Annotated in this window: 55 protein-coding genes, 1 tRNA gene and 2 pseudogenes (2 of these 58 cut by a window edge); 35 read left to right on the plus strand and 23 right to left on the minus strand. The window is 70.4% G+C overall.

The features are described from left to right. On the minus strand, positions 1-184 hold the 5' portion of the coding sequence (locus tag ACZ4MF_RS25775; RefSeq protein ID WP_467494292.1) for a hypothetical protein. Its footprint begins 203 nt before the window's first position; 184 of the gene's 387 nt are visible here — the first part of the coding sequence; it begins with the start codon at positions 182-184; the stop codon falls past the left edge of the window. A gap of 163 nt (positions 185-347) precedes the next feature. Here ACZ4MF_RS25775 and ACZ4MF_RS25780 point away from each other — a divergent pair, with 163 nt between their 5' ends. Beyond that, complete coding sequence (locus tag ACZ4MF_RS25780; protein WP_467494293.1) at positions 348-1,079, plus strand: dienelactone hydrolase family protein; 732 nt, start codon at positions 348-350, stop codon at positions 1,077-1,079. A gap of 121 nt (positions 1,080-1,200) precedes the next feature. Here ACZ4MF_RS25780 and ACZ4MF_RS25785 read toward each other — a convergent pair whose 3' ends face one another. Beyond that, a complete protein-coding gene (locus ACZ4MF_RS25785; protein WP_467494294.1) occupies positions 1,201-2,046 on the minus strand; it encodes an SDR family oxidoreductase in 846 nt (281 codons plus the stop codon). Between the two features lie 130 nt (positions 2,047-2,176). Here ACZ4MF_RS25785 and ACZ4MF_RS25790 point away from each other — a divergent pair, with 130 nt between their 5' ends. Together ACZ4MF_RS25790 and ACZ4MF_RS25795 are read left to right on the plus strand one after the other, a co-directional pair. Continuing rightward, complete coding sequence (locus ACZ4MF_RS25790; protein WP_467494295.1) at positions 2,177-2,749, plus strand: TetR/AcrR family transcriptional regulator; 573 nt, start codon at positions 2,177-2,179, stop codon at positions 2,747-2,749. 261 nt (positions 2,750-3,010) lie between these two features. Further along, complete coding sequence (locus ACZ4MF_RS25795; protein WP_467494297.1) at positions 3,011-4,255, plus strand: LmeA family phospholipid-binding protein; 1,245 nt, start codon at positions 3,011-3,013, stop codon at positions 4,253-4,255. 178 nt (positions 4,256-4,433) lie between these two features. Here the strand turns inward: ACZ4MF_RS25795 and ACZ4MF_RS25800 are convergent, their stop codons facing one another. Further along, positions 4,434-5,021, minus strand: a complete 588-nt coding sequence (locus ACZ4MF_RS25800; RefSeq protein WP_467494298.1) for an ArsR/SmtB family transcription factor — start codon at positions 5,019-5,021, stop codon at positions 4,434-4,436. Between the two features lie 126 nt (positions 5,022-5,147). Here ACZ4MF_RS25800 and ACZ4MF_RS25805 point away from each other — a divergent pair, with 126 nt between their 5' ends. The 6 genes from ACZ4MF_RS25805 to ACZ4MF_RS25830 all read left to right on the plus strand — a co-directional run bounded on the left by ACZ4MF_RS25805 (position 5,148) and on the right by ACZ4MF_RS25830 (position 9,916). Then, entirely contained in the window at positions 5,148-6,095 is a 948-nt protein-coding gene (locus ACZ4MF_RS25805; RefSeq protein WP_467494299.1) for a DUF2218 domain-containing protein, read from the plus strand. A gap of 218 nt (positions 6,096-6,313) precedes the next feature. After that, positions 6,314-8,038: an enoyl-CoA hydratase-related protein gene (locus ACZ4MF_RS25810; RefSeq protein WP_467494300.1), complete on the plus strand. Its 1,725-nt coding sequence runs from the start codon at positions 6,314-6,316 to the stop codon at positions 8,036-8,038. 141 nt (positions 8,039-8,179) lie between these two features. Then, complete coding sequence (locus ACZ4MF_RS25815; protein WP_467494301.1) at positions 8,180-8,713, plus strand: GNAT family N-acetyltransferase; 534 nt, start codon at positions 8,180-8,182, stop codon at positions 8,711-8,713. Between the two features lie 268 nt (positions 8,714-8,981). Then, a complete protein-coding gene (locus tag ACZ4MF_RS25820) occupies positions 8,982-9,221 on the plus strand; it encodes a hypothetical protein (RefSeq protein ID WP_467494302.1) in 240 nt (79 codons plus the stop codon). Continuing rightward, positions 9,221-9,598, plus strand: coding sequence for a toxin Doc (locus ACZ4MF_RS25825; RefSeq protein WP_467494303.1), 378 nt, complete (start codon positions 9,221-9,223; stop codon positions 9,596-9,598). The genes ACZ4MF_RS25820 and ACZ4MF_RS25825 overlap by 1 nt, the downstream gene beginning before the upstream one ends. Positions 9,599-9,820: 222 nt before the next feature. After that, a tRNA-OTHER gene (locus tag ACZ4MF_RS25830) sits at positions 9,821-9,916 on the plus strand. Positions 9,917-9,932: 16 nt separating this feature from the next. Here ACZ4MF_RS25830 and ACZ4MF_RS25835 read toward each other — a convergent pair. From ACZ4MF_RS25835 to ACZ4MF_RS25860, 6 genes are all read right to left on the minus strand, one after another. Beyond that, positions 9,933-10,307, minus strand: coding sequence for a PIN domain-containing protein (locus ACZ4MF_RS25835; RefSeq protein WP_467494304.1), 375 nt, complete (start codon positions 10,305-10,307; stop codon positions 9,933-9,935). Then, positions 10,304-10,558, minus strand: coding sequence for a hypothetical protein (locus tag ACZ4MF_RS25840; protein ID WP_467494305.1), 255 nt, complete (start codon positions 10,556-10,558; stop codon positions 10,304-10,306). The genes ACZ4MF_RS25835 and ACZ4MF_RS25840 overlap by 4 nt, the downstream gene beginning before the upstream one ends. 45 nt (positions 10,559-10,603) lie before the next feature. Beyond that, complete coding sequence (locus ACZ4MF_RS25845) at positions 10,604-11,440, minus strand: prephenate dehydratase (RefSeq protein ID WP_467494306.1); 837 nt, start codon at positions 11,438-11,440, stop codon at positions 10,604-10,606. A gap of 152 nt (positions 11,441-11,592) precedes the next feature. Then, on the minus strand, positions 11,593-11,982 hold the full coding sequence (locus tag ACZ4MF_RS25850) for a DUF6009 family protein (protein WP_356030423.1): 390 nt from the start codon (positions 11,980-11,982) through the stop codon (positions 11,593-11,595). Positions 11,983-12,126: 144 nt separating this feature from the next. Then, a complete protein-coding gene (locus tag ACZ4MF_RS25855; RefSeq protein WP_467494307.1) occupies positions 12,127-13,680 on the minus strand; it encodes a DNA primase family protein in 1,554 nt (517 codons plus the stop codon). Beyond that, the gene (locus ACZ4MF_RS25860) at positions 13,677-14,792 is read right to left on the minus strand and encodes a bifunctional DNA primase/polymerase (RefSeq protein WP_467494308.1); all 1,116 of its coding nucleotides are present in this window, start codon (positions 14,790-14,792) and stop codon (positions 13,677-13,679) included. Before ACZ4MF_RS25860 ends, ACZ4MF_RS25855 begins: the two co-directional genes overlap by 4 nt. Positions 14,793-15,521: 729 nt before the next feature. On the opposite strand from ACZ4MF_RS25860, the gene ACZ4MF_RS25865 reads away from it, so the two are divergent. The 3 genes and pseudogenes from ACZ4MF_RS25865 to ACZ4MF_RS25875 all read left to right on the plus strand — a co-directional run bounded on the left by ACZ4MF_RS25865 (position 15,522) and on the right by ACZ4MF_RS25875 (position 17,642). Continuing rightward, positions 15,522-15,812 (plus strand): hypothetical protein, encoded by a 291-nt coding sequence (locus ACZ4MF_RS25865; protein ID WP_467494309.1) that lies wholly within the window; start codon positions 15,522-15,524, stop codon positions 15,810-15,812. Positions 15,813-16,276: 464 nt separating this feature from the next. Beyond that, positions 16,277-16,546 (plus strand): WYL domain-containing protein, encoded by a 270-nt coding sequence (locus ACZ4MF_RS25870; RefSeq protein WP_467494392.1) that lies wholly within the window; start codon positions 16,277-16,279, stop codon positions 16,544-16,546. A 187-nt stretch (positions 16,547-16,733) separates the two neighbouring features. Beyond that, positions 16,734-17,642, plus strand: a pseudogene (locus tag ACZ4MF_RS25875) (transposase). Positions 17,643-17,668: 26 nt separating this feature from the next. Here the strand turns inward: ACZ4MF_RS25875 and ACZ4MF_RS25880 are convergent. Continuing rightward, positions 17,669-18,352 carry an alpha/beta fold hydrolase gene (locus tag ACZ4MF_RS25880; RefSeq protein ID WP_467494310.1) on the minus strand — a complete coding sequence of 228 codons (684 nt, stop codon included), beginning with the start codon at positions 18,350-18,352 and terminating at the stop codon, positions 17,669-17,671. Positions 18,353-19,364: 1,012 nt separating this feature from the next. Here ACZ4MF_RS25880 and ACZ4MF_RS25885 point away from each other — a divergent pair. Further along, a pseudogene (locus ACZ4MF_RS25885) lies at positions 19,365-19,888 on the plus strand (MepB family protein). 177 nt (positions 19,889-20,065) lie between these two features. Here ACZ4MF_RS25885 and ACZ4MF_RS25890 read toward each other — a convergent pair. Further along, positions 20,066-20,248: a hypothetical protein gene (locus ACZ4MF_RS25890; RefSeq protein WP_467494311.1), complete on the minus strand. Its 183-nt coding sequence runs from the start codon at positions 20,246-20,248 to the stop codon at positions 20,066-20,068. A 188-nt stretch (positions 20,249-20,436) separates the two neighbouring features. On the opposite strand from ACZ4MF_RS25890, the gene ACZ4MF_RS25895 reads away from it, so the two are divergent. Then, complete coding sequence (locus ACZ4MF_RS25895; RefSeq protein ID WP_467494312.1) at positions 20,437-20,883, plus strand: anthrone oxygenase family protein; 447 nt, start codon at positions 20,437-20,439, stop codon at positions 20,881-20,883. Positions 20,884-21,030: 147 nt separating this feature from the next. Next, the gene (locus ACZ4MF_RS25900) at positions 21,031-21,381 is read left to right on the plus strand and encodes an antibiotic biosynthesis monooxygenase family protein (protein ID WP_467494313.1); all 351 of its coding nucleotides are present in this window, start codon (positions 21,031-21,033) and stop codon (positions 21,379-21,381) included. Between the two features lie 147 nt (positions 21,382-21,528). Here the strand turns inward: ACZ4MF_RS25900 and ACZ4MF_RS25905 are convergent, their stop codons facing one another. The 3 genes from ACZ4MF_RS25905 to ACZ4MF_RS25915 all read right to left on the minus strand — a co-directional run bounded on the left by ACZ4MF_RS25905 (position 21,529) and on the right by ACZ4MF_RS25915 (position 23,315). After that, the gene (locus ACZ4MF_RS25905) at positions 21,529-22,236 is read right to left on the minus strand and encodes a DUF4097 family beta strand repeat-containing protein (RefSeq protein ID WP_467494314.1); all 708 of its coding nucleotides are present in this window, start codon (positions 22,234-22,236) and stop codon (positions 21,529-21,531) included. 312 nt (positions 22,237-22,548) lie between these two features. Beyond that, positions 22,549-22,863 (minus strand): cyclic nucleotide-binding domain-containing protein, encoded by a 315-nt coding sequence (locus ACZ4MF_RS25910; protein ID WP_356029720.1) that lies wholly within the window; start codon positions 22,861-22,863, stop codon positions 22,549-22,551. Then, a complete protein-coding gene (locus ACZ4MF_RS25915; protein ID WP_071377350.1) occupies positions 22,863-23,315 on the minus strand; it encodes a MarR family transcriptional regulator in 453 nt (150 codons plus the stop codon). The genes ACZ4MF_RS25910 and ACZ4MF_RS25915 overlap by 1 nt, the downstream gene beginning before the upstream one ends. Before the next feature lie 961 nt (positions 23,316-24,276). Between ACZ4MF_RS25915 and ACZ4MF_RS25920 the strand changes: the two genes are divergently transcribed. The 3 genes from ACZ4MF_RS25920 (at position 24,277) to ACZ4MF_RS25930 (ending at position 27,507) form a co-directional block, all read left to right on the plus strand. Continuing rightward, positions 24,277-25,542, plus strand: a complete 1,266-nt coding sequence (locus ACZ4MF_RS25920) for a ParA family protein (RefSeq protein WP_356029707.1) — start codon at positions 24,277-24,279, stop codon at positions 25,540-25,542. Continuing rightward, positions 25,539-26,777 (plus strand): ParB/RepB/Spo0J family partition protein, encoded by a 1,239-nt coding sequence (locus tag ACZ4MF_RS25925; protein ID WP_467494315.1) that lies wholly within the window; start codon positions 25,539-25,541, stop codon positions 26,775-26,777. Before ACZ4MF_RS25920 ends, ACZ4MF_RS25925 begins: the two co-directional genes overlap by 4 nt. 73 nt (positions 26,778-26,850) lie before the next feature. Continuing rightward, entirely contained in the window at positions 26,851-27,507 is a 657-nt protein-coding gene (locus ACZ4MF_RS25930) for a class I SAM-dependent methyltransferase (protein ID WP_467494316.1), read from the plus strand. Here ACZ4MF_RS25930 and ACZ4MF_RS25935 read toward each other — a convergent pair. Next, positions 27,482-28,378: a helix-turn-helix transcriptional regulator gene (locus ACZ4MF_RS25935; protein ID WP_467494317.1), complete on the minus strand. Its 897-nt coding sequence runs from the start codon at positions 28,376-28,378 to the stop codon at positions 27,482-27,484. The genes ACZ4MF_RS25930 and ACZ4MF_RS25935 overlap by 26 nt on opposite strands. Before the next feature lie 114 nt (positions 28,379-28,492). Here ACZ4MF_RS25935 and ACZ4MF_RS25940 point away from each other — a divergent pair, with 114 nt between their 5' ends. The 12 genes from ACZ4MF_RS25940 (at position 28,493) to ACZ4MF_RS25995 (ending at position 39,364) form a co-directional block, all read left to right on the plus strand. Next, positions 28,493-29,191, plus strand: a complete 699-nt coding sequence (locus tag ACZ4MF_RS25940) for an SDR family NAD(P)-dependent oxidoreductase (RefSeq protein WP_467494318.1) — start codon at positions 28,493-28,495, stop codon at positions 29,189-29,191. Between the two features lie 278 nt (positions 29,192-29,469). Further along, positions 29,470-30,426, plus strand: a complete 957-nt coding sequence (locus ACZ4MF_RS25945) for a hypothetical protein (RefSeq protein WP_467494319.1) — start codon at positions 29,470-29,472, stop codon at positions 30,424-30,426. Continuing rightward, on the plus strand, positions 30,413-31,291 hold the full coding sequence (locus tag ACZ4MF_RS25950) for a diiron oxygenase (RefSeq protein ID WP_356029697.1): 879 nt from the start codon (positions 30,413-30,415) through the stop codon (positions 31,289-31,291). The genes ACZ4MF_RS25945 and ACZ4MF_RS25950 overlap by 14 nt, the downstream gene beginning before the upstream one ends. After that, positions 31,288-31,533 (plus strand): acyl carrier protein, encoded by a 246-nt coding sequence (locus ACZ4MF_RS25955; RefSeq protein ID WP_467494320.1) that lies wholly within the window; start codon positions 31,288-31,290, stop codon positions 31,531-31,533. The genes ACZ4MF_RS25950 and ACZ4MF_RS25955 overlap by 4 nt, the downstream gene beginning before the upstream one ends. Then, the gene (locus ACZ4MF_RS25960; protein ID WP_467494321.1) at positions 31,530-32,357 is read left to right on the plus strand and encodes a class-II aminoacyl-tRNA synthetase family protein; all 828 of its coding nucleotides are present in this window, start codon (positions 31,530-31,532) and stop codon (positions 32,355-32,357) included. Before ACZ4MF_RS25955 ends, ACZ4MF_RS25960 begins: the two co-directional genes overlap by 4 nt. Continuing rightward, the gene (locus ACZ4MF_RS25965) at positions 32,357-33,361 is read left to right on the plus strand and encodes an NAD(P)H-dependent flavin oxidoreductase (protein WP_467494322.1); all 1,005 of its coding nucleotides are present in this window, start codon (positions 32,357-32,359) and stop codon (positions 33,359-33,361) included. The genes ACZ4MF_RS25960 and ACZ4MF_RS25965 overlap by 1 nt, the downstream gene beginning before the upstream one ends. Next, positions 33,348-34,217 (plus strand): alpha/beta fold hydrolase, encoded by an 870-nt coding sequence (locus ACZ4MF_RS25970; protein WP_356029692.1) that lies wholly within the window; start codon positions 33,348-33,350, stop codon positions 34,215-34,217. The genes ACZ4MF_RS25965 and ACZ4MF_RS25970 overlap by 14 nt, the downstream gene beginning before the upstream one ends. Further along, positions 34,210-34,464 carry an acyl carrier protein gene (locus ACZ4MF_RS25975; RefSeq protein WP_356029690.1) on the plus strand — a complete coding sequence of 85 codons (255 nt, stop codon included), beginning with the start codon at positions 34,210-34,212 and terminating at the stop codon, positions 34,462-34,464. Before ACZ4MF_RS25970 ends, ACZ4MF_RS25975 begins: the two co-directional genes overlap by 8 nt. 9 nt (positions 34,465-34,473) lie before the next feature. Next, a complete protein-coding gene (locus ACZ4MF_RS25980; RefSeq protein ID WP_467494323.1) occupies positions 34,474-35,040 on the plus strand; it encodes a 4'-phosphopantetheinyl transferase superfamily protein in 567 nt (188 codons plus the stop codon). A 28-nt stretch (positions 35,041-35,068) separates the two neighbouring features. After that, positions 35,069-36,565, plus strand: coding sequence for an APC family permease (locus tag ACZ4MF_RS25985; RefSeq protein WP_467494324.1), 1,497 nt, complete (start codon positions 35,069-35,071; stop codon positions 36,563-36,565). A 44-nt stretch (positions 36,566-36,609) separates the two neighbouring features. Beyond that, positions 36,610-38,277: a pyridoxal-dependent decarboxylase gene (locus tag ACZ4MF_RS25990; RefSeq protein ID WP_467494325.1), complete on the plus strand. Its 1,668-nt coding sequence runs from the start codon at positions 36,610-36,612 to the stop codon at positions 38,275-38,277. Between the two features lie 142 nt (positions 38,278-38,419). Next, positions 38,420-39,364, plus strand: a complete 945-nt coding sequence (locus tag ACZ4MF_RS25995; RefSeq protein WP_467494326.1) for a chlorinating enzyme — start codon at positions 38,420-38,422, stop codon at positions 39,362-39,364. Positions 39,365-39,430: 66 nt separating this feature from the next. Here ACZ4MF_RS25995 and ACZ4MF_RS26000 read toward each other — a convergent pair whose 3' ends face one another. The 8 genes from ACZ4MF_RS26000 to ACZ4MF_RS26035 all read right to left on the minus strand — a co-directional run bounded on the left by ACZ4MF_RS26000 (position 39,431) and on the right by ACZ4MF_RS26035 (position 48,955). Beyond that, positions 39,431-40,429, minus strand: coding sequence for a beta-ketoacyl-ACP synthase III (locus ACZ4MF_RS26000; protein WP_467494327.1), 999 nt, complete (start codon positions 40,427-40,429; stop codon positions 39,431-39,433). Beyond that, positions 40,429-42,201 carry a fatty acyl-AMP ligase gene (locus ACZ4MF_RS26005; protein WP_467494328.1) on the minus strand — a complete coding sequence of 591 codons (1,773 nt, stop codon included), beginning with the start codon at positions 42,199-42,201 and terminating at the stop codon, positions 40,429-40,431. The genes ACZ4MF_RS26000 and ACZ4MF_RS26005 overlap by 1 nt, the downstream gene beginning before the upstream one ends. Positions 42,202-42,267: 66 nt before the next feature. Next, positions 42,268-43,197: an alpha/beta hydrolase gene (locus tag ACZ4MF_RS26010; RefSeq protein WP_467494393.1), complete on the minus strand. Its 930-nt coding sequence runs from the start codon at positions 43,195-43,197 to the stop codon at positions 42,268-42,270. A gap of 22 nt (positions 43,198-43,219) precedes the next feature. Further along, a complete protein-coding gene (locus ACZ4MF_RS26015) occupies positions 43,220-44,254 on the minus strand; it encodes an aldo/keto reductase (protein WP_356029679.1) in 1,035 nt (344 codons plus the stop codon). 28 nt (positions 44,255-44,282) lie between these two features. Further along, positions 44,283-45,278, minus strand: coding sequence for a 3-oxoacyl-ACP synthase III family protein (locus ACZ4MF_RS26020; protein ID WP_467494329.1), 996 nt, complete (start codon positions 45,276-45,278; stop codon positions 44,283-44,285). 8 nt (positions 45,279-45,286) lie between these two features. Next, positions 45,287-46,357, minus strand: a complete 1,071-nt coding sequence (locus ACZ4MF_RS26025) for a ketoacyl-ACP synthase III family protein (RefSeq protein ID WP_356029676.1) — start codon at positions 46,355-46,357, stop codon at positions 45,287-45,289. 133 nt (positions 46,358-46,490) lie between these two features. Next, positions 46,491-48,071, minus strand: a complete 1,581-nt coding sequence (locus ACZ4MF_RS26030; protein WP_467494330.1) for an acyl-CoA carboxylase subunit beta — start codon at positions 48,069-48,071, stop codon at positions 46,491-46,493. Between the two features lie 167 nt (positions 48,072-48,238). Continuing rightward, on the minus strand, positions 48,239-48,955 hold the full coding sequence (locus tag ACZ4MF_RS26035) for a TetR/AcrR family transcriptional regulator (protein ID WP_467494331.1): 717 nt from the start codon (positions 48,953-48,955) through the stop codon (positions 48,239-48,241). A gap of 164 nt (positions 48,956-49,119) precedes the next feature. Between ACZ4MF_RS26035 and ACZ4MF_RS26040 the strand changes: the two genes are divergently transcribed. From ACZ4MF_RS26040 to ACZ4MF_RS26060, 5 genes are all read left to right on the plus strand, one after another. Then, the gene (locus ACZ4MF_RS26040) at positions 49,120-50,535 is read left to right on the plus strand and encodes an MFS transporter (protein ID WP_356029672.1); all 1,416 of its coding nucleotides are present in this window, start codon (positions 49,120-49,122) and stop codon (positions 50,533-50,535) included. 271 nt (positions 50,536-50,806) lie between these two features. Next, positions 50,807-51,409 carry a response regulator transcription factor gene (locus tag ACZ4MF_RS26045; RefSeq protein WP_356029670.1) on the plus strand — a complete coding sequence of 201 codons (603 nt, stop codon included), beginning with the start codon at positions 50,807-50,809 and terminating at the stop codon, positions 51,407-51,409. 404 nt (positions 51,410-51,813) lie between these two features. Further along, positions 51,814-53,442 carry an AfsR/SARP family transcriptional regulator gene (locus tag ACZ4MF_RS26050; RefSeq protein ID WP_467494333.1) on the plus strand — a complete coding sequence of 543 codons (1,629 nt, stop codon included), beginning with the start codon at positions 51,814-51,816 and terminating at the stop codon, positions 53,440-53,442. 255 nt (positions 53,443-53,697) lie between these two features. Further along, positions 53,698-54,783, plus strand: a complete 1,086-nt coding sequence (locus tag ACZ4MF_RS26055; RefSeq protein WP_467494334.1) for a ParB/RepB/Spo0J family partition protein — start codon at positions 53,698-53,700, stop codon at positions 54,781-54,783. A gap of 384 nt (positions 54,784-55,167) precedes the next feature. Then, positions 55,168-55,751: the 5' portion of a ScbR family autoregulator-binding transcription factor gene (locus ACZ4MF_RS26060; protein ID WP_356029665.1), read on the plus strand. The gene runs 118 nt beyond the window's last position; 584 of the gene's 702 nt are visible here — the first part of the coding sequence; its start codon is at positions 55,168-55,170; its stop codon lies beyond the right edge, outside the window.

The following is a 55,751-nucleotide window of genomic DNA, read 5'->3' on the forward strand; positions in this document are numbered from 1 at the left end:
AGAGCGCGGACTCGTTCAGGGCGACGGCGACCGGGCCGCCGCGGGCGAGGAGCAGATCGTTCTGACACGGGATCCTGCCCGGCGTCCCCGACCAGGACCTGAGCTGGCCCGGCTGCCTGGATCGCCTCGCCGCCTCCGGCAGCCGGGTGAGCCGGCGCCAGTTCGGACTCCTCGCCCAGGACAACCGGTTCGGCAGCGAACGCGTGTGGCACCTGGCCGGCCTGCCGTACGACCCGGACCCCCTGCACCACATCGAGGCCTGGGCCCCGTGGTACCGCGCCCATGTCCGCACGACCGCGCCCACCGGACACTAGAGTCGGGTCCACGCACGACACACGGGGGCAGTGATGACAGGTCAGTGGGAGACACTCGGCGAGGCCGGCGGCATCGAGGCGTACGTGCACCGCCCGGCGGGTGAGGTGCGAGGCGCCGTGGTGGTCTGCTCCGAGCTGTACGGAGTCAACGCCTACGTCCGCGAGACCTGCGCGCAGCTCGCCGCGGCCGGCTACGCCGCGCTGGCGCCCGACTACTACTGGCGCAACGCCCGCCGCACCGCGCTCGGTTACTCCGCCGAGGAGCGCGAGGACGGTCTGGTGCTGATGCGCGCGCTGGACCGGGACGAGCTGGTGGCCGACGCCGCTGCGGCGCTGGCGGCGGCGCGCGCCGAGGCCAGGGGGCGGGGCGTGGCGTTCCTCGGCCTGAGCATGGGCGGTCACATCGCGATGCGGGCGGCGACCGAGCTGAGCTTCGAGCTGGCCGCGGTCTTCTACCCCGGCTGGCTGCTGAACAGCGGCTTCCCGCTGGTGGGGCCGGTGCCCCCACTGGAGACCAGCGAACGCGTCGCCGCGGGCGGCGCCTTCGTGCTGGGCTTCCGCGGCGAACTGGACCACATCATCCCGGCCGAGGAATGGCAGCAGGCCGAGCAGCGGCTCACCAAGGCCGAGGTGCCGCACGAACTGGTCACCTACCCGGGCGCCCGCCACGGCTTCGCCTGCGCCGACCGCCCCGAGGACTACGACCCGCAGGCCGGCGCCGACGCCTGGCGGAAGGTGTACGCCGCCTTGGCCTCACACCTGTGAACGCGCGCCCTCCCCGCTCGTTCGATGCGCTCGGGGGCGCCCGGACGGTGCTGAACGCCGTACCTGGACGGACGTGTGCGCCGCGACCGGGTGTGACCGGTGGTCCCGCGCCCGGGGCGGTTCAGCGGACCCAGGTGCTGGTGAGGTCCTGGACGGCCGAGCCGTCGAGGTCCGCGAGTGTGGTGGCGACGAAGTCGCGGGCCCATGCCGAGGTCTGGATCCGGAAGGCCGGGCGGTCGGCGGTCAGGGCGTCGATGATCGGGGCGGCGGCCTCGGCCGGGGACTGGGCGGAGCCGAAGGACTGCTGGGTGCGGGCGATGTACGCCTCAAGGGCCGGGGCGTAGGGCCCGGCCGCGGCGAGCAGGGCGGGCACGTCCAGGCCGAGGTTGGCGACGAACTCGCTCGCCACGGCGCCCGGTTCGACCACGGTGACGTCGACGCCCACGGTGGCGGCGACGGGGGCGAGGGACTCCATGAAGCCCTCGACGGCGAACTTGGCCGCGCAGTAGGCCTCGTTGAAGGGCTGACCGAGGACGCCGCCGACGCTCGTGACGGTGATCACGCGGCCCCGGGCGGCGCGCAGGTGCGGCAGGGCGGCGCGCGTGGTGGCCACCACGCCGAAGAAGTTGACCTCCATGGCGGCGCGGACGTCGTCGAGGCCCATCTGCTCGATGGTGCCGACCTGGGCGGCGCCGGCGTTGTTGACGAGTGCGTCGAGGCGGCCGTGCTCGGCGATCACCTCTTCCAGGCAGGCGTCGATGCTCTCGGGGTCGACCACGTCGAGGCGCTTGACCTGGATCAGGTCGGCGACGCCGTTCTCGGCGGCGGCCTTGAGCAGGGCCTGGGCCTTGCCGGTGTCGCGCATGGTCGCGATGGTCGTCCAGCCCGACCGGGCGGCCCCGAGGGCGGCGGCCAGGCCGATGCCGGAGGACGTGCCGGTGATCAGAACCGTCTTCGGGGAGGTCATCAAGGTCTCCTTGCCCGTCGGTGGGACGCGCTGTCGGCGATAACCGGGGAGTTCCCCGGTTAACTGCAACGCTAACCGGGGAACTCCCCGGTTGTCCAGCTAGACTGGCCGCCAGACGAAGGGAGCAGCCTTGACCACCCAGCCGAGCCCGCTGCGCGCCGATGCCCGCCGCAACCGCGAGCGCATCCTCGAAGCGGCCGTGCGCGCCTTCTCCGAGAAGGGCGCGGACGTTCCGATCGACACGATCGCCAAGGCCGCGGGCGTCGGCTCGGCCACGCTCTACCGCCACTTCCCCACGCGCGAGGCACTGGTCGAGGCGGCCTACCGCAACGAGCTGGCCCGGGTCTGCGACAGCGCCGCCGAACTGCTCGCCGACTACCCGCCGGACCGGGCGATGCGCCTGTGGATGGACAGGTTCATCGACTACCTGGCCGCCAAGCAGGGCATGGCGGAAGCCCTGCGGGCCGCGGTCGCCTCCGGCGCGGACCCCTTCGCCGAGAGCCTCGACAAGCTCAGCACCGCGATCGGCACCCTGCTGTACGCCGGCACGGAAGCCGGGCTCCTGCGCTCGGACGTCGAGCCCATCGACGTCGGCCTCAGCCTCAGCGGTGTCGCGCTGATCGCCAGCACCCCGGCCCAACGCGACCGGGCCGGCCGCCTCCTCGACCTGCTCCTCGACGGGCTCCGCTACGGAGCGGGCTGACAAGACGTGTGCGCCGGGCGCGGGACCGCCGGGCGAGCGCACGGGCCGCGTCGAGGAACGGTTCGCTCCGGCGTCGGAGAGGTCCGGGTGCGTCAGCAACCGCTCGGCCTGCCCGCCTGCCGTCAGGGGGGACCGGAGGTTCTCGCCGAACCTCCGGCTGGAATCGTCGGACGCCTCCGTCCGACGTCCAAGTGACCGGATTCGCACCTCAGTTCAGACGAAGCTTGCCCATTGAGTGGGGCTATGTGATCAAATCTACCGATGCGTACCCCCCACACACCGACGCATCACCCTGCCCAGTCCGACGGGCCTCGCACCGAACGGGTTCCGCAGGGCCGTAATCCATACGACGAACTGGCGGCACTCGCGGACCATCCGCTGGACGACCTCCTCACCGAGGACCACGCGCCGGCGCCGCGGGACGAGGACCCCGAGGAGCCCTGGGCCCCGCCCAACCACCGGCGCGGCAGCCGCCGCCGCAATCGCGCCACCGGGCTGCCCACCATGGTCAGACTGCTCGCCTGGACACTCACACTCGCCTGCCTGGTCACCCTCGCCGACCGCTGGGCGTTGCTCTACGCCGAGCACAAGGCCTCCGAACGGCTCAAGGACGAACTGCATCTCGCCGCCGCCCCCGAGGTACAGATCGGCGGGTTTCCCTTCCTGACGCAGCTGGCCCGGCAGCGGCTGGACTCGGTCCGGGTCACCGTCGCGGACATCCCGGCCCAGCGGGTCACCCTCACCCAGGTCACCGCCACCGCGGAGGACATACGTATCGACGGCGACGGCCCCACCGCGGTGCGCGGTGCGCTCGTTCGGCAGATGCGCGGCCGGGTCCTGCTGTCCTTCGGCGACATGAACCGCGAACTCGGTGCCTCGCAGGTGGCCTTCACCGCCCGTGGCCCCGGCCTCGTCCGGGCCCACGGCGCACTCCGCATCGCCGGCCGCGAACTGCGCGTACAGGCCGACGCCCGCATCCGGCGCGACGGGGAGCGCGGCATCGCCACGTCCGTGGACGGCATGCAGGTCGGCATCGGCGACCTCGCGACGTACCGGCCGGGCACCGGGCCCGCCGAGGGCCTCCATCTCACCGATGCCTCGGCGCGCCGGCTCACCCGAGAGGCGGAGAAGATCAAGGCCATGCTGTCCGTGCCGGAGATCGTGCACCGCCTGGGCGTCCCCGACGGCGCGGTGCGCGCCGCGCTGCACGACGAGGACAAGCTGCATCAACTCACCGGCGCGCCGCGTTTCCTGCACGATCTGACGCGCGTGAACCTCGTGGACACGGCGCTCGCCCACCCCGCGCTCCTGCAGCGGCTCGGCCTCGACCTGTCCCTGCTGACCGCACTGACCAAGCTCACCCGCCCCGAGATCGCCGACCGCTTCTCCTTCGCCTTCCGGCTCCCGGAACCGCCCTCGGGCGCCCTGCGCCTGCGCGACGTGACGGTGGACAAGGACGGGATCCGGGCCGATGTGTCGGGGACGGGTCTGCTGCTGGGCCGGTGAGCCCGCCCCTGTTGCCGGACCCCCGTCGCGGCGGCCGTGCCGGGACCGCACACGTCCCCGCCGGTGGGCGGCGGCGGGGATCCGCGCACAGGTCTGTCCTGTGGCACGGGACCACACCACCGCCGGGCCTGACTCCGCCCTGCAAAACCCCGTGCCACCGGCGCCACTGCGCGGGCGGTCAGTGCCCGTCGTCCGGCGGCAGTCTGGGCACGTTGGCGCGGAAGAGGCTGACCAGCAGCCCGTACGGTTCGCCGTGTGCGGGGTCCGTCGGGTGAGGCTCGGCGGTCAGGGCCCGCAGCCGGGCCTCCAGCGCCTGCGCCTCGGCAGGGGTGAGCCAGAGATGGCGCAGCGCGGTGTGGGATGACTGGCCGGGCTCGTCCGGCAGCATCTCGTCAAGTGCGGTGTTGATCAGGAACTCCCGGCCGACCGCCGCGTCCTGGTGGAGTCTGAAGGTGGGGCTGACCAGCGCGAAGTACTGCTCGGTGCCGCCGCGCACCTGGCGGGTCTCGGCCAGTCGGACCAGTCCGGCCTCGCGCAGCACGCGGACGTGGTAGCCGATGGTGCCTTTGCTCATCCCCAGGGCCTGGGCGAGATGGCGCAGCGTCGCGGGGCGTTGGCGCAGCGCGTTGACCATACGGTGGCGCACGGGGTGTCCGAGGGCCTTGAACTGCTCGGCCGCGCGCAGTACGAGCGCGTCCTGCTCGTCGCGGGGTTGCTGGTCGTGATCGGCGTCGTTCCCACACGCGGGTGGCTGTTCTGCTGCCATGACGAAAGTGTCGGGGAACTTCAACACTTTTGACAACTCGGTCGCGTCCGCGTCAGAATCCCTGCGTCGAGAAAGTGGCGAGAATTGTCGTCGCTTTCACTCACCCGGAAGACCTCAAGGAGCCCGATGCCCCTCGCCACGGCCCGTGTCGCCACCGCTCGTCCCGCCCGCTACCTCAAGCAGCTCGTTGCGCACATGAGCCACAAGGCCACCACCTCCCTCGCCCCCGACGGCCGCGGCACGATCACGGTCGCTGCCGGGACCTGCCGCCTCGCGCCCGCCCTGAACCAGCTGGAGCTGACTGCCACCGCGTCCGACGCCGAGTCGCTGGCCCGGGTCCAGGACGTGATCACCCGTCACCTGCTGCGCTTCGCCACCCACGAGGAACTCGCCGTGGAGTGGACCGCCCCGATCGACGGCGGCGAGCTGGAGCCCGTCGCCCCCGTCGTCAGCGAGTACCTGCTCAGCCACCACACGCCTGCCGACGACGTCCTCAGGGAGCTGACCGTCGCCACCCACGAGGCCGCCGTCGACGCCGCGCCCATGCAGGTCTCCTCCGACGAGGGCACGCTGCTCACCATGCTGACCCGGCTGACCGGCGCGCGCTTCGCGGTCGAGGTCGGCGTCTTCACCGGCTACTCGACCCTCTGCATCGCCCGCGGTCTGGCCGACGGCGGACGGCTGCTCGCCTGCGACATCAGTGCGGAGTGGGCTGCGATCGGCCGGCCGCACTGGGAGCGCGCGGGCGTCGCCGACCGGATCGACCTGCGCCTCGCCCCCGCGCTGGAAACGCTGCGCTCGCTCGACGCCGAGCCCGTCATCGACATCGCGTTCATCGACGCCGACAAGGTCAACTACCCCGCGTACTACGAGGAGATCGTGCGGCGGCTGCGTCCCGGCGGACTGGTGGTACTGGACAACGTCTTCCTCGGCGGCCGCGTCTTCGACCCCGCCTACCAGGAAGAGCACCACCAGGCGATGCGGCGGTTGAACGACCTGATCACGGCCGACGAACGGGTGGATTCGGTGATGCTGCCGGTACGCGACGGCATCACCCTCGCCCGGCGTCGCTGACGCACTCACAAGCCACGGAGCCGGGGGGCGTGATCCTCGTGGAACTCGCTCGCCGCCGGCTGGAACGACCCCCGCAGGCGGGCAGCCGGACCGATCGACCCGGCCGTGCCGTCAGCCCATCACCACGATCCGGAGTGCGCAAGCGCCCCGCCCCCCGGCGGACGAAACGCCGTCGTGGTTCTTCACGGCGCACCCGAGAAGCGCGAACATGCTGCACCATGGAAATTCTGCTCGTGGTGAGCGCGTTCAACAGCCTCTCCCAGCGGGTGTACGCGGAACTCTCGGACCAGGGCCACCGGGTGGACATCGTCCTCGCCACGCAGGGCGACGACCCGGTCCGCGCCGCCGTACGCGAACGGCGTCCGGAGCTGATCATCGCCCCGATGCTGAGGACGGCTCTGCCCGAGGACGTGTGGCGGGAGCACACCTGCCTCGTCGTGCATCCCGGGCCGCCCGGCGACCGTGGTCCCTCCTCGCTCGACTGGGCGATCGCCGAGCGGGCCCCGCGGTGGGGTGTCACGGTGCTCCAGGCCGAGGCGGCCATGGACGCCGGGGACATCTGGGCGGCGGAGCCGTTCACCGTGGCGCCCGTCGGCAAGAGCGACCTGTACCGGAACGAGGTCTCCGACGCCGCCCTGTCCGCCGTCCTGCTGGCCGTGCGCCGCTACGCCGCCGGCGGGTACGAGCCCCGCCCGCAGACCGACGGCTCCGACACCCCCCTGCACATCGTCCGGCGCGGCTTCTTCCGGCAGGAGCGGCGCCGCATCGACTGGTCGGACGACAGCACCGAGGCCGTGCTCCGCAAGCTGCGCGGCGCCGACTCGCAGCCGGGTGTCCTGGACGAACTCCTGGGCCGCGAGGTGTTCCTGCACGGCGGTCACGCCGAGGACCGGCTGCGCGGCCGCCCCGGCGAGCTCCTCGCGACCCGGGCGGGCGCCGTCTGCCGCGCCACCCGCGACGGTGCCGTGTGGATCCCGGAGCTGCGCCCGCGCAAGGGCTCCGGCGACCCGGCACCCTTCCGGCGCCCCGCCGCCTCCGTCCTGGCCTCCTTCGCCGGGCCGCACGAGCTCGACCTCGCCGAGGACACCGTCCCGTTCGAACTGCCCGCGCACCGCCGCACCTGGACCGACATCCGATACCGGCAGCGCGGCGAAGTCGGCTTCCTGAGCTTCTCCTTCCCGGGCGGCGCGATGAGCACAGACCAGTGCCGCAGGCTCCTCACCGCATACGAACAGGCACTGGCCCGCCCCACCTCCGTGCTGGTGCTCGGCTCCGACCGTGACTTCTTCTCCAACGGCATCCACCTGAACGTCATCGAGGCGGCCGCCGACCCCGCCGAGGAGTCCTGGCGGAACATCAACGCCATGGACGACCTCGTCGAGGCGGTGCTGCGCACCACCGACCGGCTGGTGGTCGCCGCGCTCGCCGGCAACGCCGCCGCCGGCGGCGCCATGCTCGCGCTCGCCGCCGACCAGGTGTGGTGCCGTACCGGCGCCGTGCTCAATCCGCACTACCGGCGGATGGGCCTGTACGGCTCCGAGTTCTGGACGTACACGCTCCCGCGCCGCGTCGGAGCCGACACGGCCCGCCGGCTCATGCGGGAGGCCCTGCCCCTGAGCGCCGCGTCGGCCGCACGGCTCGCCCTGGTGGACCGGCTCCTGACCACCGCGCCGGGCGAGTTCGCGACCGAGGCCGAGCGGCTGGCCACCGCTCTCGCCGCCGCACCGGACCTAGGGCACCGCATCGCCGCCAAGGCCGCGGCACGCCGCACGGACGAGGAGGTACAGCCGCTCGCGGCCTACCGGCGTGACGAACTCGCCCGCGTGCACGCCGCCTTCTTCGACCCCGCGGCCCCGTACCACGCCCTGCGCTCGGCCTTCGTACGCAAGGAGCCCGCCGCTTCCGCCCGCCCCCTGGCAACGCCGGCGGGCGCCGTCCGGTGAACTCCCGGAACGACCGGCCGCCGTCACGGTGTGCGGGGCAGGCGGCTCGACGCCTCGCGGTTCCGCGGCAGCGGCGCGGGCGAGCGCCGGATGACCGACCCGGATTACCGATGCGGCCGTCGCCTTCGGCAGGATGGGCGCATGACCGAGATCCGCACCCCCCGTCTCCTCCTCCGCAGCTGGCACGACGACGACCTCGTGCCGATGGCGGACATCAACGCGGACCCCCGCGTCATGCGCTGGATCGACGACGGCTCGGTGCGCGGCCTGGACGACACGGCCGAGGACATCGAGCGGTGGGAGGAGGAGTGGGACGAGGAGGGCTTCGGACTCTTCGCCGTCGAACTGCTGGCCTCCGGCGAGCTGATCGGCTTCACGGGACTGACCGTGCCCGAGTTCCTGCCGGAGGTGATGCCCGCCGTGGCGATCAGCTGGCGGCTCGGCTCACAGTTCTGGGGCCAGGGATACGCGTCCGAAGCCGCCCACGCCACGCTGGAGTTCGCTCTCCAGGACCGCGGCCTGGACCGCGTCATCAGCATCAACCGGGTGGGTGACAACGCCTCCGAGAACGTCATCCGCAAGCTCGGCATGGTGCCCGAGCGGGAGACGGCACACCCGGTGTACGGCTACCCGCTGCGGGTTCACGCCATCGATCTCACCGAGTTCCAGGCATGAACCCGCCCTCCCGCCAAGGCCGGTGAAGTTCACGTCGGTCCGGACGCGAGCGGGAGGTGGGCGTGTGTGGCCTCGGGCCCGAGGTTGTTCGACGATGGTGGACGTCCGGAACCGGCGCCGCTGGTGGGCAGCCGGACGGAGAGCTGGGCCGGTCGGGTCCCGAACAGGGCGTGCCGGACAGCAGCACGCCGAACAGGGCAGCGGCCGGGGCCGCCGGGGATCATGAGGGCGGCTGGCAGGCTTGGTACCAACTAGGTACCATCAGAGAATGCCATCACTGAACGTGTCCTTCTCCGACGAGGAACTGGAAGGCGTCCGCGCCGCCGCCACCGCGGAGGGCAAGAGCCTGAAGCAGTACCTGCACGATCTCGGCGTACGCGAGATGCATCGCAAGCGATTCGTCGCCGGCGCCGCCGCCTGGGCCGACAGGCTGCGCGACGAGTTCGACGAGGCGTTCCCCGACGAGGTTCCCCCCTCCCTGCGTGGCGGCGGAGCTGCGGCTGCCTGATGGTTCTGTACATCGATGTCTCCTGGCTGCTCGACGTCCAGGAGGCGGCCCTCGGGCACGAGGACGTGACGGTGACCGACTACTCGGCGCTGGTGGCGGCCGTCGCGCGGCACAAGACCAAGATGCCGACGCTTGAGACGTCCGATCCGGACACCGCCTGGCGGGCGGCCGCGCTTTTGCACACGATCGTGCGCCTTGAACCGCTTCCGCACCGTAATAGCCTCTTCGCCGCTTTCGTGGCCGCGCAGTACATGGACCAGTCCGGCGAGGGCATCGACCCGCCCTACGGCGCCCTGTCCGATCTGGTCCGCAAGATCCGGGACACCCGCCTGAGTGTCTACGCCGTCGCCGACGCCTTGCGCTCCTGGAAGATCTGAGGCACGCGTTCACCCGCAACGTCGCGCAGCGTCAGGGTCGGCATGCGCCGGCTGACTCCGTCGATCTCACGCTGGAGTTCGTTACCGGTTCCAGGGCCGTCCAGCCATGGCCGCCGCCGTAGCCGCACCGCCGATCAGCGCCAGGTCAGCGCCGCGTCAGCCGGGCCTGGCATCGTCGTACTCGTGAACGGCACCGCGGGACACCGCGGGGGCCGGGAGCGAGGAGAGGTGCCCGGAGCGGCTTATCGGGGACCAGGGCGGCAGCCCGAAGTCGGACCCTCGTGGTCCACGCAGGTTCAAATCCTGCCCTCTCCGCCACACACCGCGGGTGGGTTCACAAGGGGTTCAGCGGGGTGATGCCCGTGCCCTTGTACAGATCGGGGTGCAGGGACAGGACCGTGACCGGGGCACCGGCCTTGACCGCGTGCCAGGCGATCGCGGCCGCGTGGGCCACCGGCCAGTCCGCGTTCTTCCAGTCCATCGCCTCCGCCGCGTGTGCCGCGGTGAACGGGGTGTGCTCCGCGAAACGCAGGGATGCCGCGTGTCTGCCCGCGCCCCGGACCTGGCGTTCGGCGGCCAGGACGGACAGCGACGGGACGATGACGCGGCCGGTGCCGCGTGAGGCCTCGATGTAGAGGCCGGTGAAGAAGGGATCCGCGCGGTACAGGGCGGCGAGTGCGGTGTGGTCCAGGACGGCCGTCAGGTTCACGCGGCGGTGCCGCCCTGATGGGCGCGGATCTTCGCCCAGGCGTCCTGTCCGGCCCGCTGGACCTGCTCGGTGTACTCGACGCCGAGCTCACGGGCGGCCTCGACGGCCCGCTGCTCCCGTTCGGCCACCGTGAGCTCCCGGGTGGCCAGCTCTTCCAGCAGCTCGGTGATCGTGGTGCCGCGTTCCGCAGCGAGGATGCGCAGGCGGTCGCGGACTTCCTCGCTGGTCTTGATGCTCGTCGGCTTGCCCATGGCACCGATTCTACCGCCGGTAGAACCTGAGGGGCGGGGCCGGGCTCAGTTCTTCAGCCGGTGCGGATGCGCCGGGTACACACCGAGGATCCGCACCTCGGAGGAGAAGAAGCGCAGTTCGTGCAGGGCGAGGGCGACCCGTTCCTCGTCCGGGTGTCCCTCGATCTCGGCGTAGAAGCGGCTGGCGCCCAGCCCCGCGCCCATCTGGTAGCTCTCGATCTTGGTGAGGTTCACGCCACCGCTCGCGAAACCCCCGAGCGCCTTGTACAGCGCGCTGGGGATGTTGCGCACACAGAAGAACAGGCTCGTCATCGTCGGCTCCCCCGGGTACGGAGCCGGCGAGGCGTCCCGGGACAGGACGACGAACCGCGTGGTGTTGTCCGGGTCGTCCTCGACGCCGGAGCGCAGCACGTCCAAGCCGTGGAGCGCGGCCGCGGCGGGCGGGGCGAGCGCCGCGTGCCGCGAATCGCCCAGCTCTGCCACCTCACGCGCCGCTCCGGCCGTGTCGTCGCTGACGAGGGTGCGCCAGCCGCCCTCCCGCAGCACCTTGCGGCACTGTCCGAGCGCGTGCACGTGGCTGCGTACGCACTCGACGTCGGCCGCCGTCGCGCCGGGCACCCCCATCAGGTCGAAGCGGATGGCGAGGAAGTACTCGGCGACGATGAACAGGCCCGACTCCGGCAGCAGATGGTGCACGTCGGCGACGCGGCCCGCCGCGGAGTTGTCCACCGGGATCACGGCGACGTCGGCCGCGCCCAGCGTCACGGCGTCCAGGGCCTGCTCGAAGCCGGTGCAGGGCAGTTCGCCGCTCTCGGGGTACAGTGCGCGCGCGGCGGTGGCCGAGTTGGATCCGGGTTCACCCTGATATGCGACGGTCGTCACCGTGTTCAGCCTTCCTGAGGGACATCCTGGTGGGCGGCAGGAGCTCCGTCCCGTACCGCGCCTGATGCAGTATCGGTGTACGGGCTCCGATCAGTCGCACCAGGTGGGTCCGGGCGCTGTCTCAGGAAGTGGTCGTCTCGGTGAGCTCGGCGTCAGGGCGCGGATGTCGCTATGACCACGGAGCCGGAGCCGCACTGGGATCTCGGGGTCTTCGCGCCCGGCTTCTTCGGGGCGATGGTGCGCGGGTCGACCGCCTCCCCCGGGGCTCCCTCGCGGTACAGGCCCTCGGGCAGGCTGTCACGGTCATGGGGCAGCAGGAAGAACACCCGGCGCTTGTACAGGCCGCTGTCGGGGTCCGGGGAGGCGCCCTCGTCCAGCAGCGCGTACCCCACCATGCGCCCGTCGCGTGCGTACGGCGGCTTGGTGTTGCGTCGCCTGGTCTTGTCGAGCGCCTGACGGACGTAGTCGAGCCGTTCGAGGTTCTCCAGCCACACCACCTCGGCCTCGTGGATGAGGTCGCTCTCGGTCAACAGCGAACTCATGGCTGCAGCCTCTCCTTCATGGGCGTGCTCCCCCGGCCATCGGACATGGCCGGGCGTCTGTACCCGGGGCCCGTCCACCATCGTAAAGCGCACGACGACCACGGTGTAGGGCGTGTGGTGGCGAGAGCCGAGGGAAGTCGGCCCTCATGGGTGCTCCAGCAGGGCGATGCCCGGATAGTACTTCCGGCCGTTCGACTTGATCATGTCGGTCGGTGACGCCACGCCCACCTCCTGGCGGACACGGTTGGCGAAGGCACGGGGCGTGGCGGGCCGGATGCCCTCCCCGGCGTTGCACCACGAGCTGTACTCCGAGTACAGCAGCCCCTGTTCCACCCTCAGGTCCTTGCCGCAATCGCCGTCGCGCGTGCAGCACTCGGCCAGGAAACGGCCGATGTGGTCCTCGGTGGTGGCATACGCCGTCGTGGCGAAACGGACCCGGTCGGGGCCCTCCAGCGGGTCCCTGGTGAGCAGATAGCGCTGCGCGCCCCGGATGAGCCACTGCAGGATCCCCGGGCCCTCGTCGCGGACGAGTTCGAAGGCGAGGTTGTCGATCCTGCGGTGCGCCGGGACGGTCCGGGTGAAGGGCAGCAGGCGGATGCGCCGCCAGAACGCGAAGCCGCCCGTGGAGACTTCGGGACGGTGGTTGCCCAGCAGCCACAGGTGGTGGGTCGGGGTGAACGAGAAGTAGTCCTGCCGCATGCGGCGCGCCTTGATCTTGTCACCGCCCGTCAGGAGCCGGACGCGGGCTTCGTCGAACTTGTCGTTCGGCTTCAGCTCGCTGCACACGACCAGGCGGCGGCCGTGCAGTTCGGTCAGCTCGGTGGAGTGCTCGGAAAACGCACCACGGTCCATCAGAAAGCCCGGCGGGGCAGCGTCCGCGTAGTCGCCGAGGATCTGGATCATGATGTCGAGCAGCACGGACTTGCCGTTCTTGCCCTCACCGTGCAGGAAGGGCAGAACCTGCGCTCCCACGTCACCGGTGATGGAGTACCCGAGCAGCAGATGCAGGAAGTCGATCATCTCCCGGCCCTCGTCGTCGTCACCGAAGGTGTCGGCGAGGAACCGGTGCCAGCGAGGGGTCTCCATCTCCTGGGGGGCGACGCTGGTGGCACGGGAATGGAAGTCACGTGTGGGGTCGGCTTTGCGTAGGCGCCCGCTGTGCAGGTCGACCACCCCGACGGGCGTGCACAGGGCGTAGGGGTCCCCGTCCAGCTGGTCGGGGTCGACGGAGATGTCCGGTGAGGCCTTCGCCTGGGTCAGCAGTGCCTTCAGACCTGTGGTGGACAGCGTACGGCGCTTGTGCTGCGCGAGTTCCCGGTCGCTGAAGACCCCACGCGGGTCGGTGCCGGGCATGTCCTCTGCCATCTCCCCCGCGGCCCACAGCGCGGCCTTCTCCCCTCCCCCGCGCTTCCACCGGTAACCGTCCCAGGCGAACCAGCCCAGGCCCTCCACATGGCGGAACTGGTCGCAGTGCTGCTGCACGAAGAGGCGGGCGTTCCCACGGTCCGAGAGGGACGGGGGCATCAGCGGTGCCGGGTCGGCGCCCCCGTGCCCCGGGGACGGCACGGAGACGTTCGCGTATCCCTGTGCGGGCAGCCGGGCGTGACCGGCGACCGGGTCCGCCGCCTGCAGGTCGAGCATCTGCTGAGCGGCGGCCTGCGGGTCGAAACGCGGCGAGCCATCGGCGCTGCTGCTCATGGACGTCCTTTGAGGTGGAGAGGGCGGACGGACCCTACGGCAAGGGCGTCGTCGACGATCTTTTCATTGCGGGACTGCTGCCAGGGGCGGGCGTACTGGGCGACACGGAGGAGCCGGTCACGAATGGCGGCGTGCTCCAGATGGCCCGCTCCGACCAGTCCGCCGGCGGTGTAGGCCGCTCGGTTCAGCTTCTCCGTGAACCCGGTCCCCTGCGGGGCAGCGGCGCACTCCGCGACCAGGGCGATCAGCGGATCGATGAGCTGCTGGGCCCCGGCCGCGCTCCCCCGCCCCCTGGCCGGGGCCGGAGCCCGCAGCGGCGCGGACACGACGGCAGGAGCAGGGGCAGGAGCAGACGCCGTACGAGCCTCGATCACATGTCCCGTACGACGCAGTTCACGCCGGAGCCACTCGGGCAGTACGGCCGGACGGCGAGCCGTCCCCACCGCTCGGTAGACGCCCTGCGGCGTCCTGGTCCCCGGAGCGACGATGTAACCGCCGTCGGCTCGTACGTCCACCTGCCAGGCGAGCGCGGTGCGCCGGGCGGAACCGGTCGAACACCTGTAGCGGACGGAGCTGTCGGGGTTGCGGTACCAGACGTGCAGCCCGCCCGAGGGGGTGCGCACCCGCAGCGTGTCTGCGTCCTCGGCGGGCGAGTTCTTCCCCCGGTACGCCGCCAGCAGGGCCAACGTGTCGAAGCCGGAGGCCAGTCCGTCGAGTCGTACCTGTTCGGGAATGGGGATACCCGGGAGCAGGTGTCCCCGGTCGGGGACCGGCGCCTGGTGTGCGTCGACGTCGATGACGACGAGCCCTGCGGGACCGCAGGCCACACCCACCCCCGCTGCGGGCGTGGCGGCCCACCAGCGCTCGACGAGGCCGGGGTCGGCGGTGGCGGCGTGGAAGCCGTGACAAGGGCGTCCTGCGGGCAGACAGGGGCACGACGCCGGTTCGTGCCTGCTGGCCGTGCAGGCAGGGCAGTTCCGGACAGGGGTCTTCCGCCCCGGGGCCAGAGGATGGACCGGCCAGCCCTGGGCGGCGCACCACCGCGCGACAGCGTGCGAGGACCCGGGCACGACTGGCGCCGCACTGTCGCGGGCCTCACCTTCGCGCGGCACGGGAATCGTCCTCGTCACTCTGTCTGCCTGATCACTTCGCACATCTGGCACTTCACACATCTGGCGTGGGGTCTTCGCCCCGCCAGGGACCGAAGGGACTCTGATGCGCAAAAAGTGTACGGCCCACCCTACTGAAAAAGGGGCTGAAGGGACTGAAGAGCACAGTCAAATTGGACCTGTTGAGGGCGGAGCGGAGCTGCCCGGCGCGCGGCCGCCGGGCGATCCTCGGCCGGGGGCGGGCCGACCCCTGAGCGACGAGAGACCGAAGGGGCCAGGGACCAAAGCGCAGGGTCTGTGGAGTTGGCCAGCCCCTGGCCGGATGAACGACATCACCGCAGGTCAGAGCCATGAACCCCCACGAATCAGGGACTGTAGGGACTGAACTCGGCAATTATGAGCTGTACTTGTATATGTGTGTTTGTATGCGCGCGCGCATCTGAACACATCTCTTCTCTACGTCATAATTGCGCTTTTCAGTCCCTACAGTCCCTCTCGCAGCTCGCAACATGCCTCTGACCTGCGTAAATACCAGGGACTGAGGGCCAGGGACCGAAAGGGCCGCAGTCCCTTCAGTCCCCCGGTACAGGCCCTGTGGACCCTTTGGTCCCTGGTGACGAGCAGTTCGAGGCCACTGCCGCGAAACCTCCCGGCTGGACGTTCGGCTCTGCGGACGGGCAGGACGAGAGGCCGTGACGGCTCGCCGTGCAGGCACGGCCGGCCGTGGTGAGTGTGGAGTACCGCCTGGCGCCGGAGCGCCCCTTCCCCGCCGGACCCGCCGCCTGCGAAGCGGCCGCCCCTGGTGGCTGGTGGACCACGCCGTGGCGAGTTCCACACCCAACGGCTCCTGATCGGTGGCGAATCGGCCCGCGCCCACCTGAGTGTCCTGACGCTGCTACCCCTCCGCGACCGGCACGGCATCACCGGCGCGTTCCGGGCAGCCAACCTGCTCTTCGGCCCGTACGACCTGTCGATGACACCGAGCCAGCGATTGTTCGGCTCCAGGCGGCTGTTGGGCAATGACGATCACGTCGTAATGGCGGCTTCATGAACCGCACTGCCCGACTCTGTGCATGGGTGGAAGAGTTGCGCGCGGCAGCGCCGCGGCTGTTGACGGTCGCGGCGCTGCCGCACGTTTCCAGATCAGCACGCGCACGGTGCAGCGTGACCTTCAGGCACTGATGGGGGCCGGTGTCCCGGTGCGCACCACAGCCGGGCGAAACGGGGGTTGGTCGATCGACCCTGCGATGACTCTCCCCCCTCCGTTTCACCGCCGCCGAAGCCTCGGCATCGGTCACCGCGCTCGCCCTGGCCGATGCCTCGGCCTCCTGCGCCGGTGCGGCCCGCACCGCATCCCAGAAGATCGCGGCCTCCATGGCCGGTCCGCCGCCGCAGCGGCCCAGGAGCCCGCCGCCCGGATCGTCGCGCTGCCGGCCCGGACCGAGGAGTCGGTCCGGGCCGCGGTCGAGCAGGCCCTCGCCCACAGCATGGTGCTGCAGCTGTCCTACGCCGACGCGGCAGGGCGGGAGAGCGACCGCGTAGTGAACGGCCGGGGTGCTCACCGCCGGCGGCAGGCGGTACTCATCGCCTGGTGCCGTACACGGCGGGCCGGTCGAGGCTTCCGACTGGACCGAACCACGGCCGCGGCTCCGACCGGCGAGCAGACCCCGCCCCATGACCTGGCCGACCTGCTGCTCGGCTCGGCCGCCGCCGCGACGCAGCCCGCTGCACTGGCTTCACTCATGCCCCGGTCATGAGGACCCGAAGGCACGGTCATCGATCGGGCTTCCATCTATTACGCCGTAATAGATGGAAGCCCGATCGATGACCGTGGCCCCACTCCCCAAGCCACGTCTCCCGCCCACGTCCGTTCCCGTGCTACCCGGACGCCGACACCGGCCCTCGACCTATTACGCCGTAATAGGTCGAGGGAGGTCACGTCCGATCCCGACCGCTGAAGGCGCAGCGGCTGAGCCTGTCCGTGTGCGCAGACCGACCGGCCAGGTGGGGCAGACGCTGCAGCAGACCGTGCGCCGCGGCAGCACCTATTCGGTGCGTTATCGGCGCGCGATGCTGCTGCTGGCCTCGGCTGGCCGGAACCGGGTCCTGGTGATTGCGTAGCTGGTACAGGCCGATGAGGACACCGTGCGGGTTGTGACCCATCGGTTCGACGAGATCGGCCTGGCCTGTCCGGACCCTCGGTGGGCGGGAGGCCGTCCCCACGTAAGGGGACCTGCTGGGTCGTAGAGACTCGGTGCCGTAGCCGCCGGCAGGTGAGCACCCTCCCCGCCGGAAGCGTCGACTTCTGTGAGCAGACCGTGCCCTTGTTGGTTGGCCGGGAGGCCCTGACCGGGTGCCCGCCATCTTCCACCGCACCCACGGGGTGCGCTCTTCCATGGCTGCTAGTCGATCGGCGACGACCGCTTGTGGGGCGTCCCCCCGCCGCAGGAAGGGCGCTGCGAACACACTGGCCGCGCTGAAGTCGATCCGCGCCGCCCGTCCCGACGGAGCCGCGACCTACGCGATCATGGATAACCTGTCCGCCCACAAGGGCGCCGACATCCGCCGCTGGGCGACGAAGAACAAGGTCGAGTTGTGCTTCACCCCCACCTACGCTTCGTGGGCGAGCCCGATCGAAGCACACTTCGGGCCGCTGAGGCAGTTCACCATCGCCACCTCCAACCACCCGAACCACACCGTGCAGACCCGGAACCTGCACGCCTACCTGCGCTGGCGCAACGCCTACGCACGCCACGCCACCCCGACGTCCTGGCCGCCCAGCGCAAGGAACGCGCCCGCATCCGTAGCGAAAAGGGCATCCGCTCGGGCGGGCGATCACTCAAAGCAGCGTGACGAAGTGGTACTGGATCACGACGCCCTCACTGTGTCTGCCGGCATTCCGGGTCAAGGAATCCCCGAGCGATGGCATTGAAGGCATGCGGCGCTGTCACGGGCAAGAGATGCCCGGCGTGCGGAACCACGGACAGGTGGGCTTCCGGGATGGCCGCCGCGGTCCGTCGGGCATCCGGCAGACTGGCCCGATCCCGCTTTCCGCACAGCACAAGCGTGGGAACGGCGATCCGCGGAAGTACGCAGGAGAGGTCACTCGTCTGCAGAGCCTCCAGCACGTCGATCCACCCCTTGCGATCGGGCAGGTCGGAGACCGCGCGGACCAGCCAGCCGGGGCGATGCCGTTCGATCCGAAGCCGCCGCTGTGACGTCGTGCCCGGTGCGATCTCAGGCCCCCCGGACAGAATCAACCGGGCCACGAGGTCCGGGTTCTCAGCTGCGACCCGCGCGGCCACGATCGCCCCAAGAGAGTGGCCGCACAGGTGAACCGACCGTAGCTGTCGGGCCATACCGGTGACGGATTCGACCGCCGTCGTCAAGCTGAACGGGCCCGGCGAGCCGCCGAACCCCGGCAGATCAGGTGCAACGACGTGAAAGCCATCAGACAACGCTCCCAGCTGACGTCGCCACATCCGACCGCCTTGCCCGGCACCGTGCACCAAGACCAGCGTCGACCGATCAACCTCGCCAGCCTCCAGAACATGCGTCCTCATGGTCACAAGCTCGCAGCCCCACAGGCGCCAGACCAGCCCCAACCGCAGCCCGGTGAGCCGATCCGGTCAGAGCACCAGCCGGTCACAACGCTGATCGGCATCACGCCCTCCGCCGTAGAGTGCATGCCCCTCCGATGGCGCCGTTCGGAGCGCTGCTGTACGCGGAGAAGAGCGTCCAGGCGCTTCGAAGGCAGCCCCCGAGGTGCAGCGGGCCGCAGCGCTGAAGCGCGTGCGGTTGTGGGGGAGTACCTGTACGAGCAGACCGAGGTCCATCAGACGCCGACGGTGGATTCATTGCGGCGCCTGGAAGTTCCACGCGCTGCCTGCCTATTACGCCGTAATAGGTCTCGCCATGGCTCGTACACGGCGGCACGCACCTCACGGATGCTGAAGCTGCACGGGCGGTCGGCGCAGCAGTTCACCCGGCGGGCGATCGAGCGTGACGATGCGGCGGTCGGGGTGGGAAGCGAAGCCGCAAAGGAGAGCCGACGGGATTCGGCGGCCGGCGCCGCGTGCCTTGGCACGGCAGTGCCGTTGGGAACCTGCCCTCCGGCTATTACGCCGTAATAGGTCTGACGCCCTCGATGAGAGGGCGGGCGGTGGGGGAGCGGGGGCGTGGGGGAGTGGCCCGGCTGTTGGTGAACCTCGCTGAGCTATTACGCCGTAATAGGTCAGCGGGACTCATCCTTTGGGGCCGACTCCGGTACGAGACCCTATGCGCATGATCCATTCCGACACACGGCCTAGTCGTCTGCAACCAGAAGGGCAGTGTCGGGCCAGCGCGGGCCTCACTCCTTCGTCGGGCGAACCCGGCTGCGCGAACCGGGCATATCCATTGGCGCCGCATCACGCTCGAACAGTTCGATTCTTCGCTCAGAACGATTCTCCGGGAAACGGCTTCGACGGCGGCGGAGCGACTTTCGCGCCTGAGCGCTTACGAGGCAGAGGCGCTGATGCTGAGCGACCGCGATCACTCGGCCGTGTGTGACGGGCGTGATGGCAGGATGTGAGGATGACGGCGGATCAGCCCTGGGCAGGGCTCCACGGTGACCTGCTCGCAGCGAAGACATTGGTGTACGACCCGAGTGGCTTCGCTTGCTCACAGCCGGTCCCCGAACCGGAGAGTGCCGAATACGCGGCTCACGGTTCACGGTCGACGGCTTGTCGGTCAGGTTCCGCGTGGCCAAGACCACCCCGACGAAGGTCGGCCAGTTCGTCACCGTGTGGCAGCGATCCGCAGAAGGCCCGATCCGGCCCTTCGAGGCCGACGACGGGGTTGACCTCTTCGTCGTCAGCAGCCGTGACAGCGGCTGCTTCGGACAGTTCGTGTTCCCGCGAGAGGTGCTGTGCGAGCGCGGCATCGTATCCAGGGACGGTTCCGGCGGGAAGCGAGGGTTCCGCGTCTACCCGCCATGGGTGACCACGATCAATCGTCAGGCACGCAGCACTCAGGCGTGGCAGGTGAACCACTTCCTGTATCTCGGGGAGGACCGGGCTGTCGAGATGGAGCGCGCCAAAGCCCTCTACCACCCGTAGCCGCGACCCACGTCCAACCGGTTCGACGCGTCGGCAGAAGAGCGGTGCGGGCGCGTGCGGAACTCACGGATGACGAACGGGAGTTGATCGAGCAGTTGCAATGGTGTGACGCGGGCGTCTTCGAGGCCTTGACGGACAGGATGATCGCGGAGGCCCCCGCCGGGCGGGTGTGTCAGGTCATGGCGAGCCGGTCCACCAGCAGCTCCACCAGCAGCTCCACCATCGGCTCGGCGTCCTCGGGCAGCAGGCGGCCCGCGCGGTCAGGGTGGCCAGCCCGTGCAGGGACGCCCAGGACACCTCGGTGAACAGCCCCGGGGTGTCCTCATGCGCGTACGCCAGGCCGCCGTCGAGCTGGAACATGGCGCCGTAGTCCGCCGGGCGGCGACCGCGTCTCAGCCCTGCGGTTCGGCGAGTTCGCGGGCCGTCGCCACGATGAGGCGCTTGCCTGTATCGGCATGATTTGATTCTAGCGCCGCTAGACAATCGAGCGGCAGCAGTACTAGCGTTGCCTCATCAGCTAGCAACGATAGATCCCAGGAGGGGTCGTCATGCTCAACGCACTTGAGGTGTTCACCACCGTGGTCGTCGGCCTGATGGTGGGCGTGGAGTTCTCCGTCGCCTTCGTCATGAACCGGATCTTCAATGCCCTCCCCGAGGACAGTGACCAACTCGGCCGCGCCCACGGGGGTCGGATGCTCGGCGCCGTGATGCCGTTCTGGTACATAGGCTCGCTCGTCCTCAGCGCGATCTGGGCCGTCGCCGGATGGCACCACCATGGCACCGGCCTCGTCGTCACCGCCGCCGCGCTGCTGATCCTCAGCGTGATCATGTCGCTCCTGCTGCTCGTCCCGATCAACAACCGGGGCAAGACGTGGACCCCCGAGAACCGGCCCGAGGACTGGAAGGAGCAGATGAACCGCTGGGACCGCTTCCACTACGTCCGCGTCGCCGTCATCATCGCCGCCTTCACCCTGCTGGTCGCCGCCCTCACCTGAGCCCGCGGGCCGACACCGCGCTGGTGGCGGACACGGGCACCAGCGACGGCCCTTGAGCATCCGTCAGATCTCCTCGTGCATCCAGTACGGCGGTGGCCGGCCTCGGTGCCGTGGGACAACAACCGATAGCGAGAGGAAGGACCGAAGATGGCCAAGCTGCAGAGCCTGGACCCGAATACGCCGATGTTCGCGCAGTTCAAGGAGAAGACCGGGCCCATCGTCCTCGCCAACACCTTCGTCGTCCCGAAGGAGAGGACCGAAGCGTTCCTGGCCCTCTTTCACAGGCAGGCCGAGTTCATGAGGGCTCAGCCGGGATTCGTCTCCCTGCAGATGCACCAGGGAACGGCGGGCAGTCAGCTTCTGATGAACGTCGCGGTCTGGGAATCGACCGAGGCGCTCGCCACAGCCTTCGCCAGCCCGGAGTTCCAGCGCATGGTGGCCGAGTCCTCTGACGACATCGTGTCGTACCCGCACATCTTCGAGCAGATCGACGTATGACACAGCAGTTGTAGAGGCATGACCGTGTCCCCCTTGGCGGCCCTTCCTCTCCGGGATGACGACCTTGATGCCGCGCCTGCCGGCAGAGCGGTGCGAGAGGATGGGGAGGGGACGGGGGACCGGGTGCCGGGACGGCTGCGGCTTCTCCTAGCCTGCCGACTTCACGGTCAGGTCACCGTTCGTCGTCGACAGATCCAGGCTGTACTTGCCTGACGGGTCGTTCTTGAACGCCACGCTCTTGTCACCGTGGGAGTCGTCCGCCGAGATCCGGTACCTGGCGGGCGGTGCCGTGACCGTGAGGCTGCCGCTGGTCGTGCGGACTTTGATGTTCTGCGGGGTGGCCGTCCGGATCGTCACCTCGCCGTTCGATGTCTGTGTGTCGATGCCGCCGCCCTTGACGTCCTTGACGTCGACGTCGCCGTTGGACGTGCGCAGCTTCACAGGGCCCGTGGCGTCGGCCACCGCGATCTCACCGTTGCTCGTGTGCACGTCGACCGTGCCGACATCGGTCAGGGTGAGGCCGCCGTTGGACGTGCCTCCCGTCACCGGAAGGCCGGCAGGCACTTTGACGACGTAGTCGACACCGCAGTCCTCGCCGCAGCCGGAGAGCGTCAGGACGCCGCCCCTGACCTGGAAGGACGTGCCACTCGGCTTGTCACCACGGTAGTTGACCCTGCGGTGCACGGAGGTCGTGGAGGTGTCGGCCGAGGCTTCCACCTTCACATTTCCGTTCTTGCTGTCGAGACGGATCGAGGTGACCTTCTGGGGCACCTTGGCATCGTCCTCGAAGGTCTTCTCCTGGCCGAGGGCCGAGCACGCGGACAGCCCACTGACTGTGAGAGCGGTCAGGGCCACTGCCGTAAGGACACGCGCCTGTGCGCTTCGCATGAAAGTCCCCCGTGTGAAGCGAGTTGAATCGTTGGTCGGTCACCACGATCCTACGGAGCCACACTCCCGCTTTCACTGGGGGAAACCCCCGGAACCAGCACCCGAGAGCGACGTGGACGTGATCGACAAGCTCACGGACAGGTCGTAAGCGGAGGAGGGTGAGAGCCCACTGTGCCGTTACGGATTCCTGGGTCGTCGCCCTTGCCGCTGGAGCAAGCGGAACGTTCCTGAGAGCGTGCCTCATGTACGTGACGTCAATGAGGCACGCTCTCCAGGACGTCAGGTCGCGGCGCGGCGCAGCGGGACGACGACCCTCTCGCCCAGGCGCTTGGGGTCGAGGCGGTAGTACTTGATGTGACCGATGCGCTCGGTCTCCTCCAGCCAGCCGGCCTCGATGACCTGCTTGCGGGTGCGGGAGAAGACGGGCGGGGCCATGCCGACGAGCTTGGCCAGGTTGGCGGCGGTCTCCAGGATCGCGCCGGACCGGTCGGTCGGATGGAGGGCGTACAGCATGACGACGAGACGCTGGTTGGCGCTCATGCCCGCCGTCTTCTCAAGCAGTTCGAGGTTCTTCTGCTTGTCGTCGCTGCTGATCACTGGGCCTCCCACCGTGCAGGGATGTTGTCGTTGAATCCGGGGATGTCGGGCGGGTTGCACGTCTTTACGGCTTCACGCTGCTCGATCCCTGTGCCGTGGAAGGCGATGTACGGGCTGATCCGGTACAGATTGTAGTTGCCGATGCGGCCACGCACGACCAGGATGCGGTGTTTGGCCAACTTCCTGTTGATCTTTCCCACGGCATCTGTGGACATCCCTACACGTTTGGCGATGTCCGCACCGGTGGCGCGCAGCGGCTCCATTCCCTCGGGTGACACACCGATCCACCAGAGGATGAGGAACTTCTGACTGGGTGTGAACGCCTTGGACTCGGTGATCGCCTCGACGCGCGCCTTGTCGACTTGGGTGTGCCTCCCGGAGAAGGCGTATGGCGCATAGGGGACCGGCTCGCCCGTGTCGGCGTCGACCAGTCTGCGAAGTGCTCCCAACGGGCCCTCCGTGTATGGGGGGTGTTTGGCGGTCAATGAGGGACGACCCCTGAGGCCGACCAGATGAACCTAACGTACATGAGCAGGAAGTCAATTAAGTCCGCCTGTCGGCCGTGTCGACTGTCGTCGCGCTCAACGCCCGTACCCCTCCGACGCGGACGCTCCCCGGCCCGGCTTATGTACGTCACGTCAATCTGCCACGGTTGCAGGGACTGGGTACTCAGTTCCTACGATCGTGGTGGCAGTCGACAGGATCGTGGTGCTCGGTTCCCTGGAACCGGGTGTACGACCGAGGGATCTTGGTACCCGGTTCCCTCGATCGCCCTCCGCTGTCCCAGGAACTGCCTGGCAGTTCCTGGGATCTGGGTCACCTCATGTGTTTATGCAGGTCAAGTGACGTTTGCCGAGTGCGCTCTCTTACCCTTGTCATCAGTCGTCAAGCCCGTCCCCGGATCATCCGCTTTGCTGCCGAACAGTGGGACCCACCGGCCTCAGCCCCTCGGCGGGTCAGCCACGTCCGTCCCGCGCTCCAGCCCGGGGCGAGCCATCGTCGAGCGCGCGGTCGGCGGCGGGGCCGCGCACCCACGACCCCGCCGCTTCCCGGCGCGTACGGCCTTCGTCACGACGAAACGGATTCGCGCCGGGAAGTGGTGGGGCAGCGGGGTCCAGGGGCCGGCGAAGGCCCCTGGTACCACGCAGCCCCGCCACTTGCGCCGACGAGCAGGGCCGGGGGACGCCGACGGGTGGGATGCACGGACGAGGTGGTGCGAGGGGTCTGTGACCCGCACCCGGCAACGGACGTCGGCAGGAGAGGTCTGCGCGCGCGGGCTGCCCGGCCCATGGCCTCGGGCGCCGTTGACGCCGTTGCCGGGGTCCGAGCCGGGTTCTGACGGTCCCCCAGAGATCGCCAACTAACGTGTCGGTGCTTGTAAGAATCGCGGACGTTAGTAAGGTGTCGTCCATGAGTTCGCCAGCCACTTCCAGCGACCGCGAGAAGGTCGTCTCCAAGCTGCCGGGATGGCTCCGGCAGAACCTCAAAGTCAGGGCCGCCCAGCACGGCGTCGAGATCCAGGCGGCCGTGGAGCAGGGCATCCGGGACTGGTGCACCCTCGCCTCCACACCCCCTGCCGTCGACACCTCCCGCTCCGATTCGTTCTCCACCTTCCTGCCGCCCGGCCAGTGGGACGAGTTCCGTCAGATCGCCGCCGAACGCCGGGTGTCGCTCATCCAGGGCCTGGCACAGTCCGTCCAGCTGTGGCTCGACTCCAACCCCGCGCCGGACGTGGAACGCCCCGAGAACACCCGCCGCATCATCGTGTGCAACCAGAAGGGCGGCGTGGGCAAGACGGCGATCACGGCGGGTGTCGGTGAGGCACTCGCCGAGGACGCCAACAGCCTGCACGCCGTCCGGGTCGCCAAGGCGCTCGCCGAGGCCCTGCGGGCGAGTGACGCCCACTCCGACGATGCGCCGGGCGGTGAGGACCCCCTGAACATCGAGAGCCTGCCCGGGCTCGGGCTGCGGGTCCTGCTCGTCGACTTCGACCCGCAGTGCCACCTCACCAACCAACTCGGGGCGGCGCCCGTCCCGATGAACGGCGACAGCCTCACCAACCACATGGCGGGCGACCCCAAGGGCGACCTGCGTGACCTCATCGTCTCCATCGACGACGAGACGTTCGACGGCCGGCTCCACCTGCTGCCCGCCTGCAACGACGCCTTCCTGCTCGACGTCCGCCTCTCCGCCGTACGCGCGAGGGAGGCCGCGCTGGAGCGTGCGCTCGCCCCGCTCGAAGCCGATTACGACGTGATCCTCGTCGACTGCCCGCCGAGCCTCGGCCTGAGCATGGACGCCGCCGCGTACTACGGCCGCCGGCGCGACGGTGAGAAGCTCGGCCAGTCCGGTGCGCTGATCGTGGTACAGGCCGAGGACAGCTCCGCGGACGCCTACGAACTGCTCACCACCCAGATCGACGATCTGCGCGGCGACCTCCAGGTCGACATCGACTACCTCGGCATCGTGGTGAACCTCTACGACTCGCGCCGCGGGTTCATCGCCACCTCCTCGCTCCAGGGATGGATCGACATAAAGGATCCCCGGGTCGTCGGACTCATCGGTGATCTCAAGGAACAGAAGGAAGCAGTCCGGATGAAGCGGCCGCTGCTGTCCTACGCCCCCAAGTCACAACAGGCGATCGGGATGCGCGCGCTGGCCAGGGAGATCGTATGAGCAAGGCCGATCAGCTCGGAGCCGGACGCTTCGGCGGGGGAGTGCGCCCGGTCAGCGCACGCCGCCAGGCCGTGGCCGCCGCCACCGGGGTGCCCACGGAAGGGGTCGCCCCGCCCACCGAGCTCCCGCCGCACCGCGTGAGCCTCAACCCGGACAACCCCCGCTCCACCCTCGGTGATCTGACCGACCTCACGGGCAGCCTGAAGACGCACGGCCAGAAGCAGGCGATCACGGTCATGAACCGCGACGCCTACATCAAGGCCAACCCCGAGCGCGAGGCCGACCTCGAACCCGACACCACCCACGTCGTGATCGACGGCAGCAGCCGTCTCGCCGCCGCCCGTGAAGCGCGGCTGGCCGCCGTGAAGGTGATGGTCAGTGACGACCAGGGCGCCAACTCCGAGGAGCTCCTGGAGTCCGCCCTCGTCGCCAACATCCACCGGAACGACCTCGGAGAACTCGACGAGGCCCGGGCCCTGCGGCGGCTGCTGGCCATCCACGGCAGCCAGACCGCGCTGTCCAGGCGGCTCCACCGCTCCCAGGGCTGGGTGTCACAGCGCCTCGCCCTGCTCAACCTGACCCCCGAACTGCAGAGCCGCGTCGGTGAGGAGCCCATCGACCTGCTGCGGGCCGTGGCCAACAAGCCGCCTGCGAGCCAGGAGACGGCGCTGCGGGAACTCAAGGAGGAGCGGGCCCGGCGGGAGGAGGAGAAGCGCAGCCGGAAGAAGGCACCGGAGAGTTCCGAAATTCCGCAGAGTCCGCCGAGTCCGCCGAGTCCGCAGAGCCGGGACAGCCGGGAGGCGGAGAACGGGGCGCCGGAGCCGGAGGGCGAAGTGCCGGGGGCGGAGACGCCGGTGGTGGCCGCCGTGGAACAGCCGGACGAGTCCGAGGGCCAGTACGAGGACACGGCGGGCGACGCCGAGCCGGACGTACCGGCACCCGCCGCCGATGAGGCGGATGCGCAGCAGCCGGTACCGGAGCCGCGGGCGGAAGCGTCCGTCCCCCGGCTGCGGGCGGACAACCAGACCGGCACCCGGGTGCGCACGGTGCCGTACAACGAACCCGGCACACTCGCCATGCTCCTGGACAGGAACATCGAGAACGACGACACCTTCTTCGACCTGCTCCGGTTCCTGAGCAAGAAGGGACGGGAACGGGATCCCGCCCGGCTTGCGGAGCTGGCGCGGTCCTTCGCCGAACAAGCCGCCGGACAAGCCGCCGTACAGGGTGAGTGATCTGTAGGGAACGAGCACGAGGGCCGCACCCCGTGAGGGGCCGGCCCCTGCTCCGGTGCTAGCTTCCCTCCCCGTGACGGAGCACCAGGACGAGACCAGGGCGGCCTACGACGGGGTCGTCGAGCTCTATGCGTCGAAGTTCGCCAATCGGTTGGAGACGCACCCGTTCTCGCGGAACATGATCGGCACCTTCGCCGAGCTGGTGCGCGCGACGGGGAACCCGCGGGCCGCCGATGTCGGGTGCGGGCCCGGTCATCTGACGGCCATGCTGCACGACCTGGGGCTGGACGCGTTCGGGCTCGACCTCTCGCCGGGCATGGTCGACCATGCCCGGCGGGCCCATCCGGCGCTGCGGTTCGACGAGGCGCGGATGGAGGCCCTGCCGGTCGAGGACGGCGCGCTCGGCGGCGTGCTGGCCCACTACTCGATGATCCATACCCCGCCCGGGGAGTTGCCCGCGCTCCTTGCCGAGCAGGTGCGTGTCCTGGCACCGGGCGGCCTGCTCCTGGTCTCGTTCTTCGCGACCGACGGACCGGAGCCGGTCCGCTTCGACCACAAGGTGACGCCCGCCTACAGCTGGCCGGCGGACCGGTTCGCCGAGTTGCTGGCCGGGGCCGGGCTCGTCCCGTTCGCCCGGCTGCTCCACGATCCGGCCACCGAACGGGGCTTCCTCGACGCCCACTTGCTGGCCCGCGTCCCCGGCCTCACAGGGCAGCCGACGGGCCGGTGACGGTAGTGAGCCGGAGCTTGGTCTCGTCCTCGCTGCCGGGTACGGCGGTCATGATGACGATCTTGAGTTCGGAGTCGCCGTCGGTCAGGACGTCGCAGTCCACCGTGACCGGGCCCACCGAGGGGTGGTCGATGGTCTTGTGGTCCTCGCGGTGCGCGGCCACCTCTCCGGTCGCCCACAGCTCGGCGAACCTGCTGCTGCCCGCGTTCAGATCGCGGATCAGCGAGGCCAGGCGGCTGTCCTGGGGGAAGCGGCCGGTGGCGCGGCGCAGGTCGGAGACGACGGCTGCGTCGACGGCGTCGGGGTCCTCCTCGGTCACCGGCCACAGCGCGATGGGGGTCCTCCCGCCTGAGCGGAGCCGGGAGTGGGGGAGGGCGGGGCCGTTGTCCACCGGGAACCTGTCGCGGGCGAAGTTGCGCAGCCGCGGCGGCGCGGCGGAGGGGTCGCCCAGCAGGGCGGCCCACCCGTGGTTCCACCACACCAGTTGCCAGTCCGCCGCGAACACGGCGACCGCCACGTCCCCGAGGCGGGTGAGCACCCGCTGCACGCCGGGCGGGAGATGGTCGGAGATCGTGCCGTCCGCCGGTGGTACGAGCCGGGCCAGCCGGTACAGGTGGTCCCGCTCGGCGGTGGACAACTGCAGGGCGCGGGCCAGGGACGCCACCACCGATGCCGAGGGTGTCGTGGCCCGCCCCTGTTCCAGGCGCACGATGTAGTCGACCGACACCCCGGCCAGGTCGGCCAGTTCCTCGCGGCGCAGCCCGGCGGTCCGGCGCCCGCGGGCCACCGGCAGCCCGGCGGCCGACGGGGGCAATCGGTCCCGCCATGTGCGGATCATCCCGCCCAGTCCGGTTCCGGGTGTCGCCGACATGATGTCCATCCTCCCGCATCCCGGGTCGTGCAGAGGGGCGTGAGGGTGGTACCGGTCGTCCTACCGTCGGAGCGTCCCTGGTCCGGCTCTGGCGTCGGGACCAGCATCGAGTGCATGACGATCACCTTCATCACCGGAGCCAACAAGGGGCTCGGCCGTGAGACCGCCCGCCGCCTGATCGAGTGCGGCCACACCGTGCTCGTCGGGGCGCGGGGCCGCGAGCAGGGCGAGGAGGCCGCCGCCGCGCTCGGCGCACGCTACGTCCCCATCGACGTGACCGACGACGCGTCCGTGGCCGCCGCGGTCGCGGACGTCGCCGTACACGAGGGCAGGATCGACGTCCTGATCAACAACGCCGGGGTGCACGGTCCCGTCGGCGACCCCGGTGACCTCACCGCCGCCGACGCCCGCGCCGTCCTCGACGTCAACGTCATCGGTGTCGTCCGCACCACCACCGCGTTCCTGCCGCTGCTGCGCCGCTCGGACGACCCTGTGATCGTCAACGTCAGCAGCGGGATGGGCTCCCTCGCCCTCACCCACGACCCCGGCCGGCCCGAGTCGCACGTCGTCGCGCCCCTGTACACCGCCTCCAAGGCAGCGCTGACGATGCTGACCACGCAGTACGCCAAGGGACTCAAGGGCATTCGTGTCAACGCCGCCGACCCCGGCTACACCGCGACCGACCTCAACGGTCACAGCGGCCCCCAGACCGTCACCGAGGGCACGGACGCGATCGTCCGCCTCGCCACCGAGAAGCCCGGCGCGGGCACCGGACGCCTCGTCTCCCGCCACGGGGAGATCGCCTGGTCCTGACACCGCCCGTGCCGGATAAACAGGGTGGGGCGCGGACATGGTCATGTGCCCGGGAGTGACGGAGAATCGTGGGTATAGATCAGTGACGGGTTGGGTCTTCATTTCTCCAGGCTGGATATGTGAAACGCATGAAGGGGCGTGTGGAAATACTATTCCGCATTGCGATCTCCGGCTGATACCTTCGGGATCGTCGGTTCCGATCAGTCAGTGCGGTTTTCTGCCGGGAGGGATGGTCCTTGTCACCCAAAGCTGTGGCCGAAATAGCGTCCTGGGGGGACGTGGCGGATTCCATTGAATTCGTTCCCGCCGAGTACTCCAGCAAGACCCGGCCCGAGTCTGCGGCGCAGGAAATGCTGAGGTGTGATGCGGTTGACATCGATACGCTGGTCGGTGCGGGCTTGCCCTTCGAATACCGGTCGGGCGTGCGCTATTTCGACCTGAATGATCTGTACAACCTCGGCATGTATTCCGGCCGGTCGAACACGCAGCCGGAGCTTGCGTTTCGTATGCTGTTCCGGTTCGCCGGCCGTTCTGTCGAGGATCTGCTGGTCCCGAAGTCATGGGATTTCCGGGTCCAGTTGGAGTGCGCCGAGTGCGACGGGGTCGCACCGTGGCGGTTCGAGGCGCCCGATGTCGTCCGGTTCGGGGGGCGCCTCGCCGATGTGACGACGCCGCAGGCGAGCGCGCGGACGGCCGAGTACGCGGCGACCGTCACGACGACGGGCGTCCGCAGCCCGCTCGTCTCCACCGCGCTGCGGCAGCTGACCCGCGACTACCTGGAGGCCGGCTACCGCTGGCAGATGGTCCCCGTCGCCATGCAGGCCGACTACGAGTTGGTCCATCGGCTGGGCGCGACGAGCTGTATCGCGGCGAGCCTGCTCCTGGCCGAGCGCTTCCGGGCGGCCGGGTACCGGGCCGAGGCGAAGCGGGGCTGGTTCTGCGGCGTGCTCGGCGGCGCCCTCGATCTGCCGCACGCGTGCGTGGAGGTCGAGGACGACGACGGCGTGTACAAGACCGTCGACATCGCCAAGGCCCAGCTGGCCGCACGCCTGTCCCCGAACACCCGGGATTTCCAGGAGCTGTGCATCGGGTCGATCTACAACAAGGTGATTCCGTCCACCGCGTCCGGTAACGCGCCCCTTGCTTACCACGAGTGTGGATCAGCGTCGCCGGTTCAGGTGCGCGCGGATATTCAATCGGCGCTCGGAAGGACGAGTGAAAATGGCGGTACGTGAAGTAGAACCGGTCGTGCTCGATCTGGGCCGGTTGGAGAATCTGGCCGAATCCGGCTACTACAACCCGTACACGATGTTCGACTGGCCCGAGTCCATCGAGCCGGAACTGCCGTGGATGTCGGAGAACCTGACCACATTGGCCGGCACGCCGATGTGGGACGAGCTGACCCGCGAGCAGCAGATCGCGCTGACCAAGTACGAGTCGATCAACTTCTTCAGCCTCAACATTCACGGAATCCGTGAGCTGATGAGCGAAGTGGTGATGCGGATCCACGAGCCGACCTATGCGAACGTCTCGGAGTTCCTGCACCACTTCATCGGCGAAGAGAACGAACACATGTGGTTCTTCTCGAAGTTCTGTCTGCGCTACGGCGGAAAGCTGTATCCGGCACAGCCGTCGCTGAAGGCGGGCTCCGTCGACCACCTTTCGAAGGTGGCCCGCGAGATGATCGTGTTCGCGCGCATCCTGATCTTCGAGGAGATCGTCGACTACTACAACGCGAACATGGCGACGGACCAGTCGCTGCCGCACATCGCCCGTGAGATCAACCGGGTGCACCACGTGGACGAGAGCCGGCACGTCGCGTTCGGCCGGATGGTCTTCACCGGCCTGCTCGACCAGGTGGTCAGGCGGGACCCGGACGAGGTTCCGGTGGTCGCCGCGTACCTGGAGGACTACCTGCAGTACAGCATCGCCACCCTCTACAACCCGGCGGCGTACCGGGACGCGGGCATCCCGGACGCGCTCGCGCTGCGGCGGCGCGCCCTGACGCACCCCGCACGGGTGGAGGCGCACGACCAGGTACTGAAGCGGACGAGGAGGTTCCTCTCCAAGTCGGGCGTGGGACGGGAGGCGATCAAGTGACGACCGAATCGATGCAGGCGGTCCGGGAATTCATCCTGGAGCGCAATCCCACACTCGACCAGTTGTCCGACGAGCTGGACCTGATCGACAGCCGGGCCATCAACTCGCTGGCGTTCATCGAATTCATCTTCCTGCTGGAGGAGCTGACCGGTGAGCCGATCGATCCCGAGGACCTGAACCTGGACGACTTCCGCACGCTCAAGGCACTCGAAACCCGATTCTTCACGAAGGAAGCGGCATGACGACAGCGACCAGCAACGGGCTGGAAGTCCTCGACGGCACCCAGCTGCGCCTGCTGCGGGCGATCGACGCGGTGTTCCTGCGGCTGGCCGGGGACTGGCAGGCCCCCGAGTTCCGGTTCCCGTTCCTGATGCGGTGCAAGGACCTCGACACCTTCGACTACTACGACAACTTCCCGCACCTGGGCCTCGCCGCGACCCGGCTCGACCCGGCCCGCCTGTCCGAGGAGCTGGCCACCACGTCCCGGCCGGTCGAGCGGATGCCGGCCGAGGTGATGGAGACGACCGCGTTCGCCCTGCCCTCGGCGGCCTGCTATTCCATCTACGTCGACCTGGCCGGCTCCGAACTGCCCGCCGACGGCGTGCTGCGCACCACGGTCGGCACCTGCTTCCGCAACGAGGACCACTACGAGGGCCTGCGGCGCCTGCTCGGATTCTCCATGCGCGAGATCGTCTGCATCGGACCGGAGCACGCGGCCAAGAGCCATCTGGTCCGGGCCAAGGAAGCCGTGGTGGCGCTGTGCGCCGAGCTCGGGCTCGAACTCCGCATCGAGGCCGCCACCGACCCGTTCTTCGACAAGAACAGCGGCAAGGCCAAGATGCAGCGCCTCTTCCCGGTCAAGGAGGAGTTCGTCGTCGGCGGGCTCGCGATCGGCTCGGTCAACTACCACCGGAACTTCTTCGGCGACCGCTGCGAGATCCGGGCCGGCGACGACACGGCGCACACCAGCTGCCTCGCCTTCGGCCTGGAGCGCTGGGTGCACACCCTGACCGACCGGTTCGGCAGCGCCGACGCCGCGGCGTCGGCGGTCGAGAGCCTGAACTGATGCGTGCCACCGCGGCCGGGGTGCTCGGCCTGGAGGTGAGCCTGCTGCAGTCCGGGATGGGCGGCGTCGCGGGAGCGGAGCTGGCCTGCGCGGTGTCCAACGCCGGGGCGGCGGGCTGCGCGGGCGGCTACAAGCTGGTCGGCGGCGCGCTGTCGGCCATGCTCGGCCGGCTCACCCGGGGCACCGGCCGTCCCGTCGGCGTGAACCTGATCCCGGAGGTGGTCGGGCCGGACGAGCTCGACCGGCAGGTGACGCAGGTGCTCGACGAGACACCCGAGCGCGTGCACCTGTCCTTCTTCGGGATGCCCGACGACGCGGTGTTCGAGCGGGTCCGTGCCGCGGGACGTCAACTCGTCGTACAGATCGGGACGGTGGAGGACGGGCTGCACGCGGCCGCGCACGGCGCGGTCGTGGTGGCACAGGGCGTCGAGGCCGGCGGACACCTCCTCGGGACGTCGCGGCGGGACGCGCTGGTGGCCGCGCTGCGCGACCGGCTGCCCGACGCGTGCCTGGTCGCCTCGGGCGGCATCGGCTCACCCGAGCAGGCCGCACGGGCACTGGCCGCCGGCGCCGACGGGGTGCTGCTCGGCACCGCCTTCGTCGTCGCCCACGAATCGCGGGCCCACGCCCGTTTCAAGTCCGCGGTGACCGGCGCCGACGAGACCGACACCGTGATCACCGACGTGTACGAGATCGGGTGGCCGGGCCGGCGGCACCGCGTGCTCGCCACGACCGTCACCGCCGACCCGGAGCAGCCCGCGAAGTTCATCGGCAAAACGGTGGTCGAGGGCAAGCCGTACCTGGTGCCCCGCTTCAGCGCGGCGGTGCCCACCGAGGCGACCAGCGGCCGCATCGAGGAGATGGCGCTGTACTGCGGCCGGTCCTGCGGTGCGATCTCCGAGGAAGTCCCGGCGGCCGAGGTCGTCGCCATGTTCGCACCGGTCCTCGCGGGGACCGAAGTCGTCAAGACCAAAGAGAGGGCGGAAAGTCATGTCGGCCGATGAAGCGCACGGCGACTACTACCACGACCTGAGCTATCGCGAGGGCGCACCACGGATCCGCACCAGGGAGGGCGTCGAACTCTACTGCGAGTCCGCGGGCGAGGGCATCGCCATCACGACGCTCAACAACTTCTTCTTCACCGCTCCGTTCTGGCGGGACTACACCGACGAACTCGCCAAGCACTACCGCGTCGTGAGCTACGACCTGTGCAACCACGGCCACTCCACGCGGCTGGAGCAGGAGCCGACCTGGGAGGAGCACGCGGCCGACCTGGTCGGGCTGCTCGACGGGCTGGGGATCGACTCGACGTACCTGCTCGCCTCGTCGGCCTCCACCCAGCTCGCCCGTGACGTGGCCCTCGCGTACCCGGACCGGGTCCGGGGCCTGGTGCTGGCCGGACCGGTCGTCGGCCCGCAGATGCGGCGTCACCGGATGCTCCAGCGGGCCTGGCTGCGGACGTTGAACAGCCATGACATACCCGTGCTGTTCAGCCACATGTACCCCGAGTTCGTCAGCACGGCGATGATCGAGGAGTACGGCGCGCCGGGCTTCCTCGGCCTGCGGGAGAGCTTCCTGGTCATGTCGACGCCCGAGGAGCTCAACAACGGCCTGACGCTGGCCCAGCAGGGCGACGCCAGCTCCGAGCTGCTGACCCGCATCCAGGCGCCGACGCTGATCGCCCTCGGCGACGACGACATTCTGCTCGGCCCGACGGCGGGCCACGAGCTGGCCGCGCTGTTCCCCAACGGCCGCTGCGCGATCATGCCGAAGGCCGGCCATGTGCCCTTCCTCGACGACCCGGAGGGCTTCCAGGAGCTCGTACGGAAGTTCATCGACGAAGCGGAAGCGAATGTCTGACACGGCCGTGGCGGTACGGCAGCGGATCCGCGAGCTGCTGGTCGATGTGTTCGGCGGCCCCTCCTTCGTCAGCGGAGTGCACGACGCCGTGTCGCTCCGCGAGGCCGGGGTCCCTTCCACCGCGCTGGTCGCCCTGCTGGTCGCGATGGAGGACGCGTTCGGTTTTGAATGGGACGACGACGTCCGGCCGGAGGTGTTGCGCTCGATCGATTCGCTGGCGGGCCACGTCGTGGCGCTGCGCAACTAGGGCGCCACGGTGACCGCCCAGCCGGCCGTGCCCTGGGCCGTGGCACCGGGGATGTCCGTGCGGACGTCTTCGGTGCCGCCGCCCCACGGGCCGGCCGAGCAGTTCACAGCCGGTCGTCGTGCGGCCGCCGCGGCACTGGCCGCGGCCGGGTCGACCGAGCGGACGGTGCCGCGGGCCAAGGACGGCAGGCCGCTGTTCCCCCGAGGGTTCGCCGGTTCGATCTCCCACAGCGGCCGGCTCGCGGTCGCCGCGGTGGTCCCCGGTGCCGAGGCGGTCGGCGTCGACATCGAGCCCACGGTCATCACCCCCCGTGTGGCCGCGTTCTGCCTGCGGGAACAGGAGCGGCGCCGGCTGCTCGCCCCCGTCGGGTCCTACACCGCGCGCGACCTGTTCGCCGCCAAGGAAGCCGCGTTCAAGGCGATGAACTGCCTCGGCACGCTGGGGGAGTTCCTGTTCTGGCAGATCCGCCTCAGCCAGTGCGACGGCGCGTTGACCGCGACGTACCGCGGCGAATCGGTCCCCCTGTGGATTCGCGCGGAGGCGGATCTCTCGTTCGCCGTGGCGATACGGCGTTGACGTTCACTGTCCTCACCTGGAGACCTTCATGACCGGCACACCCCTGTCCGAGGGGGGCGCACGCTTCCAGCGCACGCTGACCACCCCGAAGATCGTGTTCATCGTCATCGCCGCGGCCGCCCCCCTGGCCGCGATGCTGTTCACCGTCCCGCTCGCCTTCGCCATCGGCACCGGCCCCGGCGTGCCGGCCATGTTCCTCTTCGCGGGCCTGACCCTGCTGTGCTTCTCCGCCGGCTACGCCGCCATCGCACGGCGGATCAGCCACATGGGCGGCTTCTACACCCACATCGCACACGGCCTCGGCAAGCGTGCGGCGGGCGGGGCGGGACTGCTCGCGGTGCTCGCCTACAACGCCGCCACGGTCGGGGTCCTCGGCGCCTTCGCCTACTTCACCCGGAACGTGGCCGCATCCCACGGGCTGGACCTGCCCTGGCAGGTGTGGGCGGGACTCGGCCTGGTCCTGGTCGCCCTGCTCGGCTACCGGGAGGCCGAGATCAGCGCCCGGCTGCTGTCCGTGTGCATGGTGTGCGAGATCGCCATCCTGGTCGCGCTGGACATCGCCGTCCTGGCCCGCCACGGCGGCGCGGCGCTGCCTTCCGCCTCCTTCGCCCCGCACGACGTGTTCGCCCCCGGGCTCGGCGTCTCCGTGATGTTCGGATTCGCCTCCTTCCTCGGCTTCGAATCCGCCGCCCTGTACGGCGAGGAGGCCAAGGCACCGCACCGCAGCGTGCCCCGCGCCACCGTCATCGCCGTACTGGCGGTCGCCTCGTTCTACGCCCTGACCAGCTGGGTCGCCGTCGGCGCCCTCGGGCCCGAGCGGGTACGCGCCGAGGCCGGCAGCCACCTCGGCGACCTGTTCTTCCGGCTCAGCGACGGCTACCTGGGGCGCCCGGCCACCGTCACCATGCAAGTCCTGCTGTGCACCAGCCTGTTCGCCTCCTGGCTGGCGCTGCACAACGCCGCCAACCGGTACATGTACGCCCTGAGCCGCGACGGGCTGCTGCCGGCCGCCCTCCACGCACCGCACGCGGGGCACGGCTCCGTGCACCGGGCCAGTGTGGTCCAGACCGTCTTCAGTACGGTCGTGGTCATCCTGTTCGCGGCCGCGGGTCTCGACCCGTACGTGAACATGTCGACCACCATGCTCGGTCTGGGCACCCTCGGCATCATCCTGCTGCAGGCCGTGGCCTCGGTGGCCGTGATCGGCTACTTCCGGCATCGCGGTGAGGGACGCTGGCAGACCGTCGTCGCGCCGGCGCTGGGCGCCCTGGGGCTGATCACCGCGGCGGTTCTGGTGGTGTGGAACTTCGACGTGCTGACCGGGACCACCGACCCCGTCGTCACCGCCCTGCCGTGGCTCCTGCTGATGGTCGGCGGTCTCGGCTTCGCCCTTGCCTCCTGGCTGCGCTCGGCCCGCCCGGACCGGTTCGCGCGCCTGGGCGGCGTCACCGTGTCCGTGCCGGCGCCGCCGCCCACTGCCCCGGCCGGGGAGCCCTCCGGCAGCCTCTCCCAAGCAGCGCCGTGACACCGGCCCGACCCGGGAGCCGCGCAGTGAAAGGACCAGCTCCAATGGCTCGTGAACCCGAAACGCATGCAGACATACCCTTCGGTCCCGAAGACACACCGTGGCAGAAGACCTTCAGCGGCCTGCGGGTCGTCGGCGGCCGCCCCTACGGCACACCCCCGTCCTCCGACCCCCGGGCGGCCTACATCGGCGTTCCCGAAGTACCCCATCACAAGGTGCAGTTACCGCCCACCGGACTGGATCCGGAGCAGTACACCGAGGCCGAGGCGCTGTTTCGCAGGCACATCGACACCCAGACGCGCAACTTCGCCGGCTACCAGGTCACCAGCGCCCTCGACTACGAAGAACGCCTGGGGCACTACCTCAACCGGCACCTGAACAACGTCGGAGACCCCTACCAGTCCAGCTCGTACACGCTCAACTCCAAGGTGCTCGAACGGGCGGTGCTCGACTACTTCGCCTCCCTGTGGCACGCGAAGTGGCCGCACGACCCGCAGGACCCCGAGTCGTACTGGGGCTACGTCCTGACCATGGGCTCCAGCGAGGGGAACCTGTACGGCCTGTGGAACGCCCGGGACTACCTGTCGGGCAAGCCCCTGCGCACGCACCACCGCGAGCCGGGCCGTGCGGCCTCGGAGCAGGCGCCGCGCGGCGACGGCCCGCACGCCCTCCATCCGGTGGCGTTCTTCTCCGAGGACACCCACTACTCGCTGACCAAGGCCGTACGGGCGCTGGACATCGACACCTTCCACGCCCTGGGCTCCACGCGCTACCCCGACGAGAACCCCCTCGCACCGGGAACCCCCTGGCCGCGGGAGGTGCCCTCCACCGAGCACGGCGCCATCGACGTCGGCCAACTCGCCGTCCTGGTACGGTTCTTCGCCAGTCGCGGCTACCCGATCCTGGTCAGCCTCAACTACGGGTCCACCTTCAAGGGCGCGTACGACGACGTCGAGGCGGTCGCCCGCACCGTGCGCGGCATCTGCGCCGAGTACGGGCTGGACAGCCGGCGCGTCCACCGCGGCCGCGGCGAGGGCGGCGACCACGACGAGCGGTCGGGGTACTGGGTGCACGTCGACGGGGCACTGGGCGCCGGTTACGCGCCCTACCTGGAGATGGCCCGGGACGTCGGCATGGTGGAGCAGGCACCGCCGACCTTCGACTTCCGCCTCTGCGACGTGCACTCGCTGACCATGAGCGGCCACAAATGGATGGGGACGCCGTGGGCGTGCGGGGTGTTCATGACCCGCACCGGACTGCAGATGGCCCCGCCCAAGGCATCGGAGTACATCGGCGCCACCGACACCACCTTCGCGGGCTCCCGCAACGGCTTCTCCTCGCTGCTGATGTGGGACTACCTGGCCCGTCACTCCTACGACGACCAGGCCCGGCTCGCGGCCGAGTGCGACGCCCTGGCCGCCTACACGCACGAGCAACTGCTCGCGTTGCAGGAGCAGTTGGGTCATGATCTGTGGGTGGCGCGCAGCCCGCAGTCGCTGACCGTACGGTTTCGCCGGCCGCACGCGGACATCGTCCGCCGCTACTCCCTCTCCAGCGAGACCGTGCACGTCGACGGCGCCGCGCGCACCTACGTCCACCTGTACGCGATGCGCCACCTCACCCGGCAGCTCGTCGACGAACTCGTCGACGAGCTGCGCCGGCCGGGCGCCTTTCCCCTGGCGGCCCCACAACCGACGACATCCGCGGTCTGACCGGGGCCACCGGGAGGGCCCCCGAAGCCCATCCACCCACAACGGCGAAGGCGGTCCACGTGCTCCCCAGGCATGTGGGCCCCTTCTTTTCCGCAGCCGGCTCACGTCGTCGCGGCGTCCCGAGCCGTCACCGAGGAGAGACATGTCCGCTCAGCCACACGATTTCCGGTTCACCGCACAGGAGTTGGCGGAGTTCCACCGGACCGGATACGCGGGCCCCTTCACGCTGTACGAGCCCGACGAGATCGAGCGGCAGTGGGCCCGGACCCGCCAGGACCTCCTCGACCGCAGCGGCGCGGTGTACCGGGACGAGTCCGACGGCTCGGGGGCGGCGAACCTGTGCAACTACGACCGGCACCTCGACAACGCCTTCCTCGCCGATCACATCACCCAGCCGCGCATCGTGGACCGGGTCGCCTCGGTGCTCGGCCCGGACGTGCTGTGCTGGCGCTCCGACTTCTTCCCCAAGTACGCGGGGAACGAGGGCACGGACTGGCACCAGGCCGCCACCTTCGCCAACGCGTCCGGCCGGCCGCAGCTCCAGTGGCCGCGGGGCGCCGGCCCGGGCGGCTGCCTCACCGTGTGGTGCGCCTTCACCGACGCCACCGCCGACATGGGCGGCCTGCAGTTCATCCCCGGCACCCACCGCACCATGCACTACGACGAGACCAAGCGGATGCGCTACGACCCCGAGCGGAACGTCTCCCTGGTGAAGAACGGCGTCCGCCGCGGCTTCTTCGGCTACGACTACCGCGAGCTCCAGATCGACCCGGACTGGCAGCCGGACGAGTCCAAGGCCGTGTCCGTGGACATGCGGGCCGGGCAGTTCGTCATCTTCTGGTCGCGCCTCATGCACGCCTCGCATCCGCACACCGGCCGGACCGGGCGGATGCGCATGGCCTTCTCGGCGCGCTACGTCCCCACCTCCGTGCGGGTCTACCCCGGCGTCTCGGTGGTCGAGGAGTACGGCGGCCGGGCGAGCCTGGACCGCTACGCAACGGTGCTGGTCAGCGGCGAGGAGCGGTACGGCCACAACCGGGTCGCCCGGCACACCGCCAAGGGCCACCCGTTCCGGCGCCGGCCGTGACGCGCCGAGGCGACGGTGCCGCCTCGGGGGAGGGGCGGCGCCGTCGCCTCGGCAGTGCGGCCCCGGTCAGGGCAGGGCCACGACCTGGGCGGCGTGGGTCAGGCCGGCGCCGAATCCGACGAGCAGGGCCAGGCCGCCGCTGGGCACCGCCCCCTGGGACAGCAGGTGGTCCAGGGCCAGCGGGATCGACGCGGCCGAGGTGTTCCCGGCGGTCTCGACGTCCTTGGCGACGACCGTGTGCGGGGCCAGGCCCAGGGACCTGGCGGCGGCGTCGATGATGCGCGCATTGGCCTGGTGGGGGACGAACGCGGCGAGGTCGGCGACCTCGACGCCCGCTTCCGCCAGGGCCCGTCGGGAGATCTCCGGCACGACCCGGGTCGCCCAGCGGAACACCTCGGGTCCGGCCATCCGCAGATACGGCCAGGGGGCCCGCCCGTCCCGGACGTCCAGCCAGCTGCGGTCATGGGCGATCACGTGGTGCCGCTCGCCGTCGGACCCCCAGACCACCGGGCCGATGCCGGGTGCCCGGGACGGGCCCACCACCACCGCCCCCGCGCCGTCGCCGAAGAGGAACGCGGTGCCGCGGTCCGTCGGGTCGACGATGTCGCTCATCTTCTCGGAGCCGACCACGACGACGTTGCGGGCGTCACCGGAGCGGACCAGCGCGTCGGCGAGGCCCAGGGCGTAGGAGAAGCCGGAGCAGGCGGCGCCGACGTCCAGGCTGCCCGCGCCGCGGGCGCCCAGCAGACCGGCGACGCGCGGTGCCGCGGCCGGCGCCTGCTCCAGGAAGGACATGGTCGCCACCAGCACCATGCCGACGTCGGAGGGCTGGATGCCCGCCTGGGCCACCGCCTTGCGGGCCGCCTCCGCCGCCATCGTGACGACCGTCTCGTCGTCTCCCGCGAACCGCCGCGAGGCGATCCCCGAGCGGCGGCGGATCCACTCGTCGCTGGAGTCGATACGGGCGCAGATCTCGTCGTTGCCCACCACCCGGGTCGGCCGGTACACGCCGGTCCCGAGGATGCGCGCCCCGGGCGAGCGCTCGGGCAGCCGCAGGGCGCCCATCACGCCTGCACCCCGGCCGGCGTCACGGCGGGCACGCCCACGACGGGCAGGCCGCCGTCCTCGTAGCGCCGCTTGCACGCCCGGCGCTGCACCTTCCCGCTGGACGTCTTCGGCACGGCCCCGCGCCGTACGACGAGCACGTCGTCCGGGGTGATCCGGTTCCGTTCCCGTACGGCGTCGTGGACCCGGCGCGAGATCTCCTCGGCGCCCAGGGAGTTGAGGAGCCGGCCGTCGGCCTCGACGACCACCACGAGCCGCTCGCGCGCCCCGTCCTCGACGGAGAAGGCGGCCGCGCAGTTCGGGTGCGCGCCCGGCACGGCCAGTTCCGCGGAGAGCTCGATGTCCTGCGGGTAGTGGTTGCGCCCCTTGCGGATGATGACGTCCTTCAGGCGCCCGGTGACGAACAGCTCGCCGTCGCGCAGGAAGCCGAGGTCACCGGTGCGCAGATGCGGTGTGCCGGACAGCTCCGGGTCCGCGGTCCGGGCCCGGAACGTCTCCTCGGTCGCCTCGGCGCGGCCGTGGTACCCGCCCGCCACACACGGGCCGTCGACCCATATCTCGCCCACCTGCCCGTCGACCAGGAGCCGGCGCGTGGCCGGATCCACGATCCGTACCCGGGTGCGGCCGACCGTGCTGCCGCTGCCGACCAGGGGAACGGCGTCGGCGGCGCGGTCGCCGACGGGCTGCGCGGTGCCGTTGCGCAGGGCCTCGGCGGACAGCCACAGGACGGTGGGCTCGCGGTCCTGGCGGGCGCCGGTCGCCTTCAGGGTGTTCTCCGCCAGGCCGTAACCGGGGCACATGGCCCGCGGGTCGAAGCCGTGCGCCGCGAACGCGCCGGCGAACGAGCGGATGGTGGCCCAGCGCACCGGCTCGGCGCCGTTGGCCGCCACCCGCCAGCGGGAGAGGTCGCCGACGGCACCGGTCTTGCCCTCCGCGGCGGCCCGTACGCACAACTCGTAGGCGAAGCTGGGCGCGGCGGCGTGTGTGCCGCCGAACCGGGCGAGAGCCTCCAGCCAGCGGGCCGGGCGCCGGATGAAGGCCTCCGGGGCCATCAGGTACGACGGGATGCCCGCCCACAGCGGCATGACGACGCCGAAGAGCATCCCCATGTCATGGAAGAGCGGCAGCCAGTTGACGACGGTGCCGTCCGGCTCACACGGCCACAGCTCGTCGGTCTCGACCACGTTGGCGAGGAAGTTGGCGTGGCTGACCCTGACGCCCTTGGGGTCGCCGGTGGAGCCGGACGTGTACTGGAGCAGCGCGATGTCCTCGGGACCAGGAAGGGCCGGTCCGACGGCGTCCGGGTCGTAGCGCAGCGTGTCGGTGGCGACCAGTGTCAGACCGTCCAACTCCGGCATGTCACCGAAGCGTTCGCGTACCTCGCGCGCGACCTCCGCGGTGGTGAGCACGGTCGAGGTCCCGGCGTCGTCGGCGATCCGGCGCAGCCGCTCGACCTCCTCGCGGCGCCGCGGCACCTGGACCGGCGCGCTGGCCACGCGCGCGTACATGCAGCCGAGCAGGGTCCGGACGAACTCCAGGCCGGAGGGGTAGAGCAGCAGGGCGCTGTGCCCCGAGAGCCCCTCGGCCGCGAAGGCGGCCGCCCGCGTGCGGGCGGCGCCGTGCAGGCCCCCGTAGGTGAGTGTCTCGTGGGGGTCCTCGCCGTTGCGCAGGAAGACATAGGCGGTCTGGTCGGGCTGCTGCTCGCCGCGCAGCCGCAGGGCGTGCGCCAGCGTGTCCACGTCCGCGGTCGGACGCGGTCCTGTGATGGTCACGGGTCGGAACTCCTCATGGATGAGGGGACTTCGAGCGGGGTGAGGTCGTCGGGGCCGGTGCCCGCGCTAGCGCGCCATGGGCACCGGGGCCAGCATCTGTTCCAGGGCCGCCAGCACGTTCTTCGTCGCCGCCGCGGCGGCCGGGACGATGTCGGCCATGAGGAGATATCCGTGCACCAGGCCCGGAGCGGGCACGTGATGCACCTCGACGCCGTCGGCGGCCAGCCGCACCGCCAGCTCGACACCTTCGTCGTGCAGCGGGTCGAACTCGGCCGTGCCGATCACCGTGGGCGGCAGCCCGCGGTGATCGGCGCCCAGCAGGTCGATCGCCGGGTCCGTGCGGTGCGCGGGGTCCGGCACGTACTGGTCGTAGTACCAGCGCAGGTCGTCGACCTCCGAGAGGTACCCCGAGCCGTATGTGCGGACGGACTGCGACCGTAGCTCCGGATCGGCCGGCGGGTACACCATCAGCTGCGCGGCGAACCGAATGCCGCCGCGGTCGCGGTGGTGCATCGAGATCCCCATGGCCAGGGCCCCGCCCGCACTGTCCCCGGCGATCACGTGGTGGCGGCCGGGGAAGGTGCGGTCCGCCCACTCGGACGCGGCGATGCCGTCCCGGAGCGGGCCGGGGTGCGGATGCTCCGGCGCGCGGCGGTAGTCGACGGAGACGACGACCGCGCCGAGTCCGGCGGCGACACGACGGCAGACCGGGTCGTGCGTGTCGACGTCACCGACCGTCCAGCCGCCCCCGTGCAGGTACGTCACGAGACGCCCACGGTCGGTGGGCGGCAGATACGTCCGGACGCCGAACTCGCCGTCGCCGCCGTCGATCAGCTGGTCCTTCGTCTCGATGCCGGCGTCCCGCGCGGACGTGCCGCGCACCTGGGCGGCCTGCGCGGCGTAGCGGTCGCGCAGGCGTGCCACGGGGAGCGTGCGCGCCGGTTCGGGCCGGCCGCCCGCCTGCCATTGGATCAAGGCGTGGACGAAACGGTCCATGGCCAAGAGGGCTCTCCTTGAGTCACACCAGCGGAGGATTCAACGGTTTGAATCCGCGCAGCCGGCTGTACATGTGGTACGGGTACGGCGCGGTGACCGAGCTGGCCTTGTCGAGCCGGGACAACTGCTCGGTGTCCAGCTGCCAGCCGATCGCGCCGAGGTTGTCCCGCAGCTGTTCCTCGTTGCGCGCACCGATGATGACCGTCGCCACGGTCGGCCGGGTCAGCAGCCAGTTGAGCGCCACTTGAGGCACGGTGCGGCCGGTCTCCGCGGCGACGTCGTCGAGCACGTCGACCAGGTCGTAGAGCCGCTCGTCGTCGATGGGCGGCGCGGCCGCGGCCGTACGGTGCAGCCGGCTCGCCTCGGGCAGCGGCTGCCCGCGGCGGATCTTCCCGGTCAGCCGGCCCCAGCCCAGCGGGCTCCACACCACCGCGCCGATGCCCTGGTCGTGGGCGAGCGGCATGAGCTCCCACTCGTAGTCACGGCCGGCCAGCGAGTAGTAGACCTGGTGCGCCACGTACTTGGGGAAGCCGCCCCGGTCCGCGGCGGCCAGCGACTTCATCAGCTGCCAGCCGGCGAAGTTCGAGGCCCCCACGTAGCGGATCTTGCCGGCGCGGACCAGGTCGTCCAGGGCCGCGAGCGTCTCCTCGACCGGGGTGCCCGCGTCGAAGACGTGCAGCTGGAACAGGTCGATGTGGTCCACGCGCAGCCGGCGCAGCGAGCCCTCGACCGCCTTGATCAGCCGGGACCGGCCCGTGCCCATCTCGCCGGGCCCGGGGCCGGTGGGGGTGCCCGTCTTGGTGGACACCAGCACCCGGTCCCGGCGTCCCGCGATCGCCGCGCCGAGCAGTTCCTCCGACGTGCCCTCCGAGTACACGTCCGCGGTGTCGAACATCGTCACACCCGCGTCCAGACAGATGTCGACCATGTCCCGCGCCTGCCGTGCGTCGGTGTCGCCCCAGGCGCTGAACAGGCTGCCGCGGCCGCCGAACGTGGCCGCGCCGAGACTCAGGACCGGAACGTGCAGGCCGGAGGCTCCGAGCCGTCGGTATTCCATGACCGTCTCCTCTCCACGGACCGCGCGGTCACCAGTCGATGAGCGTGAGGGAGACGGAGAACCCGCCGCCCATGCCGAGCATCAGGACCTTCTCGCCCCGGCGCAGCGCCCCGGAGCGGGCCGCCTTGTCGAGGGTGAGCGGGACCGACGCGGAGCCGACGTTGCCGAACTCGCCGACCGTGCGGTGCAGCGTGGCGCCCGGCAGGTCGAGCTTCGACCACAGGTCGTCGAGCATGACCCCGTTGGCCTGGTGCGGGACGAGGTGGGCGATGTCGGCCGGCTGCACCTCGCAGTCGTGCAGGAACTGCTTCACGAGCCCGGGCACCGTGTTGACGATGAAGTCCCGGACGGTGCGCCCCTCCATCGAGAAGTACTGCAGGCCGGCGGCGTGCGCCTCCGGGTCGTGCGGCCGCCTGCTGCCTCCCGCCGGCACGACGACGAGGTCGGACATGTCGCTGTACATGTGGAACGTCGTCGTACGGATCCCGCGGTCGGCGTCGCCCGGGCCGATGACCGCGGCGCCGGCGCCGTCGCCGAACAGGATCACGGTCTTCTTGTCGGCCGGATCGAGGATCTGCGAGTACAGGTCGGCACCGATGACCAGCCCGTAGCCGCCGGACCTGGCGATGATCCCGTGGGCCACGTCGAGGGCGAAGGAGAAGCCGGCGCAGACCGCGTTCAGGTCGAACGCCGAGACGCCGGGCGTGGCCCCGCCGAGGTTCTGGTGCACGAACACCGCGGTGGCCGGCTGCTTGTGGTCCGGGGTCGAGGTCGCGACGACGATGGTGGACAGCTGGTCCGCCGTGATCCCCGCGGCGTCGAGGGCCCGGCGCGCGGCGCCGGTGGCGAGGTCCGAGGTGGCCTGCCCCGGTGCGGCCCAGCGGCGTTCGCGGATGGCGGTCTTGCGGACGATCCAGGCGTCGTCGACCCCGGCGGGCGTACCGACCTCGGTGTTGGAGACCACGCGGTCCGGGACGTACGACCCGGTGCCGAGTATCGCGACAGGTGCTGAAGGCACAGGCATCGGCGGACTCATTCCGTGACGTCGGCGGGCAGGGCGAAGTCCGTGGTGGCCTCGGACCACTCCGGTACCGACTCGATCTCCAGCACCGCCACGGTCAGCGAATAGCCGCCGCCGGCACTGACCAGGAGCACCAGGTCGCCCTCGCGGACGTGCTTCTTCTCCACGATCCGCGCCACGCCCGCGAGCAGGTCGCCCGCGCCCAGGTGCCCGGTGTAGCGGCCCCAGTCCATCAGCGAGCGGTCGGCCGTGATGCCCAGCGGCTGGAGGAACTGGGCGTCCATCAGACCGTGCCCCATGTTGGGCATCAGGATCTTGGCGAAGTCGTCCAGCTTGTGCCCGGTCTTGTCGAGCACGGAGCGGACGATGTCCTGCAGCGCCACCTCGGCGCGCTGCATCACCGACTCCTTGCCGACCTTGGCCAGGTACGACTTCTTGGGCGCGCGCAGATCGTCGACCTTGGGCTGCGGGGCGGTGGTGAACGGGTGGTTGCCGCGGTGCAGCGGCTCCAGCGAGGCGTCGGTGTACGACTCGATGGCGTGGACGCGGGCGAAGCCGCCGGCGGTGGAGAGCACCATGGCAGTGGCCCCGTCGCCGACGACGATGCCGTACGCGCCCCGCCAGCGGTCCATGCCGGGCAGGCAGAACCGGTCCGACGTGGTGACCATGGCGCTCGTCCCGCGGCCGGCCTGCAGCTGGGACATCGCCAGGTCCATCGCGACCATGCCGCCGTTCGACAGCTGCTGCACGTTCACCGCGAACGCGCCGCCGGTGACGCCCAGTTCGCGCTGGATGTACGGGGCGGAGGTCCAGCAGTAGTCGCGGCCCTGGTGGTACACCGACGCGTGCACGAGCACGTCGAGCCGGCCGCCGACCACGTGCGCGGCACGGTCGAGCGCACGCCGTGCCGCGTAGGTCGCCATGTCGGGAACCGAGGTCTCGTCCGCGACGACCGGCAGGCAGAGCATTTTGTTCTCTTCGAAATCCTCGGCAGCGTACTTGCCGTCGGCCACGGCTTCTCTGGCCGATTCGGCGGGCGGAATCCAGGCGGCTGCCGACGTGATGTAGACAGGAGCGGTCATTCTTCATTTCCTCCGAGTTCGATGCCCGCGGATAGAATTCCTCCGCCGGAATACAGTTCACGCTACCAGCGCCGCCCCGATGGTCCGCATATTAAATTCTCACGCCTCGTACTCAATAATTCATCGGGCGGGGTCACAGGGGGATGTTGCCCCGGTGCAGCCGCGGCGCCGGGACCGATTCGTTGCGCAGCGCGCGCAGGGCCCGGGCGATGTGCGTACGCGTGGACGACGGGGTGATGACCGCGTCGATGAAGCCGTGCTCGGCCGCCACGTACGGCGTGCAGTAGCGGTCCTGGTACTCCCGCTCCAGTTCCGCCCGGACCGCCTCGACGTCGCCGCCCTCGGCCTGCACCTGCGCCAGCCGGCGGCGGTGCACGATGCTCGTCGCGCCCGGCGCACCCATGATCGCGATCTCCGCGGTGGGCCAGGCCAGGTTGACGTCGGCGCCGAGGTGCTTGGAGCCCAGCACGTCGTACCCGGCGCCGTACGCCTTGCGCGTGATCACGGTGACCATGGGCACCGTCGCCTCCGCGTAGGCGTAGATCAGCTTCGCGCCGCGCCGGATGATCCCGCTCCACTCCTGGGCGGTGCCGGGCAGGAAGCCGGGCACGTCCACGAACGTCAGGACCGGCACGTTGAACGCGTTGCAGGTCCGCACGAAGCGCGCGGCCTTCTCGGCGGCGTCGATGTCCAGACAGCCGGCGAAGTGCAGCGGCTGGTTGGCGACGATGCCGACGCTGTGGCCCTCGACGCGGGCGAAGCCCACGAGGATGTTGCGCGCGAACAGCTCCTGGACCTCCAGGAACTCGCCGTCGTCGACCACACCCTCGATCGCCTCGTGCATGTCGTACGGCTCGGTCGGCGAGTCCGGGATGAGCGAGTTCAGCTTCTTCTCAAGATCCAGCGGGGCGCGGTCGACCAGCGGCTTGCCCGTCCAGTCCATGGCGTCGAAGACCGGGGCCTCGCAGGCGTTGTTGTCGGGCAGGTGCGACAGCAGCACCCTGACGTAGGAGATGGCGTCCTCCTCGTCGGTGCCCAGGTAGTGCACGTTTCCCGACTTCGTGCTGTGTGTCCTGCCGCCGCCGAGGTCCTCGAAGCCGACGTCCTCGCCGGTGACCGTCTTCACCACGTCGGGGCCCGTGATGAACATGTGCGAGGTCTGGTCGACCATCACCACGAAGTCGGTGAGCGCGGGGGAGTAGGAGGCGCCGCCCGCGCAGTACCCCATGATCAGCGAGATCTGCGGGATCTGGCCCGACGCCTGCACGTTGCGCTGGAAGATCTCCCCGTACATCGCCTGGGACTCCACACCCTCCTGGATGCGGGCGCCGCCCCCGTCGTTGATGCCGATGAGCGGCCGTCCCGTCTTCATCGCCAGTTCCATGATCTTGAGGATCCGGCGGCCGTGGACCTTGCCGAGCGAGCCTCCCTTGTAGCTCGCGTCCTGGCTGAAGACGCAGACGGTGCGGCCGTCGATCTCCCCGTACCCGGTGATCACGCCGTCGCCGTACTCGCCGTCCGCGTCCGCCTCCGACTCGGGGCGCGCGAACGTGTCGATCTCGACGAACGAACCCGGGTCCAGAAGGAGATCTATGCGCTCCTGAGCGGTCAGTCTGCCCTTGGAATGCTGTTTCTCGGCCATCCGGACCGAACGTGCGCCAATGGCTTCACGGCGTCGATGCAGATCGTCGACCGCATCTCGCATGGTGCCCATTCTGCCCCCTCTATCGGGTCATCAATGGTCCCCAGTCCTGACGGGGATTCGGATGATATATCTGGGGCGTGGGCGCGGGCTCGCGAAAATGAATTACCAATACAAATGCGTGAGGAATTCACAGAGCGCTGTGCATGTTCAACTGCCCACGGAAGACAGTTGAACGGTCAGCTCGACTCCGCGTCCGGTGTCCGCGGTCTCTGCGCCAGGGCCTGTGCGAGCAGGCCGTCGACGAAGGCGCGCAGCCCCTGCGCGAAGGTGTCCTGCCCGGCCAGTGCCCCCCACCGGCCGGCGACGGCGGCCAGGTGCGGGTGCCGGAGCGGGCCGGCGGCGCCTCCGAAGTAGGCGTTGAGGAGCGTGGGGTCCCGCTCGTCCATCTCGCGGTGGCGGGTGTGTGTGCGCACGAGGATCTCGCCGACCGTGTAGTACCAGATGCTGCGGAAGATCCGGACGGACTCCTCCGGGGGGCACCCGGCGTCGACGACCCCGCCCAGGATCGTCTCGACCAGCCACAGGAACGAGTCGCCGAGCCGGGCGATGAACCCGTCGGTGGTGAGGACCTCCGCCGCCCAGGGCCAGGCCGCCAGGCCGTCGTGGATCGCGACACCGGCCGTGACGATCCGCTCCCGCGGCTCGCTCGGCAGCTCGGGGTGCGGAATCTGCTCCGCGTACTCGTGGATCAGCAGGAACAACAGGTCCTGCTTGTCCCGCACATGTGAGTACAGGGTCGTCGCCCCGACGCCGATCTCGGACGCGAGCCGGCGGATCGTGAGCTTCTCCCAGCCGTACTCGTCGATGAGCCCGCGGGCCGCGGCCAGGATCTGCTTGCGGGAGGTCACAGGGGGTCGGCCGACGGGCCGGCGTGATGTGTTCGATCGGGGCATCGCCCCATCATGCCCCGCCGCGAAACCCGGTGTACGACCTGCGCGGTCGACACCCCGCCGTCCTCGCTGCTAATTTCGGAACACGTTCGGAAACTCAATCGGCACAACCATGCGCAGAGGGGCTGGGTGCGGTGGCAAGTACGCAAGTAGCGAGTGAGAAGACGATGGTCGCGAGCGGCGCGCGGCCCGGGACCACCCTCGCCGCGGTGTCCGTCGTGCAGTTCATGGTGTCGCTGGACCTGACGGTGGTGAACGTCGGACTTCCCCGGATCGGCAGCGGCCTCGGCTTCAGCGAGGTGGGCCTGACCTGGGTGATCCACGCCTACGCCCTCACCTTCGGCGGGCTGCTCCTGCTGGGCGGCAAGATCGCCGACCTGTACGGGCACAAGCGCGTGATGCTGTTCGGGCTCGGTCTGTTCGGCCTCGCCTCGCTCGTCGGCGGCCTCGCGCAGGCCCCCGCCCAGCTGGTGGCCGCCCGCGCCGCGCAGGGCATCGGGGCCGCGGCCCTGGCGCCGGCCGCGCTCGCGCTGCTGGCCTCGACGTTCCCCGGTGGCAAGCAGCGGGTGAAGGCCTTCGGCGTCTGGAGCGCGGTGAACGCCTCCGGCGGTGCCGTCGGCGTCCTGGTCGGCGGTCTGCTCACCGAGTACGCGGGCTGGCAGTGGGTGATGTACATCAACCTGCCGATGGCCGCCGTCGCGCTGGCCCTGGCCTGGCGTGGCATCGCCGCGGACCAGCCCGCCGCGCGCCGCGGCCGCCCGGACGTGCTCGGCGCCGTGCTGGCCACGGCGGGTGCCGCACTGCTCGTGTTCGGCGTCATCCGCACCGACCGGTACGCCTGGACCTCGCCGGTCACCGTGTCGACCCTGGTGGTCGCCGCCGCCCTGCTGGTCGCGTTCGTCTACGTCGAGAAGACCACCCGCCGGGACCCGCTGATCCGGCTCGGCCTGTTCGCCAGTCGCTCGGTCGCGGGGGCCAACACCTTCACGTTCCTGTTCGGCGGCGCCATGGCCTCGGCCCTGTACTTCGTCTCCCTCTACCTGCAGCGGGTGCTGGGCGGCAGCCCGGCCAAGAGCGGCGCCGAGTTCCTCCCGTTCATGGTGGGTGTGGTCGCCGGCTCCACCCTCGCCGTCAAGTTCGGCTACAAGTTCGCCCCCCGGAACGTGCTGATCACCGGTGGCACGCTGGCCGCGCTCGGCTACGCCTGGTTCGGCCTGATGCGTGCCGACGGCTCGTTCCTGGTCGACGTCCTCGGCCCGTCCGTCCTCGCCAGTGTCGGCATCGGCCTGTGCCTCGCGCCGGCCGTCTCCATCGCCACCGGGGACGTCGCTCCCCACGAAGCGGGCATCGCCTCCGGCATGCTCAACAGCACCCGCCAGATCGGCGCCTCGCTGGGGCTCGCCGCCCTCGGCACCGCGGCAGCCGACCGCAGCGGAAAGTCCGTCACTCCTCAAGCCCTCGACGACGGATACGCGCTCGGGATGACGGCCGGTGCTGTCATCCTGGTCGTGGCGGTCCTCATCGCGCTCTTCGTCCTGCCCCGGCCCGACCGCGGCGGCGCCGACGGAGCGGGCGCCGGCTGACGCCACGTGCCCCCCGGCGTGGTACCCCTAGGTCGGCACACGGCGAACGCGGCCCCTGACGGTGAAGGTTCTCGGAAGCCTTGACCGTGTACAGGGGCCGCGTTCGTGTGACACCACGGGCGACGGGGCCGGTGTCGTCCGAGCAGGGCGGACGCGCGTTCGAGAGGTCGTCGCCGGGTCCGCGGCGGGCCGCCATGCAGACGACGTACATATTTCAGCCAGTCGGTTTCCCCAGAATGGCGAGCGTCGTGGAACTACATAGGGGGACCGCGTGGGAATCGATGTATTGGTGTCCGACGACCGGCATCTGTCCCGTTTCGCGCTCGCTGCATTGCTGGAGCGACACGAAGGGGTACACGTCGTCGGGTCCGCGGAAAGCAACTTCGCCGCCCTGGAGTTCGCCGAACTGCACAGGCCGGACGTGTCCATCATCAGCTTCGAGGGCGAGGACGGCGAAGCGATCTCCATTGCCGAGAAGATTGCGGATCTCGGCTGCCGGAGCATGCTGCTGGCCACCGCGGTGACGCGTTCGGTCGTCCGCCAGGCTTTCGCCACCGGAATCGGCGGGATTGTCGAGCGGAGTGTGTCACCGCGTCAGTTCGTCGAGGCCATTCACCGGGTGCACCAGGGTGAGCGGGTCTTCGACGCGGAGTTGACGGTCGCCGCGCTGAACAACAGCGACTGCCCTTTGAACAGGCGTGAGTTCACCGTCCTTGAGTACGTCGCCCGGGGTGACACGGTCGTCGAGATCGCGGCAGGGATGCACCTCTCTCAGGGAACCGTACGCAACTACCTCTCCTCCATGGTCGCGAAGCTGGGCGCGCGCAACCGGATCGACGCACTGCGCATTGCCCGGGATTCACGCTGGATCTGATCGCCCGAGCACCCGGCACGAGTGTTCAACTGCTCGTCGGGAATCAGTTGAACTCACCCGCCCCACCACGGTTCCACGATCGACGGCGCCGATCAATTCACGTGCCCGCGGCGGTGCCTGACCGGCACTCCGGGACTAGTGCGCCCAACCGATCTGTGTTTCTAATGGACGAGCCTTCGTCGGACAGTCGTGGGTAGGACCGTGCCGCGCGAATTGATGCGCTCAGGATGGGGTCTGCGATGCCTGCGTCGATCAAGTGGAATACAGCGGCACTTCTGCCGGGATCCGGTTTCGCGGACCTTCCGAAGAAACGTTCCGCAGTGCCCTGGCCGGCCTTTCCGGCGCTCCCGCCGTTTCCTTGGGCCCGGTGACCTGGTGAAGGTACTTCAGGAGGTGAATCACCCATGGTGACCACGGGATCCCCCCTGCGCATACAGCTTCTCGGACCGGTGCGCGCGTGGTGGAACGAGGCGGAGGTCGCGCTCGGCCCGCCCAAGCAGCGGGCCGTGCTGGCCCTGCTGGCCAGCCGCGCGGGCGATGTCGTGGGCGTCGAGAACATCGTGGACGCCGTGTGGGGCAGCGACCTCCCGCACACGGCCGCGGGCGGTGTGCACACCTATGTGGCCGGGCTGCGGCGGGCGTTGGAGCCCGGGCGCCGCAAGCGGGCGGCCGGCCTGCTGCTCACCTCCGAGTCGGGCGGGTACTGCCTGCGGGTGGACCCCACGGCCGTGGACGCCGTGGTCTTCGCCCGCAGCCTCGGCGACGCGCGCAGGTCACGCGGCCGGGGCGACGTCGGGGCGACACTGCGGCTGTACGAGCAGGCCCTGGCCGGCTGGCGCGGCGAGGCGTTCTCCCGGGTCCCCGGCCCCTTCGCCGCGATGGAGCGCGACCGGCTGCGGGACCTGAGGCTGACCGCGGTGGAGGAGTGGGCCGAGGACATGCTGGCGGCGGGCCGGCACGCCGAGCTGGTCACCGAACTGCCGGCGACGGTGTCCGAGGAACCGCTGCGCGAGAAGCTGCGCTGGCTGCTGATGCTGGCGCTCTACCGCAGCGGGCGCCGGGTGCACGCGCTGTGGACGTACGACGAGACCCGGGAGCTGCTGTTCAGGGAACTCGGCATAGAGCCCGGTGCCGATCTGCGCACCCTCCACCAGCAGATCCTGTCCGGGCACCCCGAGCTGCGCGCGCCCGGCGCCGATCCCGCGTCCCTGCTGCTCGCGGGCCGGGAGACCGCCTTCCACGGCGCGCCCAAGCCGGCCCAGCTCCCGCCGCTGGCACGTGAGTTCGTGGGACGCGCGACAGAACTCGCGCGGCTGGAGGAGTGGGTCGACAGCGAGCTCTCGCACGGCGGCGCCTGGACGCCGGTCGCGGTGGTCGACGGCCCGGCCGGCGCCGGCAAGTCGGCGCTGGTGCTGCGGCTGGCCCACCGGCTCACCGACCGCTTCCCCGACGGCCAGCTGTACGTGGACCTGTGCGGCACCGGGCCGCAGGGCCGGCCGGTCAGCGCCGACGACGCCCTCGGCCAGCTCCTGGGCGGCCTCGGTGTCGACGGCTCGCGGATGCCGTCGGGCGTGGCCGCCCGCGCGTCCCTCTACCGCAGCCTGCTGCACGGCCGGCGGATGCTGGTGATCTTCGACGACGCCCACGACGCGGATCAGCTGCGACCGCTCATCCCCCGGGGCTCGTCCTGCGTCCTCGTGACGAGCCGGCAGCGCTTCAGCGGGCTCGCGGCGCGGGACGGCGCGCACCTGGTCACGATCGGGCCGCTGACCGAGGAGGAGGGCACGCGGCTGCTGATCCGGCTCAGCGGGGGACGCATCGAGGGGCCCGGTCCGGTCACCGAGCGCCTGATGGCGCTGTGCGGCGGGCTTCCGCTGGCGCTGCGCATCGTCGCCGAGCAACTGGCGGTCAATCCCGACGTGCCGCTCGACGCGCTCGTCGAGCAGTACGCGACCGCACCCGGACGGCTCGAACGGCTCACGGTGCAAGGTGACGCGGCGGCCGGCCTGCCCCGTGTCTTCGAGGCGTCGTAACGGGCGCTGCCCGAGGCCGCGGCGCGGACGTCGCGCCGTCCCGGCCCGCACACCGGTTCGGCGCCGGCGGACAGCGCCGCGGCGCTCGCGCGCCCGGACCGGTGCGCCGCCCGTAGGCTGCCCCACGCGTACCGCTGCCACGGCCCCGTCGGCATCCACCCCCTGCGGAGTCTGCGCTCGAAGCCCGCTCTACGCCCGCTTGAGCCTCCCCTAATAAAACGGAGCAGTCGGTTTCTTTCCGGGTATCGTCGTGTCATGAAGCCAGAACCGGAGATGCCTCAGGAGGCGCTGATGCTCGACGCGTTAACGGCAGGCAGGCCCACGGCGCCCGCGTCCGGCGCCTTCGACCAGCCCGTGTCGGAACTGGTGCCCATCGCGTCCTTGGTGACGTCGGATTCGCCGCGTATCGCGGGGGAGGACGCGGAGCACGTCGAGGCGCTGGCCGAGACGCGCAATCCGCTGCCGCCCATCGTGGTCCACCGGCCGACCATGCGGATCGTCGACGGCGTGCACCGGCTGCGGGCGGCGGTGCTGCGCGGCGAGGACTCCATCGAGGTCCGGTACGTGGAGGGTTCGGCCGAGGACGCGTTCGTCCTGGCCGTCCGGCTCAACGCCGAACACGGCATGCCGCTCTCGCGCCGGGACCGGCTCTCGGCGGCCGAGCGCATCATCGACAGCCACGCCCACTGGTCGGACCGGCGCATCGCGGAGGTGACCGGCCTCGCGCCGGCCACGGTCTCCTCGCTGCGCAGGCGTTCAACTGCCCACGTCGGCCAGTTGAACGCGCGCACCGGACGCGACGGCCGGTCCCGGCCCGTCAACAGCGCGGCCGGCCGGCGCCGCGCGGGCCAGGTCATCGCGGAACGCCCGAACGCCTCGCTGCGCGAGATCGCCCAGGAAGCCGGTATCGCGCTCGCGACCGCCCGGGACGTCCGGCTGCGCATCCGGGAAGGAAAGGACCCGGTGCCGCCCAAACTGCGGGAAGCCGCGCAGGAAAGCAATCTGCCGGGCGCGCGTGCGGTGCGCAAGCGGCCGGTGGCGCAGGAACCCGAACGTGTTGTCCGGGCCCGGCCGGAACCGGCCCTCATCTCGGACGCCGGACGGCTCGTGAACCTGCGCAAAGATCCCTCGCTGCGCTTTTCCGAGGCGGGCAGGGCGCTGCTCCAGCTCCTTGCGACCAACGCGCTCGACGACGAGAAGTGGAGGTGGCTGATGGGTGCGGTGCCGGAACACCGGAACGCCGACATCGCCCGGGCCGCCAGGCACTGCGGCGAGCGTTGGCTCAGTTTCGCCGAAGGTCTGGAACACGGCGGCGGCGCGCGCACGGGCCGGGCCGTGTGAGCCGGGGCGTGTCTTGCACCGTTCAGTTCCTGCTGGGTACCGTTTCCGAAATCCCCCGGGCGAGTTCGCCGGTGAAGCGCAATACTTCATCGGCGAACTCGTTTATTCATGCCACGCCCGATGCGATGTCGGCCGTATTCGTCGGACCTGATTCCGAGGACCTGACCCGAGGACCGGATTCCGAGAAATTCCGCACGCCTCGTGGCGCCCTCTTCCCGGCCCTCACGGAGGCCCCCTCCCCCTCCTCCCGGGCAGGCCCGGCGGCCGGGGCGGGCTCTGCGGATCACCGTCCCGGCCGGAGACGGACTGATAGCATACGAACTCGACGGTTTCTTTTTGCTCCGGGCGGCGTGGGGGGCTCGGGCCAGGGCGAGGAGGTGTGACGTGGCGCAACAGGAACGGGCGTTCCGGACGCGACGTACGATCCTGACCGCTGCTGCCGAGGTCTTCGACGAACTCGGCTACGAGGCGGCCACCATGTCGGAGATCCTGGGTCGGTCCGGTGTCACCAAGGGTGCGCTGTACTTCCACTTCCCCTCCAAGGAGCAGCTCGCCAAAGAGGTGCTCCAGGAGAACGTGCAGGTCGTCCCGGACGTCCCGGAGCAGCGGCTGAAGCTGCAGGAGGCCGTGGACCGGGGCATGCTGCTCGCTCATCTGATGGTGCGTGATCCGGTACTGCGCGGCGGCGTCCGGCTCGCCCTGGAGCAGGCCGGGCACGGCAAGGTGGACCGCAGCGTGCCGTTCCTCGCCTGGTCCCTGGCGAGCCGGCAGATGTTCGAACAGGCCAAGCAGCAGGGGGAGTTGCAGCCCCACATCGACCCCGGGGCGCTCGCGGACGTGTTCGTCGGGGCGTTCGCGGGTGTTCAGCTGATGTCGCAGGCGCTGACGGGGCGCGCGGATCTGGACGAACGCGTCGCCTCGCTGTACCGCGTCCTGATGGCGGGCGTCGCCGTCCCGAGCGTCCTGGT

The organism is Streptomyces sp. NPDC025793 (genome assembly GCF_055558375.1).

Coding starts and splice junctions, on each gene's coding strand:
- ACZ4MF_RS25780 (WP_467494293.1), top strand. CDS start 348: ATGACAGGTCAGTGGGAGACACTCGGCGAGGCCGGCGGCATCGAGGCG.
- ACZ4MF_RS25785 (WP_467494294.1), bottom strand. CDS start 2,046: ATGACCTCCCCGAAGACGGTTCTGATCACCGGCACGTCCTCCGGCATC.
- ACZ4MF_RS25795 (WP_467494297.1), top strand. CDS start 3,011: ATGCGTACCCCCCACACACCGACGCATCACCCTGCCCAGTCCGACGGG.
- ACZ4MF_RS25800 (WP_467494298.1), bottom strand. CDS start 5,021: ATGGCAGCAGAACAGCCACCCGCGTGTGGGAACGACGCCGATCACGAC.
- ACZ4MF_RS25805 (WP_467494299.1), top strand. CDS start 5,148: ATGCCCCTCGCCACGGCCCGTGTCGCCACCGCTCGTCCCGCCCGCTAC.
- ACZ4MF_RS25810 (WP_467494300.1), top strand. CDS start 6,314: ATGGAAATTCTGCTCGTGGTGAGCGCGTTCAACAGCCTCTCCCAGCGG.
- ACZ4MF_RS25815 (WP_467494301.1), top strand. CDS start 8,180: ATGACCGAGATCCGCACCCCCCGTCTCCTCCTCCGCAGCTGGCACGAC.
- ACZ4MF_RS25820 (WP_467494302.1), top strand. CDS start 8,982: ATGCCATCACTGAACGTGTCCTTCTCCGACGAGGAACTGGAAGGCGTC.
- ACZ4MF_RS25825 (WP_467494303.1), top strand. CDS start 9,221: ATGGTTCTGTACATCGATGTCTCCTGGCTGCTCGACGTCCAGGAGGCG.
- ACZ4MF_RS25840 (WP_467494305.1), bottom strand. CDS start 10,558: ATGGGCAAGCCGACGAGCATCAAGACCAGCGAGGAAGTCCGCGACCGC.
- ACZ4MF_RS25850 (WP_356030423.1), bottom strand. CDS start 11,982: ATGAGTTCGCTGTTGACCGAGAGCGACCTCATCCACGAGGCCGAGGTG.
- ACZ4MF_RS25855 (WP_467494307.1), bottom strand. CDS start 13,680: ATGAGCAGCAGCGCCGATGGCTCGCCGCGTTTCGACCCGCAGGCCGCC.
- ACZ4MF_RS25870 (WP_467494392.1), top strand. CDS start 16,277: ATGGTGCTGCAGCTGTCCTACGCCGACGCGGCAGGGCGGGAGAGCGAC.
- ACZ4MF_RS25880 (WP_467494310.1), bottom strand. CDS start 18,352: ATGAGGACGCATGTTCTGGAGGCTGGCGAGGTTGATCGGTCGACGCTG.
- ACZ4MF_RS25890 (WP_467494311.1), bottom strand. CDS start 20,248: ATGTTCCAGCTCGACGGCGGCCTGGCGTACGCGCATGAGGACACCCCG.
- ACZ4MF_RS25895 (WP_467494312.1), top strand. CDS start 20,437: ATGCTCAACGCACTTGAGGTGTTCACCACCGTGGTCGTCGGCCTGATG.
- ACZ4MF_RS25900 (WP_467494313.1), top strand. CDS start 21,031: ATGGCCAAGCTGCAGAGCCTGGACCCGAATACGCCGATGTTCGCGCAG.
- ACZ4MF_RS25920 (WP_356029707.1), top strand. CDS start 24,277: ATGAGTTCGCCAGCCACTTCCAGCGACCGCGAGAAGGTCGTCTCCAAG.
- ACZ4MF_RS25925 (WP_467494315.1), top strand. CDS start 25,539: ATGAGCAAGGCCGATCAGCTCGGAGCCGGACGCTTCGGCGGGGGAGTG.
- ACZ4MF_RS25935 (WP_467494317.1), bottom strand. CDS start 28,378: ATGTCGGCGACACCCGGAACCGGACTGGGCGGGATGATCCGCACATGG.
- ACZ4MF_RS25940 (WP_467494318.1), top strand. CDS start 28,493: ATGACGATCACCTTCATCACCGGAGCCAACAAGGGGCTCGGCCGTGAG.
- ACZ4MF_RS25950 (WP_356029697.1), top strand. CDS start 30,413: ATGGCGGTACGTGAAGTAGAACCGGTCGTGCTCGATCTGGGCCGGTTG.
- ACZ4MF_RS25960 (WP_467494321.1), top strand. CDS start 31,530: ATGACGACAGCGACCAGCAACGGGCTGGAAGTCCTCGACGGCACCCAG.
- ACZ4MF_RS25965 (WP_467494322.1), top strand. CDS start 32,357: ATGCGTGCCACCGCGGCCGGGGTGCTCGGCCTGGAGGTGAGCCTGCTG.
- ACZ4MF_RS25970 (WP_356029692.1), top strand. CDS start 33,348: ATGTCGGCCGATGAAGCGCACGGCGACTACTACCACGACCTGAGCTAT.
- ACZ4MF_RS25975 (WP_356029690.1), top strand. CDS start 34,210: ATGTCTGACACGGCCGTGGCGGTACGGCAGCGGATCCGCGAGCTGCTG.
- ACZ4MF_RS25985 (WP_467494324.1), top strand. CDS start 35,069: ATGACCGGCACACCCCTGTCCGAGGGGGGCGCACGCTTCCAGCGCACG.
- ACZ4MF_RS25990 (WP_467494325.1), top strand. CDS start 36,610: ATGGCTCGTGAACCCGAAACGCATGCAGACATACCCTTCGGTCCCGAA.
- ACZ4MF_RS25995 (WP_467494326.1), top strand. CDS start 38,420: ATGTCCGCTCAGCCACACGATTTCCGGTTCACCGCACAGGAGTTGGCG.
- ACZ4MF_RS26000 (WP_467494327.1), bottom strand. CDS start 40,429: ATGGGCGCCCTGCGGCTGCCCGAGCGCTCGCCCGGGGCGCGCATCCTC.
- ACZ4MF_RS26010 (WP_467494393.1), bottom strand. CDS start 43,197: ATGGACCGTTTCGTCCACGCCTTGATCCAATGGCAGGCGGGCGGCCGG.
- ACZ4MF_RS26015 (WP_356029679.1), bottom strand. CDS start 44,254: ATGGAATACCGACGGCTCGGAGCCTCCGGCCTGCACGTTCCGGTCCTG.
- ACZ4MF_RS26020 (WP_467494329.1), bottom strand. CDS start 45,278: ATGCCTGTGCCTTCAGCACCTGTCGCGATACTCGGCACCGGGTCGTAC.
- ACZ4MF_RS26025 (WP_356029676.1), bottom strand. CDS start 46,357: ATGACCGCTCCTGTCTACATCACGTCGGCAGCCGCCTGGATTCCGCCC.
- ACZ4MF_RS26030 (WP_467494330.1), bottom strand. CDS start 48,071: ATGGGCACCATGCGAGATGCGGTCGACGATCTGCATCGACGCCGTGAA.
- ACZ4MF_RS26035 (WP_467494331.1), bottom strand. CDS start 48,955: ATGCCCCGATCGAACACATCACGCCGGCCCGTCGGCCGACCCCCTGTG.
- ACZ4MF_RS26040 (WP_356029672.1), top strand. CDS start 49,120: ATGGTCGCGAGCGGCGCGCGGCCCGGGACCACCCTCGCCGCGGTGTCC.
- ACZ4MF_RS26050 (WP_467494333.1), top strand. CDS start 51,814: ATGGTGACCACGGGATCCCCCCTGCGCATACAGCTTCTCGGACCGGTG.
- ACZ4MF_RS26055 (WP_467494334.1), top strand. CDS start 53,698: ATGAAGCCAGAACCGGAGATGCCTCAGGAGGCGCTGATGCTCGACGCG.